This window comes from Kitasatospora arboriphila (genome assembly GCF_039528095.1).
GTDB classification, from domain to species: domain Bacteria; phylum Actinomycetota; class Actinomycetes; order Streptomycetales; family Streptomycetaceae; genus Kitasatospora; species Kitasatospora arboriphila.
This window is the reverse complement of the sequence record NZ_BAAALD010000049.1, coordinates 1-57671: the sequence shown is the minus strand read 5'-3', so window position 1 is coordinate 57671 and position 57671 is coordinate 1. Positions and strand designations below refer to the sequence as shown.

General features: G+C 73.4%; 47 protein-coding genes and 3 tRNA genes (1 of these 50 running past the window's edge). 35 read left to right on the top strand and 15 right to left on the bottom strand.

What is annotated here, in order from left to right:
- The 9 genes from ABD353_RS23805 to ABD353_RS23765 all read left to right on the top strand — a co-directional run.
- Positions 1–1508: part of an Rne/Rng family ribonuclease coding region (locus ABD353_RS23805; RefSeq protein WP_344625686.1), annotated on the top strand (this coding region is incomplete at its 5' end). Its footprint begins 1490 nt before the window's first position; the window shows 1508 of its 2998 annotated nt.
- A 219-nt stretch (positions 1509–1727) separates the two neighbouring features.
- A complete protein-coding gene (gene rplU, locus ABD353_RS23800; RefSeq protein ID WP_030270532.1) occupies positions 1728–2045 on the top strand; it encodes a 50S ribosomal protein L21 in 318 nt (105 codons plus the stop codon).
- Positions 2046–2057: 12 nt separating this feature from the next.
- Positions 2058–2315 (top strand): 50S ribosomal protein L27, encoded by a 258-nt coding sequence (rpmA, locus tag ABD353_RS23795; protein ID WP_030058248.1) that lies wholly within the window; start codon positions 2058–2060, stop codon positions 2313–2315.
- A 110-nt stretch (positions 2316–2425) separates the two neighbouring features.
- Entirely contained in the window at positions 2426–3901 is a 1476-nt protein-coding gene (obgE, locus tag ABD353_RS23790) for a GTPase ObgE (protein WP_344625685.1), read from the top strand.
- Between the two features lie 102 nt (positions 3902–4003).
- Positions 4004–5140, top strand: a complete 1137-nt coding sequence (gene proB, locus ABD353_RS23785) for a glutamate 5-kinase (RefSeq protein ID WP_344625684.1) — start codon at positions 4004–4006, stop codon at positions 5138–5140.
- A 71-nt stretch (positions 5141–5211) separates the two neighbouring features.
- Entirely contained in the window at positions 5212–5712 is a 501-nt protein-coding gene (locus ABD353_RS23780; protein ID WP_344625683.1) for a hypothetical protein, read from the top strand.
- Between the two features lie 77 nt (positions 5713–5789).
- Positions 5790–7097, top strand: a complete 1308-nt coding sequence (locus ABD353_RS23775; protein ID WP_344625682.1) for a glutamate-5-semialdehyde dehydrogenase — start codon at positions 5790–5792, stop codon at positions 7095–7097.
- 83 nt (positions 7098–7180) lie between these two features.
- Positions 7181–7774: an SCO2584 family spore wall biosynthesis protein gene (locus ABD353_RS23770; RefSeq protein WP_344625681.1), complete on the top strand. Its 594-nt coding sequence runs from the start codon at positions 7181–7183 to the stop codon at positions 7772–7774.
- Positions 7775–7861: 87 nt separating this feature from the next.
- Positions 7862–8932, top strand: a complete 1071-nt coding sequence (locus ABD353_RS23765; RefSeq protein ID WP_344625680.1) for an SCO2583 family membrane protein — start codon at positions 7862–7864, stop codon at positions 8930–8932.
- A 57-nt stretch (positions 8933–8989) separates the two neighbouring features.
- On the opposite strand, the gene ABD353_RS23760 is transcribed toward ABD353_RS23765, so the two are convergent.
- Positions 8990–10084: a M48 family metallopeptidase gene (locus ABD353_RS23760; RefSeq protein ID WP_344625679.1), complete on the bottom strand. Its 1095-nt coding sequence runs from the start codon at positions 10082–10084 to the stop codon at positions 8990–8992.
- Between the two features lie 192 nt (positions 10085–10276).
- Here ABD353_RS23760 and ABD353_RS23755 point away from each other — a divergent pair, with 192 nt between their 5' ends.
- From ABD353_RS23755 to ABD353_RS23720, 8 genes are all read left to right on the top strand, one after another.
- Complete coding sequence (locus tag ABD353_RS23755; RefSeq protein WP_344625678.1) at positions 10277–10420, top strand: hypothetical protein; 144 nt, start codon at positions 10277–10279, stop codon at positions 10418–10420.
- 165 nt (positions 10421–10585) lie between these two features.
- Positions 10586–10732 carry a hypothetical protein gene (locus tag ABD353_RS23750; protein ID WP_199922936.1) on the top strand — a complete coding sequence of 49 codons (147 nt, stop codon included), beginning with the start codon at positions 10586–10588 and terminating at the stop codon, positions 10730–10732.
- Positions 10733–10843: 111 nt separating this feature from the next.
- Positions 10844–11473 (top strand): nicotinate-nucleotide adenylyltransferase, encoded by a 630-nt coding sequence (gene nadD, locus ABD353_RS23745; RefSeq protein ID WP_344625677.1) that lies wholly within the window; start codon positions 10844–10846, stop codon positions 11471–11473.
- A 1034-nt stretch (positions 11474–12507) separates the two neighbouring features.
- Positions 12508–13482, top strand: a complete 975-nt coding sequence (locus ABD353_RS23740) for a LytR C-terminal domain-containing protein (RefSeq protein ID WP_344625676.1) — start codon at positions 12508–12510, stop codon at positions 13480–13482.
- 137 nt (positions 13483–13619) lie between these two features.
- Entirely contained in the window at positions 13620–14057 is a 438-nt protein-coding gene (gene rsfS / locus ABD353_RS23735; RefSeq protein WP_344625675.1) for a ribosome silencing factor, read from the top strand.
- Positions 14054–14701, top strand: coding sequence for a histidine phosphatase family protein (locus tag ABD353_RS23730; RefSeq protein ID WP_344625689.1), 648 nt, complete (start codon positions 14054–14056; stop codon positions 14699–14701). Before rsfS ends, ABD353_RS23730 begins: the two co-directional genes overlap by 4 nt.
- A 105-nt stretch (positions 14702–14806) precedes the next feature.
- A tRNA-Ala gene (locus ABD353_RS23725) sits at positions 14807–14879 on the top strand.
- Positions 14880–14913: 34 nt separating this feature from the next.
- A tRNA-Ala gene (locus tag ABD353_RS23720) sits at positions 14914–14986 on the top strand.
- An 81-nt stretch (positions 14987–15067) separates the two neighbouring features.
- On the opposite strand, the gene ABD353_RS23715 is transcribed toward ABD353_RS23720, so the two are convergent.
- Positions 15068–16000, bottom strand: a complete 933-nt coding sequence (locus ABD353_RS23715; protein WP_344625674.1) for a helix-turn-helix transcriptional regulator — start codon at positions 15998–16000, stop codon at positions 15068–15070.
- A gap of 236 nt (positions 16001–16236) precedes the next feature.
- Between ABD353_RS23715 and ABD353_RS23710 the strand changes: the two genes are divergently transcribed.
- Positions 16237–17742: an MFS transporter gene (locus tag ABD353_RS23710; protein WP_344625673.1), complete on the top strand. Its 1506-nt coding sequence runs from the start codon at positions 16237–16239 to the stop codon at positions 17740–17742.
- A gap of 112 nt (positions 17743–17854) precedes the next feature.
- On the opposite strand, the gene ABD353_RS23705 is transcribed toward ABD353_RS23710, so the two are convergent.
- Positions 17855–18295, bottom strand: coding sequence for a hypothetical protein (locus ABD353_RS23705; RefSeq protein WP_344625672.1), 441 nt, complete (start codon positions 18293–18295; stop codon positions 17855–17857).
- A 190-nt stretch (positions 18296–18485) separates the two neighbouring features.
- On the opposite strand from ABD353_RS23705, the gene ABD353_RS23700 reads away from it, so the two are divergent.
- From ABD353_RS23700 to leuS, 5 genes are all read left to right on the top strand, one after another.
- The gene (locus ABD353_RS23700; protein ID WP_344625671.1) at positions 18486–19418 is read left to right on the top strand and encodes a hypothetical protein; all 933 of its coding nucleotides are present in this window, start codon (positions 18486–18488) and stop codon (positions 19416–19418) included.
- 3 nt (positions 19419–19421) lie between these two features.
- On the top strand, positions 19422–21125 hold the full coding sequence (locus ABD353_RS23695) for an insulinase family protein (protein ID WP_344625670.1): 1704 nt from the start codon (positions 19422–19424) through the stop codon (positions 21123–21125).
- A gap of 298 nt (positions 21126–21423) precedes the next feature.
- A tRNA-Ala gene (locus ABD353_RS23690) sits at positions 21424–21496 on the top strand.
- Positions 21497–21599: 103 nt separating this feature from the next.
- Positions 21600–22904: an NsdA family TPR-like regulatory protein gene (locus tag ABD353_RS23685; protein WP_344625669.1), complete on the top strand. Its 1305-nt coding sequence runs from the start codon at positions 21600–21602 to the stop codon at positions 22902–22904.
- A gap of 415 nt (positions 22905–23319) precedes the next feature.
- On the top strand, positions 23320–26205 hold the full coding sequence (gene leuS / locus ABD353_RS23680; protein ID WP_344625668.1) for a leucine--tRNA ligase: 2886 nt from the start codon (positions 23320–23322) through the stop codon (positions 26203–26205).
- Positions 26206–26279: 74 nt separating this feature from the next.
- Here the strand turns inward: leuS and ABD353_RS23675 are convergent, their stop codons facing one another.
- Complete coding sequence (locus ABD353_RS23675; RefSeq protein ID WP_344625667.1) at positions 26280–27257, bottom strand: helix-turn-helix transcriptional regulator; 978 nt, start codon at positions 27255–27257, stop codon at positions 26280–26282.
- Positions 27258–27493: 236 nt separating this feature from the next.
- On the opposite strand from ABD353_RS23675, the gene ABD353_RS23670 reads away from it, so the two are divergent.
- The 4 genes from ABD353_RS23670 to ABD353_RS23655 all read left to right on the top strand — a co-directional run bounded on the left by ABD353_RS23670 (position 27494) and on the right by ABD353_RS23655 (position 33743).
- Positions 27494–28255, top strand: coding sequence for a hypothetical protein (locus ABD353_RS23670; protein WP_344625666.1), 762 nt, complete (start codon positions 27494–27496; stop codon positions 28253–28255).
- A 122-nt stretch (positions 28256–28377) separates the two neighbouring features.
- Positions 28378–29223, top strand: a complete 846-nt coding sequence (locus ABD353_RS23665) for a DegV family protein (RefSeq protein WP_344625665.1) — start codon at positions 28378–28380, stop codon at positions 29221–29223.
- A gap of 786 nt (positions 29224–30009) precedes the next feature.
- Positions 30010–30768: a ComEA family DNA-binding protein gene (locus tag ABD353_RS23660; protein ID WP_344625664.1), complete on the top strand. Its 759-nt coding sequence runs from the start codon at positions 30010–30012 to the stop codon at positions 30766–30768.
- Between the two features lie 257 nt (positions 30769–31025).
- Positions 31026–33743 carry a ComEC/Rec2 family competence protein gene (locus ABD353_RS23655; RefSeq protein ID WP_344625663.1) on the top strand — a complete coding sequence of 906 codons (2718 nt, stop codon included), beginning with the start codon at positions 31026–31028 and terminating at the stop codon, positions 33741–33743.
- A gap of 132 nt (positions 33744–33875) precedes the next feature.
- Here ABD353_RS23655 and ABD353_RS23650 read toward each other — a convergent pair whose 3' ends face one another.
- A complete protein-coding gene (locus ABD353_RS23650; protein WP_344625662.1) occupies positions 33876–34787 on the bottom strand; it encodes a helix-turn-helix transcriptional regulator in 912 nt (303 codons plus the stop codon).
- A 249-nt stretch (positions 34788–35036) separates the two neighbouring features.
- Positions 35037–35297 (bottom strand): hypothetical protein, encoded by a 261-nt coding sequence (locus ABD353_RS23645; RefSeq protein ID WP_344625661.1) that lies wholly within the window; start codon positions 35295–35297, stop codon positions 35037–35039.
- A gap of 73 nt (positions 35298–35370) precedes the next feature.
- On the opposite strand from ABD353_RS23645, the gene holA reads away from it, so the two are divergent.
- Positions 35371–36366: a DNA polymerase III subunit delta gene (gene holA / locus ABD353_RS23640; RefSeq protein ID WP_344625660.1), complete on the top strand. Its 996-nt coding sequence runs from the start codon at positions 35371–35373 to the stop codon at positions 36364–36366.
- Between the two features lie 141 nt (positions 36367–36507).
- Here holA and ABD353_RS23635 read toward each other — a convergent pair whose 3' ends face one another.
- The 3 genes from ABD353_RS23635 to ABD353_RS23625 form a co-directional block, all read right to left on the bottom strand.
- Positions 36508–37110, bottom strand: coding sequence for a hypothetical protein (locus ABD353_RS23635; RefSeq protein WP_344625659.1), 603 nt, complete (start codon positions 37108–37110; stop codon positions 36508–36510).
- A 737-nt stretch (positions 37111–37847) separates the two neighbouring features.
- Entirely contained in the window at positions 37848–38108 is a 261-nt protein-coding gene (gene rpsT / locus ABD353_RS23630) for a 30S ribosomal protein S20 (protein ID WP_030270581.1), read from the bottom strand.
- 302 nt (positions 38109–38410) lie between these two features.
- A complete protein-coding gene (locus ABD353_RS23625; RefSeq protein WP_344625658.1) occupies positions 38411–38740 on the bottom strand; it encodes an antibiotic biosynthesis monooxygenase family protein in 330 nt (109 codons plus the stop codon).
- Between the two features lie 332 nt (positions 38741–39072).
- Between ABD353_RS23625 and lepA the strand changes: the two genes are divergently transcribed.
- Positions 39073–40941, top strand: a complete 1869-nt coding sequence (gene lepA, locus ABD353_RS23620; RefSeq protein WP_344625657.1) for a translation elongation factor 4 — start codon at positions 39073–39075, stop codon at positions 40939–40941.
- An 82-nt stretch (positions 40942–41023) separates the two neighbouring features.
- Here lepA and ABD353_RS23615 read toward each other — a convergent pair whose 3' ends face one another.
- From ABD353_RS23615 to ABD353_RS23605, 3 genes are all read right to left on the bottom strand, one after another.
- The gene (locus tag ABD353_RS23615) at positions 41024–41902 is read right to left on the bottom strand and encodes a sigma-70 family RNA polymerase sigma factor (RefSeq protein WP_344625656.1); all 879 of its coding nucleotides are present in this window, start codon (positions 41900–41902) and stop codon (positions 41024–41026) included.
- A 156-nt stretch (positions 41903–42058) separates the two neighbouring features.
- On the bottom strand, positions 42059–43957 hold the full coding sequence (locus ABD353_RS23610; RefSeq protein WP_344625688.1) for an ABC transporter ATP-binding protein: 1899 nt from the start codon (positions 43955–43957) through the stop codon (positions 42059–42061).
- Between the two features lie 77 nt (positions 43958–44034).
- Positions 44035–45768 (bottom strand): ABC transporter ATP-binding protein, encoded by a 1734-nt coding sequence (locus tag ABD353_RS23605; RefSeq protein WP_344625655.1) that lies wholly within the window; start codon positions 45766–45768, stop codon positions 44035–44037.
- Between the two features lie 281 nt (positions 45769–46049).
- Between ABD353_RS23605 and ABD353_RS23600 the strand changes: the two genes are divergently transcribed.
- Positions 46050–47948: an AMP-dependent synthetase/ligase gene (locus ABD353_RS23600; RefSeq protein WP_344625654.1), complete on the top strand. Its 1899-nt coding sequence runs from the start codon at positions 46050–46052 to the stop codon at positions 47946–47948.
- A 77-nt stretch (positions 47949–48025) separates the two neighbouring features.
- Positions 48026–49255: a radical SAM family heme chaperone HemW gene (gene hemW, locus ABD353_RS23595; protein ID WP_344625653.1), complete on the top strand. Its 1230-nt coding sequence runs from the start codon at positions 48026–48028 to the stop codon at positions 49253–49255.
- A 12-nt stretch (positions 49256–49267) separates the two neighbouring features.
- Here the strand turns inward: hemW and ABD353_RS23590 are convergent, their stop codons facing one another.
- From ABD353_RS23590 to htpX, 3 genes are all read right to left on the bottom strand, one after another.
- Positions 49268–50101 carry a DUF3097 domain-containing protein gene (locus ABD353_RS23590; RefSeq protein ID WP_344625652.1) on the bottom strand — a complete coding sequence of 278 codons (834 nt, stop codon included), beginning with the start codon at positions 50099–50101 and terminating at the stop codon, positions 49268–49270.
- A gap of 102 nt (positions 50102–50203) precedes the next feature.
- Positions 50204–50794 carry a PspA-associated protein PspAB gene (gene pspAB / locus ABD353_RS23585; RefSeq protein ID WP_344625651.1) on the bottom strand — a complete coding sequence of 197 codons (591 nt, stop codon included), beginning with the start codon at positions 50792–50794 and terminating at the stop codon, positions 50204–50206.
- A 20-nt stretch (positions 50795–50814) separates the two neighbouring features.
- Positions 50815–51735 (bottom strand): zinc metalloprotease HtpX, encoded by a 921-nt coding sequence (htpX, locus tag ABD353_RS23580; protein ID WP_344625650.1) that lies wholly within the window; start codon positions 51733–51735, stop codon positions 50815–50817.
- A 271-nt stretch (positions 51736–52006) separates the two neighbouring features.
- Here htpX and hrcA point away from each other — a divergent pair, with 271 nt between their 5' ends.
- The 4 genes from hrcA to ABD353_RS23560 form a co-directional block, all read left to right on the top strand.
- A complete protein-coding gene (gene hrcA, locus ABD353_RS23575) occupies positions 52007–53029 on the top strand; it encodes a heat-inducible transcriptional repressor HrcA (RefSeq protein ID WP_344625687.1) in 1023 nt (340 codons plus the stop codon).
- A gap of 72 nt (positions 53030–53101) precedes the next feature.
- Positions 53102–54244 carry a molecular chaperone DnaJ gene (gene dnaJ, locus ABD353_RS23570; protein ID WP_263105448.1) on the top strand — a complete coding sequence of 381 codons (1143 nt, stop codon included), beginning with the start codon at positions 53102–53104 and terminating at the stop codon, positions 54242–54244.
- A 183-nt stretch (positions 54245–54427) separates the two neighbouring features.
- Positions 54428–55177 (top strand): 16S rRNA (uracil(1498)-N(3))-methyltransferase, encoded by a 750-nt coding sequence (locus ABD353_RS23565; RefSeq protein ID WP_344625649.1) that lies wholly within the window; start codon positions 54428–54430, stop codon positions 55175–55177.
- Between the two features lie 100 nt (positions 55178–55277).
- A partial coding sequence (locus ABD353_RS23560; protein ID WP_344625648.1) for a S41 family peptidase occupies positions 55278–57671 on the top strand: 2394 nt, incomplete at its 3' end.

Below are 57671 nucleotides of genomic sequence, written 5' to 3'. Positions count from 1 at the left end.
ACGACGCGGGCGTCATCGTGCGCACCGCCGCCGAGGGCGCCAGCGAGGAGGAGCTGACCCGGGACGTCCAGCGGCTGCAGCAGCAGTGGGAGGACATCCAGAAGAAGGCCGCCACCGGCAACGCGCCGGTGCTGCTCTACGGCGAGCCGGACATGACCGTCCGGGTCGTCCGCGACATCTTCAACGAGGACTTCACCAAGGTCATCGTCAGCGGCGGCGACGCGTGGAACACCATCCACGACTACGTCTCCAACGTGGCCCCGGACCTCGCCGAGCGCCTCCAGCGCTGGACCTCCGACGTGGACGTCTTCGCCACCTACCGGATCGACGAGCAGCTGATGAAGGCGCTGGACCGCAAGGTCTGGCTGCCGAGCGGCGGTTCGCTGGTGATCGACCGGACCGAGGCGATGGTCGTCGTCGACGTCAACACCGGCAAGTTCGTCGGCCAGGGCGGCAACCTCGAGGAGACCGTCACCCGCAACAACATCGAGGCGGCCGAGGAGATCGTCCGCCAGCTGCGGCTGCGCGACCTCGGCGGCATCATCGTGATCGACTTCATCGACATGGTGCTGGAGTCCAACCGCGACCTGGTGCTGCGCCGCCTGCTGGAGTGCCTGGGCCGGGACCGGACCAAGCACCAGGTGGCCGAGGTGACCTCGCTGGGCCTGGTGCAGATGACCCGCAAGCGGGTCGGCCAGGGCCTGCTGGAGTCCTTCTCCGAGGCGTGCGTGCACTGCAACGGCCGCGGCGTCATCGTCCACATGGACCAGCCGCACACCCACGGCGGCGGCGGTGCCGCCCCGGCGGCCGGTGAGACGGGCGGCGGCAAGCGCCGTCGGCGCGGCAAGGGCGGCGCCCACGCCGAGCCGCAGGCCGAGGCCGCGGTCGCGACGGAGGCCCCGGAGGAGGCGCCCGAGGCGCTGGAGCTCCCCGAGGCCGCCGAGGACATCGAGGTCGTCGACATGCGCGCCGAGGAGCCGGCGGAGGCCGCGCAGGCCCAGGCCGCTCCCGCGGAGACCGCCGAGGCGCCGGCCGAGGCCGTGGCGGAGGCCGCCGAGCCGGTGGCCGCCCCCGCGGGCCGCACCCGTCGCCGTGCGGTGCGCAAGGCGACGGCCCCGGCGGGTTCGCCGGCCGAGGCCGAGATCGTGGTGCTGCAGGCCCGGGCCGAGGCCGCCATGGAGGCCGCCCTGACCGCCGCCGCCGCGGAGCCGGCCGCCGTCGAGGCGGTCGTGGAGGCGGCCGAGGCCGTCACCGAGGCCGCGGAGGCCGTCGAGACCGCCGTGGTCACCGCGGAGGCCGCCGAGGCCGCCGAGGCGCCGGTCGAGGAGGAGGCCGCGGAGGCCGCGCCGAAGAAGCGCGCGACCCGCAAGACCGCCGCCAAGAAGACCGTGGCCGCGAAGAAGACCACCGCGGCCAAGAAGACCACCGCCCGCAAGACCGCCACCAAGCGGACGAGCGCGGCGGCCAAGAAGGCAGCGGCCGCCGAAGGTGACGGCGCCGCCGAGTGACGCCCCGAGCCCGGGGCGGCCGACGTGCCGCCCCGGGCCCGGTAGGGCCCGGTTTGCCCCCGCGCGGGCCGGTCCGTATTCTTGACCCTCGGCGTGTTACGCCATGCTCCCGAGCACATCACCTCCCGGATCCGTCCGCGGTTCCGGGGGAGGCCCCTGTGTCCGTACCCAGGGGCTGGCATCGGTGAGTTCCGACCGAGTACAGAAAGCAGGTACCGCATGTACGCGATCGTTCGCGCAGGCGGCCGCCAGCATAAGGTCGCCGTCGGCGACGTGCTGGAGATCGACCGTATCGAGGCCAAGCCGGGTGACTCGGTCGAGCTGTCGACCGTCCTGGTCGTCGACGGTGACGCCGTCACCTCCGACCCGTGGGTGCTCGGTGGCGTCAAGGCGCACGCCGAGGTCGTCGAGGAGACCAAGGGCGACAAGATCGTCATCCTCCGCTACAAGAACAAGACGGGTTACCGCCGTCGTCAGGGTCACCGCCAGAAGTACACCGCGGTGCGCATCACGAGCATCGACTCCGTCAGCAAGTAAGGGGATAGCGAGATGGCACACAAGAAGGGCGCAAGCTCTACCCGTAACGGCCGTGACTCGAACGCCCAGCGCCTCGGCGTCAAGCGCTTCGGCGGCCAGGTCGTCTCGGCCGGCGAGATCCTCGTCCGCCAGCGCGGCACCCACTTCCACCCGGGTGCCGGTGTCGGTCGCGGTGGCGACGACACCCTGTTCGCGCTGACCGCCGGTGCCGTGCAGTTCGGCAACCGTCGCGGCCGCAAGGTCGTCAACATCGTGGCCGTCGAGGCCTGAGTCTGACCCCACGTCAGGACTCGTCGTGAAGGGTGGGCCGGAATGTTCCGGTCCACCCTTCATGCTTTACCGCAGGACCCCATCTTTTCCGTCGTACTGGAGGCACAACCATGACCACCTTCGTGGACCGCGTCGAGCTGCACGTCGCCGCGGGTAACGGGGGCCACGGCTGCGCCTCCGTTCACCGGGAGAAGTTCAAGCCGCTCGGCGGGCCCGACGGCGGCAACGGCGGTGAGGGCGGCAGCGTCATCCTCACCGTCGACAGCCAGATCACCACCCTGCTCGAGTACCACCACTCGCCCAAGCGCAAGGCCACCAACGGCAAGCCCGGCGCCGGCGGCAACCGCACCGGCGCCGACGGCCAGGACCTCGTCCTGGCGGTGCCGGACGGCACCGTGGTGCTCGACAAGAAGGGCAACGTGCTCGCCGACCTGGTCGGCCACGGCACCAGCTTCGTCGCCGCCGCCGGCGGCCGCGGGGGCCTCGGCAACGCCGCCCTCGCCTCCGCCCGCCGCAAGGCCCCGGGCTTCGCCCTGCTCGGCGAGCCCGGCGAGGCCCGCGACATCGTGATGGAGCTCAAGTCCGTCGCCGACGTCGCCCTGGTGGGGTACCCGAGCGCCGGCAAGTCCTCGCTGATCTCGGTGCTCTCCGCCGCCAAGCCGAAGATCGCGGACTACCCGTTCACCACGCTGATCCCCAACCTCGGCGTGGTCACCGCAGGCTCGACGGTCTACACGATCGCCGACGTCCCCGGCCTGATCCCCGGCGCCAGCCAGGGCAAGGGCCTGGGCCTGGAGTTCCTGCGCCACGTCGAGCGCTGCGAGGTGCTGGTGCACGTCCTCGACTGCGCCACCCTGGAGCCCGGCCGCGACCCGCTCACCGACCTGGAGACCATCGAGGAGGAGCTCGCCCAGTACGGCGGCCTGGAGGACCGGCCGCGCCTGGTCGCGCTCAACAAGGTGGACGTGCCGGACGGCCAGGACATCGCGGACCTCACCCGCGCCTCGCTGGAGGAGCGCGGCTACCGCGTCTTCGAGGTCTCCGCGCTCGCCCACAAGGGCCTGCGCGAGCTGAGCTTCGCCCTGGCGCAGATCGTCGCCGAGGCGCGCGCCGCCAAGCCGGTCGAGGAGTCGACCCGGATCGTGCTGCGGCCGAAGGCCGTGGACGACGCGGGCTTCACCATCACCGAGGAGGACGGCGTCTACCGCATCCGCGGCGTCAAGCCGGAGCGGTGGGTCCGCCAGACCGACTTCAGCAACGACGAGGCCGTCGGCTACCTCGCCGACCGCCTGGCCCGCCTCGGCATCGAGCAGGAGCTCTGGAAGGTCGGCGCGCAGGAGGGCGACACCGTCGTCATCGGCCCCGAGGACGACGCGGTCGTCTTCGACTGGGAGCCGACCATGGCCGCCGGCGCAGAGATGCTCGGCCGCCGCGGCGAGGACCACCGCTTCGAGACCCAGCGGCCCGCCGTCGACCGCCGCCGCGAGCGCCAGCGCGGCCGGGACGCCGCCGAGGAGGAGTACCGCGCGTTCGAGGCGCTCTCCTCCGGCCGCCAGGCCATCGAGGGCGACGACGAGGACTACTGAGCCCCGGCGTCCACCAGCTGAAAACCCCGACGGGCCCGCTGCGCGGATCGCGTAGATTGCGACCGAGCAGCGGGCTCGATCCAGCACGACCGGAGGACACTGATGACGGGTCAGACACTGCGGCAGGACGTCCTCGCCGCGCGGCGGATCGTCGTGAAGGTCGGCTCGTCCTCACTGACCACCGCGGCCGGCGGCCTGGACGCCGACCGGGTCGACGCGCTCGTCGACGCGCTCGCCAAGGTCCGCTCCCGCCCGGACGCCCCCGACGTCGTCCTGGTCTCCTCCGGCGCCATCGCGGCCGGCCTCGCCCCGCTCGGCCTCGCCAAGCGCCCCTCCGACCTGGCCCGCCAGCAGGCCGCCGCCAGCGTCGGCCAGGGCCTGCTGGTCGCGCGCTACACCGCCTCCTTCGCCCGGTACGGCATCCGGGTCGGCCAGGTGCTGCTGACCGCCGAGGACGCCAGCCGGCGCTCGCACTACCGCAACGCCTACCGCACCCTCGACCAGCTGCTCGCGATGGGCGCGATGCCGGTCGTCAACGAGAACGACACCGTCGCCACCGCCGAAATCAGGTTCGGTGACAACGACCGGCTGGCCGCGCTGGTCGCCCACCTCGTCCGCGCCGACCTGCTGGTGCTGCTCTCCGACGTGGACGCGCTGTACGACGGCAACCCGGCCAGGCCCGGTACCACCCGGATCGACACCGTGCGCGGCCCGCACGACCTCGACGGCGTCGAGATCGGCAGCGTCGGCAAGGCCGGCGTCGGCACCGGCGGCATGGTCACCAAGGTCGAGGCCGCCCGGATCGCCACCGGCGCCGGCATCCCCGTCGTGCTGACCGCCGCCAGCCACGCCGCCGAGGCCCTGGCCGGCCGGCCCGTCGGCACGCTCTTCCTGCGCACCGGCAGCCGCTCCGCCGACCGGCTCCTGTGGCTCGAACACGCCTCCACCCCGCGCGGCGCGCTCCACCTCGACGCCGGTGCCGTCGACGCCGTCGTCCTCGGCGGGAAGTCCCTGCTCCCGGCCGGTGTGACCAAGGTCGACGGCGACTTCACCGCGGGTGATCCCGTTGACCTTCTTGGCGAAAACGGCCACATCGTCGCCCGCGGACTGGTCAACTTTGATGCGAGGGAGCTGCCCCGTCTGCTCGGCCGGTCCACGCGGGAGCTGGCCCAGGAGCTCGGTGCCGCGTACGAGCGCGAGGTCGTCCACCGCGACGACCTGGTCGTCCTGCGCGGCTGACGGGGCCACCGGGGCCGGTGCAGCGGGCGGCGCCCGGGCAGCAGGGGACGTCGCCGAACAGGAGGCCGCCGATGGCAAGCAGGCGCCCGGGAACACTGCCCGGGGAGACGTCCGCGCGGCGGCTCACCAGCATCGCGGGCGGCCGCGCCGGCGGCGACCCGCCCGGTGAACCCCCGCAGGCCGTCCGGGAGTTGCACCCGCACGGCGAGGGCGAGGGCGAGACGGAGGAGCACGGCAGGCTCTGGCACGTCGTGCTGTCGGTGGCCGGCCGGGCCACCCCGATCGCCGAACTCCGGTCCGCCCTGGAACGGCTCGCGCACGACCACGCCTTCTTCCTGACCGCCCGCTACGCCGCCGACCACGCCGAGATCCGGTACTGGGAGCAGGCCCGCGACCTGCACGACGCCGCGGCCATCGCGCTGCGGCTGTGGGGCGAGCACAAGGCGTCCGCGAACTTACCGCCGTGGGAGATCGTGGGCCTGGAGGTCGTCGACCGCACCACCTACCACCAGCGGGTGGCCGAGGGCTTCGGCGACCCGCCGCCGCACCTCGGCGGTGTGCACCCGTACTGACCTGCCGCGCCGCGGCCCGCGTCTCAGCCGACGAAATGCGGGCCGGGACGGCGGCCGCGAGTCGCTACCCTTCAGGCATGACCAGCGACCACGCCACCACCGACAGCCCCGTCCTCGCCGTCGCGCGCCGAGCCCGTGAGGCGGCCGCCGCGCTCGCCCCGCTCCCGCGCAGCGCCAAGGACGCCGCGCTGCTGGCGATCGCGGACGCGCTGGTCGCCCGGAGCACCGAGATCACCGCCGCCAACGCCGAGGACGTCGCCCGCGCCCGCGAGGCCGGCACCCCGGAGTCCACCGTCGACCGGCTCAGCCTCGACGAGCAGCGGATCGCCGCGATCGCCTCGGACGTCCGCGACGTGGTCGGCCTGCCCGACCCGGTCGGCGAGGTGGTGCGCGGCTACACCCTGCCCAACGGCCTCGACGTCCGGCAGGTCCGGGTGCCGCTCGGCGTGGTCGGCATCATCTACGAGGCCCGCCCCAACGTCACCGTCGACGCCGCCGCGCTCTGCCTGAAGTCCGGCAACGCCGTCCTGCTGCGCGGTTCCGCCTCCGCCTACCGCTCCAACACCGCCCTGGTCGAGGTGCTCCGCGACGCGGTCGCCTCGGTGGGCCTGCCCGCCGACGTGATCCAGCTGGTGCCCGGTGAGAGCCGGGACTCGGTGCAGGAGCTGATGCGCGCCCGCGGCCTGGTCGACGTGCTGATCCCGCGCGGCGGCGCCTCGCTGATCCGCACCGTGGTCGAGGGCTCGACCGTGCCGGTGATCGAGACCGGCACCGGCAACTGCCACGTCTACGTCGACGCCCAGGCCGACCTGGCGATGGCGGTCGGCATCCTCCTGAACTCCAAGGCCCAGCGGGTCAGCGTCTGCAACTCCGCCGAGACCCTGCTCGTCCACCAGGACATCGCCGACGCCTTCCTGCCGCTCGCCCTGGAGGCGCTGGCCGGCGCCGGCGTCACCGTGCACGGCGACGACGCCGTGCTGAAGGCCGCCGAGGGCACCGCCGTCACCGCCGTCCCGGCCACCGACGAGGACTGGGAGGCCGAGTACCTCTCGTACGACATCGCGGCCGCCGTGGTGCCCTCGCTGGACGCCGCCGTGGCGCACGTCCGCCGCTGGTCCTCCGGCCACACCGAGGCGATCGTCACCACCTCGCAGGCCGCCGCCCGGCGCTTCACGCAGTTGGTCGACTCCACGACCGTGGCGGTCAACGCGTCGACCCGGTTCACCGACGGGGGTGAGTTCGGCTTCGGCGCGGAGATCGGCATCTCCACCCAGAAGCTGCACGCCCGCGGCCCGATGGGCCTGCCCGAACTGACCTCCACCAAGTACATCGTCACTGGTGACGGCCACGTCCGCGGTGAGGCGCAGCAGACCGTCGGCTCCTGAGCCGACCGGCGCGCGCTCCGGGCGGTCGGGCCAACTGGCAGGAGCCCCAGACAAACCGCCCGCCCGGTAATACGCTGATTCCCGTGGCTGAGGATGTGGGGGGCTCGCCGTACCCCGACGGCGCCGACCACGGTGGTGCGGACGACGAGTTCGCCACCGTGGTGTTCGACGAGGCCTTCGTCCGGTCCGCGGCCGTGCACGAGCCGAGTGCCCTGGAGCGGCAGCTGGCCGCCGCCGAGGCCCGGGTCGAGCCGGAGACCGCGGGCCCGGCCCGGCCCTGGGACCTGATCGCACCGGAGATGGCCGGCACCGGCGACGTCCTGCCGCTGGAGCTGCGCCCGCACCCGCGCGGTCTGGACGACGACCGGCTGTACCCCGATCCGTGGTCCGGCACCGACCGGGCCCGCCGCCGGGCCCGCTGGGCCCGGACGGTCGGCTGGGAGCCGATGGGTCACGACGGGCGGCACGTCGCCCAGCAGCGCTGGCACCGGCCGGTCGCCTGGGTGCTGGCGGTGGTCATGGGGGTCGGCGTGGTGGCGGTCGCGGTGGCCGCGATCTACCGCGGGGCCAACGGGGCCGGCGAGTCGCCGCGGCGTCCGGAGACGGGTTCGAGCAGCACGCCCGGTTCGCCGCCGGCCGTGCCGCTGCCCAGCGCCGTGGCGCTGCTGAGCGGCTGAGCGGGCCGGTGGCGGCGCCGCGCCGGGACGCGGGGCGGAGGCCGCCCGCCGGTCGAACCCTGGCCCGCCCGGTTCTACCCTGGTGCTATGGGTGACCCGCGCGAGCCTCCGGAGGGTGCGCCCGAGGGCGGTTCCGGCAGCGATGACGAGTTCCGGTCCGTCGTCTTCGACGAATCGTTCGTCCGGGCTGCCCGGATCCAGGAGCTGTCGGCCCAGGAGCGGCTCGACGGAACGTACCGGGCGACCCGGCCGCGGGTCGGCCTCGGGCCCTTCGGCACGCTGCCGCGGCAGGCGGTGGCGCTGCTGCTGGTCGTCTTCCTGGCCTTCGCGGCGGCGGTGTACTTCGGTGTCAGTTCGCCTCACCGGCAGGCCGCGCCGCCGTCCGGCAACCAGCTGACCACCTCGCTGGTGGCGCTGAGCCCGACCGGGCCGGTGGCCGCGGTCGCCGACCCGGAGCACCCGTTCGCGGCGCTGCCCGCCGCCTACGGGGAGGGGACGGCCGGACTGGCGCTGCCGGCCGGCGCCGCCACCGCGCACTTCACCCGGTCGGACGTCAACCGGGCGCTCTCCGTGGTGCAGCGCTACCTCGTCGCGTCCGCACTGGCCCCGGCGACCCTCGTCCAGGGGGAGACGGCCGAGGTGCGGGCCCTCGTCACGCCGGGCGAGCAGGCGCAGTACGACGACAGCGTGAACACCCCGCAGGACGACCAGCACCACGCCGCCACCGGCTGGCTGGTCCGGTTCGACCCGGGGAAGGTCGCGCTGGCCGTCGACGGCGTGCGGACCTCCGGCGTCGTCCGGGTGGGCGAGGCCGACAGCGGGACGCTGGAGGTCACCACCGACCACACCTTCGTCTACGCCGTCCGGGCGGCCGGCACCTCGGACGGGCCGGTGAGCCTGGTCAGCGTCCGCCGGGAGCTGCGGTTCGCCTTCGACCGGCTGGACCTGAGCTCGGACCGGCTGCGGCTGGTCGACGCGGTGGTGCAGGCCGGGCCGACCTCGTGCGGCGCCCCGATGAGCAGCTACCTGCAGCCGCTGCTGGCGGGCAGCACGGCGACCGCACCGCAGGCCGTCGACCCTGGTGACCGCAGCCGGCCGGCCTGGCAGGTGTGCGGGGCGCTCGGACCGCTGACCGGCAAGCCGGCCGCCGGGCGGTGAGCCCGCCCGTCCGGCCCGGGCACCCCGCCCGGTGTCACTGCGGCACCGCCGCCGGTGTCAGTCCCGGCCGTCGCCGTCCGCGGCGCCGCCCTCCGAGCCGTCGGGGCCCGCGGAACCGCCGGAGCGGGCGCCCGCGAAGGTGTCCCGCAGCTTGCCGCCGACCGTGCCGACCCCGCCGGCCACGTCCCGCAGCAGGCCCATCAGCGGGTCCTTGCTCTCCTTGACCGACTGCGAGTAGGAGTCCGCGGCGGCCTTCCACTGGGCGCCGACCGAGGTCTGCGGGTCGTCGCCGCGGCGCGGGTAGGCGCCGGCCAGGATCGAGCGGTACTCGTCGCTCTCCGCCCACTTCTTCAGCTTGGCGACCCGGACCACCGCGAACGGGTGGGTCTGCGGCAGCACCTGCAGCAGCTTGAGCACGCCGTCGCGCAGGTCGCCCGCGCGCTCGTACTCGTCGGCCTGCTCCAGGAAGGCGTCGACGTTCATCTCCGCCAGGTTGTGGCCGCCGGCCAGCTTCATCAGGCCGCGCATCGAGGCCTGCAGGTCCTGCCCGGCCAGCAGGCCGGCCCGGTCGCAGGAGAGCTCGGCCTTGCGGAACCACTCCTTGAGCGCGGTGATCACGCCCATGATGGCGAGGCTGCCCAGCGGCAGCCAGGCGATCCGGGCGGCGATGTTGGTGAGGATCAGCAGCATCGTCCGGTACACCGCGTGGCCGGACATCGCGTGGCCGACCTCGTGGCCGACGACGGCCCGCAGCTCCTCCTCGTCCAGCAGCTCCACCAGGCCGCTGGTCAGCACGATGATCGGCGTCTCCATGCCGATGCACATGGCGTTGACCGCCGGGTCCTGCGTGACGTACAGGTCCGGCACCTTCTCCAGGTCGAGCACGTAGGCGGCGTCCCGCACCATGCCGTACAGCTCCGGGAACTGACGCTCCGAGGTCTTCACCGCGGTGGCCAGGAACATCAGCCGGACGCTGCGCTCGGACACCAGGCCGGCGAGCTTCTTGAGGACGTCGTCGAAGCCGCTCAGCTTGCGCAGCGCCACCAGCGCCGACCGGTCGGCCGGGTGCTCCCAGGCCCGGGTGGAGATCTCCGGGAAGCGCTGCCGGCGCCGGCTGGGCGTGTTGCCGCCGTCCTTGGAAAAGTCGGTCATGTGTGAGTACCTCCTGGTCGTCGCCGGCACCGGCCCCCCGGCCGGCCCCCGCTGCTGTTGGCTCCAACGTCCGTGTGCCCGTACTCGTCCCCGGCGGTCCACCGTACGCCCGGGGGCGGTGCTCGGTGTCCGGAACGCCCCGGCTTACGCTGGTCGTCCGGAGCGAGGTCCGGACCGAGAGGAGCACCCCCGATGTCCCCTGCCACCCTGGCGCACCTGGCCGGACCGATCTCCAGCGAGAACGGCCCCGGCCTGTTCCTGCGGATCATCGTGATCGGCTCCATCGTGGGCGTGGGCCTGCTGGCCTGGATCCTGGTCCGCGCGGGCCGCGACTGACCCGCCCGGCGGGCCGCCGCGGCCGCCCCGGCCGGGCCCCCACCTACGAGGGGTCAGACGCGGTGGGCCGCCGCGCGGTTGCGCAGGGCCCACCCGTACGATGAGGCCGCAGGCCGTACGGCCCGCACCCTCGTCCGCCCCCGAGCCGAGAAGGTCCTGCCGACCATGAGCACTGCTGCACTGCCCGCCCTGACCCAGCTCGCCGAGGGCGGCAACCACGAGAGCCTGAACCCCTACCTGACCGGCGGGTCCGCGCTGTTCATCCTGCTGCTGCTGCTCTTCCTGACCACCCGCTTCAACCGCGACCGCTGAGCCGGCCGCACACCGCGGGGGAGCGCCTGCACAGAAGCTGCGCGCTCCCTCCCGCGGACCTCTCCGGGCGGCTTGCCGCCCCGTGACGGGCGTCGCGTAAGGTGTGGCGGCATGGGACAGCAGGCCGGGAGCACCGGTGCGCCGAAGGCGCGTAAGCGCCTCGGCGTGATGGGTGGCACCTTCGACCCGATCCATCACGGTCACCTGGTCGCCGCCAGCGAGGTGGCGAGTGCCTTCCACCTCGACGAGGTCGTGTTCGTGCCGACCGGGCAGCCGTGGCAGAAGTCCGACCGGGACGTCACGCCGGCCGAGGACCGCTACCTGATGACGGTCATCGCCACCGCGGAGAACCCGCAGTTCTCGGTCAGCCGGATCGACATCGACCGCGAGGGCCCCACCTACACCGTCGACACCCTGCGCGACCTGCACGCCCTGCACCCGGACGCCGAGCTGTTCTTCATCACCGGCGCCGACGCGCTCGCGCAGATCATCTCCTGGCGCGACTCCGACGAACTCTTCGAGCTCGCCCACTTCATCGGCTGCACCCGCCCCGGGCACACGCTCTCGGACGCCGGTCTCCCGGTCGGCGGGGTCTCCCTGGTCGAGGTGCCGGCGCTGGCCATCTCCTCCACGGACTGCCGCAACCGGGTCGCCAAGGGCGAGCCGGTCTGGTACCTCGTCCCGGACGGCGTGGTGCGTTACATCCACAAGCGGGCGCTCTATGCGCCGGCCCGGCCTTGATCCCGGGAGGGACGGCGTGACCGGAACCGCAGGCGGAGGGCCGCAGGGCTACCAGCAGGACCCGTACGGCCAGGGCTACGACCCCTACGACCCGCAGGGCTGGCCCCAGGAGCAGCAGCCGCAGCAGGGTCACCAGCAGGGCCAGCAGTACGGCTACGACCCGTACGCCGGCTATCAGGAGCAGCAGCCGCAGGCCTACCAGCAGGACGCGTACGGCCAGGGCGCCTCCCCCCAGCCCGGGCAGTACCCGCAGCAGGGCCAGTACCAGCAGGGCGCCTACCAGCAGGGCCAGCAGGGTTACTACCAGCAGCACCAGCAGCAGCCGCAGGGCTGGGACCCGTACGCCGGCCAGGGCGGGCAGCAGGGCTGGGTGCAGGACCCGTACCAGCAGGGCGCCGCCCCGCAGCAGGCGCCCGTGCCGCCGCAGCAGCAGCCCGGTCAGCAGCCGAACCAGCAGTCCTTCGTGCAGCAGCCCGCGCGCCGCCCCCCGGTGCAGCAGCCGCCGCTCCAGCAGGTCTCCCCGGCGGCCACCGCCGCTGCCGCGGGGGCCGCCGGCGCGACCGCCCGCGCCGCCGCGCCCGCCCGGCCCGCGCAGCCGTCCGAGCAGGTCGGCGGCAGCCGCCAGAACCGGCGTCCCGCCGCGGCCGGCGACAACTACGCCACCGGCGAGTTCACCTTCGTCGACGAGGAGGCGGAGGAGTCCGAGGACGTCATCGACTGGCTGAAGTTCGCCGAGTCCCGCAGCGAGGTCCGCGCCGAGCGCCGCCGCCGGCTGCGCAACCGGCTGATCGGGCTGGCCGTGGCCGCCGCCGTCGTCGCCGGCGGGGTCGGGGGGGGGGGGGGGGGGGCGGGGGGGGGGGGGGGGGGGGGGGGGCGGCGCCGGGGGCGGCCCGTGGTGGACCGGCCGGGACAGCGGCGGATCCGCCGCGGCCGCCGCGGGCGGGCGCCAGGTCAACGTCGTCCACCTGCGCGACCTGCAGGGCAAGGTCACCACCGCGCTGCTGGTCAACGACGCCTCCGGGCACAAGGGCACCGTGCTGCTCATCCCGGACACCCTGCGGCTGCCCAACGACTCCACCGTCACCACGGTCGGCAAGGGCCTGGACGACATCGGCTCGTCCGGCACCCGGGAGGGACTGGCCACCGTGCTCGGCGCCCCGGTCGCCGGCACCTGGCGGCTGGACACCCCGTACCTGACCCTGCTGGTCGCCCAGCTCGGCGGCATCAAGGTCGACACCAACGCCGAGGTCAAGGCCGCCGACGGCAAGGTGCTCGCCTCCGCCGGCAAGGGCGTCAGCCTCAACGGCCAGGCCGCCGCCGCCTACGCCACGCTCCAGGCGCCCGGCGAGGACCGCGGCGCCCAGCTGGCCAGGTTCGGGCAGGTCATGCAGGCCGTGCTGCAGGCCATGCCCACCGACCTGGACGAGGCCACCGACGACGTGCACCGGATGAACGCGGTGCTCGACCCCTCGCTGCCGGAGAAGGCCCTCTCCGGGGTCCTCGCACAGCTCGCCCAGCAGGGCAGGGACGGGCACCTCGCCACCCAGCTGCTCCAGGCGAAGCCGGACGGCACGCTGGACGAGGCCACCGCCGGACGGCAGGTCAAGGACGTGCTCGGCGGCACCATCAAGAACGCCGCCGCCGCCGGCAGCACCCCCCGGGTGTCGGTGCTCAACGCCTCCGGCCTGGACAAGGCCGCCGAGTCCGCGTCGGTGCAGATCACCAACACCGGCATGGAGGTCGTGCCGAGCAGCGGCAAGGCCGGAACCGCCCAGGCCACCAGTGAGATCCGCTACACCGACGACGCCCGCGCCGAGGCCGCGAAGACCCTGGCCGGTGCGCTCGGGCTCAAGCCGGAGGCGGTCAAGAAGGTCACCGACCCGCAGAACGCCGACCTCGTCGTGGTCCTCGGCAAGGACTACAAGCCCTTGCCCGACCCGAAGGCGGACCAGAAGACGGCCGACCCGAAGGCGAGCGGGGCGAAGACGACCGAGAAGCCCGCGCAGTAGTCAGGCCGGGCCCGCGCAGCGGTCCGGCCCGCGCCCCCGCAGGCGCCCGCCCCGGGCCCCCGGTCAATTCGATCGGGGGCCCGGGGCGTTCGTGAGATCCTGGAGGGGAAAACGCGTAGCCGAGCCGGAAGAACACCGTGACTGCCACTGACCGGAGCCAGGACCTCATCAACGTCGCCGCACAGGCGGCGGCTGACAAGCTGGCGCACGACATCATCGCCTTCGACGTCAGCGACGTGCTGTCGATCACCGACGCCTTCCTGATCGCCTCCGCGGCCAACGACCGCCAGGTCCGGGCCATCGCCGAGGAGATCGAGGACAAGCTCCGCGAGGAGCTCGACGTCAAGCCCGTGCGCCGCGAGGGCGAGCGCGAGGGCCGCTGGATCCTCCTCGACTACCTGGACATCGTCGTGCACGTCCAGCACTCCGAGGAGCGCTCCTTCTACTCCCTCGACCGGCTCTGGAAGGACTGCCCCGAGCTGCCGCTGCCGGCCGACGCCCTGGCCACCCGCAACCGGCCGGAGGGCGCCCGCACCGACGCCGCGGGCAACGCGGTCGCCGAGGACGAGAGCTGAGCCGCGCCGCGCGGGGGCCGCGCATCGTCTTCTGGCGCCACGGCCAGACGTCCTGGAACCTCGAGTCGCGGTTCCAGGGCAGCACCGACATCCCGCTCACCGACCAGGGCATCTTCCAGGCCCAGCGGGCCGCCCGGCTGCTCGCCGGCCTGAGGCCCGACCTGCTGGTCTCCTCCGACCTGCAGCGGGCCGCCCGCACCGCGGCCGAGCTGGCCAAGGTGACCGGCCTGGAGGTGCACCAGGACGAGGGACTGCGGGAGACGTACGCCGGCGAGTGGCAGGGCCTGACCAACACCGAGATCCGGGCCCGTTACCCGGAGGAGTACGAGGCGTGGGCGCAGGGCCACCCGGTGCGCCGCGGCGGCGGCGAGCTGGCGGCCGAGGTCGCCGACCGCGCCGTCCCGGTGGTGCTGGCCGCGGTCGAGAAGCTGCCCGAGGACGGCACGCTCGTCGTGGTGTCGCACGGCGGCACCATCCGCACCATGATCGGGCGGCTGCTCGGCCTGGAGCCGGTGCTCTGGGAGCGGTTCGGCGGCCTGTCGAACTGCTGCTGGTCGGTGCTGGGCCAGGGCGTGCGCGGCTGGCGGCTGCTGGAGCACAACGCCGGCACCCTGCCGCAGCCGGTCATCGGCGACGAGACGTGAGCCCGCACCGGCAGGCGATTTCGCAGTTCGGGGCCTGACCGGCTAGAGTCTTCCTCGTTCGCAGCGAGGACGCCGACCGAGAGGGAGGCGGACGAAACGGACTGCGGGGCTATAGCTCAGTTGGTAGAGCGCTTGCATGGCATGCAAGAGGTCTGGGGTTCAATTCCCCATAGCTCCACTCCGCACCAGCGGCCCGAGGCCGTTCGTGTCGCGGGGCTATAGCTCAGTTGGTAGAGCGCTTGCATGGCATGCAAGAGGTCTGGGGTTCAATTCCCCATAGCTCCACAGCAGTCCGAGAGGCCGCCACCCCGACGGGGATGGCGGCCTCCGACGTTTCCGGCTCCTCGTCCCCGACGGGCCGCCCGCTCAGGCGGCGCCGCGGGTGCGCTCCGGCCCGGGCGTGCCGTGGGTGCACTCCGGCCGGGCCCCGGCGGGCTCGGCCGCCATCCGCTCCAGCCGCCGCCGGTCCTCCGGCCCCTCCGGGGTGTAGACGACCAGGTAGACCTCCGGCCGGTCCGGGAGGGTCAGGTACGACGCCCGGACGTTCAGCACACCGACCCCGGCGTGCCGGAAGACCTTGCGGGTGGTCCGCGGCGGAGCCACCTCCTGCCGGTCCCACAGCTCCCGGAAGCGGTCGCTGGCCGCCGACAGGTCCCGCACGTACGCCTCCCAGACGGGCTCGCCCAGGTGCCGCCCGTACGCCGCCCGCAGCACCCCGACCATCCGGGGCAGCTCCTCGTCCCGGTTGAGGAAGGGGTTGCAGCAGTCCGGCACGGTGAACGCGCACCACATGTTGTTCCGCGGCCCGCCGGGCCGGGCCGGCCGGGTGGCCCGCGGGAAGAGCGCCTCGTACGCGGCGTTGTGGCGGAGCACGTCGAAACGGGTGTTGCAGACCGCCGCGGGCAGCGGGCCCAACTGGTCGAGGATGGCCTGGGTCGCGCCGTCGAACTCCGGATCGTCGGGCTCCGCCGGCGACGGCGGCCGCACCCCGGCGAGCCGGAACAGGTGGTCGCGCTCGGCCGCGTCCAGCCGCAGCGTGCGGGCCACCGAGGCCAGCACCTGCTCGGAGGCGTTGATCGGGCGGCCCTGCTCCAGCCACGTGTACCAGGTGACCCCGAGGCCGGCGAGCTGCGCCACCTCCTCCCGGCGCAGGCCCGGGGTGCGGCGCCGCAGGCCGGGCGGCAGGCCGACGTCCTCGGGCCGCACCCGGGCGCGGCAGGCGCGGAGGAACTTGGCGAGCTCCTCGCGCCGGAGGTCCTTGCGGGGTACGGCGACGGTGTCCGGTTCCAGCACGGTCATGCCCCCATCGTGGCCGAGCGCGGCCGCCGCCGACAGGTGCTGTCGGTACCAGGATCAGCAGGCTCTAACCACCGGTACCGGGCGCCACCGACGATCCCGGTATGACGGACGTACGGACTCCTGACCCCGCGAGCCCTCCGCTCGCCGGCCCCGCTCCCGCAGGTGCCGCCCCCGCAGGTGTTTCGCCTGCGGGTGCTTCGCCCGGGGGCGCTGCCCCGGTACCTGCTGCCGCCCCGGTGCCCGCCGCCGCCGCGCGTGGCGGCTCCCGGCCCGGCCCGGTCCTCGGGCTGGTGCTCTCCGGCCAGTTCATGGCCCTGCTCGACGTCTCGGTGGTCAACGTGGCCGCGCCGAGCGTCCGCTCCGACCTGCACGCCTCCGGCGCCGCCCTGCAACTGGTCATCGCCGGCTACACCATCGCCTACGCGGTGCTGCTGATCACCGGTGCCCGGCTCGGCGCCCGCTACGGCTACAGCCGGATGTTCCGGCACGGACTGGCGGGCTTCACCGCGGCCTCGCTGGCCTGCGGGCTGGCCCCCGGCACCGGCTGGCTGATCGGCTTCCGGGTCGCCCAGGGCGTCGCCGCGGCCGTGATGGTGCCGCAGGTGATGAGCGTGATCCAGCGGCTGTTCACCGGCGCCGCCAGGGTGCGGGCGCTCGGCCTGTACTCGGCGGTGCTGGCCGGCGGCCTCGCGATCGGGCAGGTGGTGGGCGGGCTGCTCGTCAGCGCCGACCTGTTCGGCACCGGATGGCGGCCGGTCTTCCTGGTCAACGTCCCGCTCGGCCTGGTGCTGCTCGCGGCCTCCCGCCGGCTGCTGCCGGCCCTCCCCGGCGACGCCGGACGCGGCTTCGACCTGCCCGGCCTGCTGACCCTGGCGGCCGCCCTGGGCCTGCTGGTGGTGCCGCTGGTGCTCGGACACGAACTCGGCTGGCCCGGCTGGGGCTGGGCGATGCTCGCCGGCAGCGCCGCACTGTTCGCCGTCTTCGCCGCGGTGGAGGGGCGGGTGGCGGCGCGCGGCGGGCAGCCGCTGATCACCGGACGGGTGCTCGGGGCGCCCGGGCTGCTGCCCGCGGCCGGGTCGATCTTCCTGATCATGGCCGGGTTCGCCGGGTTCATGTTCGCCTTCGCGCTGCACCAGCAGGCCGGACTCGGCAACAGCGCGCTGCGGGCGGGCCTGCTCTCGGTACCGGTGTCCGTGGGCTTCGGAGCGGCGAGCCTGCTCTGGCAGCGGATGCCGCGCCGCCTGCACCGGCTGCTGCCCGTGCTCGGCCTGGCCGTGGTCGCCCCCGGCTACGTGCTGGTCGGGCTGCTGCTGGGCGGGGGAGGGCCGGTCGGCCCCGTCGTGCAGACGGTGCTCGCCGTCACCGGGGTGGCAGCGGGCTGCGCCTACAGCCCGCTGTTCGCCCGGGCGCTCGGGCGGGTGGACCCGGCGGACGCCGCGGACGCCAGCGGAGTGATGGTGACGGTGCTGCAGCTCGGCCAGGTGATCGGGGTGACGCTGCTCGGGACGGTCTTCCTCGGTGCGGTCTCCTACCCGGCGTCCTCGGCGGCCTCCGGCCGTGCCCTGCTGGTCACGACCGCGGTCATCGGCGCTGCGCTGGTCGTGGCGGCCGGTCTCGCCGGCGTCACCGGGCGGGCCGGGAGCGCTGCTGTGGAGGGGCGGACCGTGGCGGAAGGGCGGGCAGCCGTGGAGGGGCGGGCCGTGCCGCGCGGGCGGGATGTGCCGGGCGGGCCGGTGGAGTGACCGGGCCCGGCCCGTCCTGCCCCTGCCGGCCGTGGGACGGCCGGTGCGGGCAGGACGGGCCGGGACGGCGGTCCGGTACCGGCACCGGGGCTGGTGCCGGGGCCGGGGCCGGTCAGGCGGTGACCGGGAGGCGGCTCAGCAGCTCGCGGCCGTCCGCGCGGACGGCGGTGGCGAAGGTCAGCTTCAGGTCGCGCTCCTCGCCCGCGACCGAGAGGTACGTGGTGAGCAGGAGGCCGAAGGCCGCCTTGGCGGCGGGCGAGGCGGTGACCGCCTCACGGGGGAGTGCCATCACCAGCTTGTCGGGCTTGCCGCTGAGCTGGTCCACACCGAAGAAGAGCAGCCGTCGATCGGTCAGCGCCAGGTACACCGGACGAGGGGCGGCGATCGCGGTCACCGTACCGGCCGTCAGTACACCCACCACGGCGGTGGTGGCCAGGCGGCGGGCCGCGGAGACCGTGCCGACCTTGGTCAGGGTGGCGAACTCGACCTGCTCGTCGGCTATCAGCAGCGGCCCGGCGGCCTTGAGCAGTTGGTTCCGGCGGCGGTTGTTCATGGTGCTCCTCGCTGTGCGACCGGCCTGATGGCCGGTCATCGACGGGCAGCCTATGGATGCCGATGCACAAGCGGAGTCTTGAATTCCGTAAATTCTTCGTCAAGTGCCAGGCGAATTGCCCGAATCCGTACGGATTCGCACCATCGGTCCCGCGTCCGTACCCTTCGCCCGCCGCCTACGATCGCCGCCCATGAGCACCGAACCGCTCTTCGACCCGGCCGCCGCGCTTCCCGAGGCCGGCGCCGTCCGGTCCGCCGCCGAGCGGGGTGACTGGCCGGCCGTCCGCGCCGTGTTCGCCGACTGCCGGGAGGAGTACGGCCCGCTCGTCCTCTCCGGCCAGGTCGTCGCCGTGCCCGGCGTCGAGCACCTGTTGCGCCAGGTGCTCGCCCACCACCCCGGCGATCCCCTGGCCACCGCCCTGCTCGCCGACCGGCTGATCCACGTCGGCTGGCAGGCCCGCAGCACCCGGCGCGCGCAGGACGTCACCCCCGAGGGCTGGCGCGAGTTCCGGGCCCGGCTCAACGAGGCCGAGCAGTTGCTGATCGGCGCCGTCGCCCGCAACCGCGGCGACGCGCTCGCCTGGATGCTGCGGATGACGATCTCCCGCGGGATCTCCCTGGGCACCAGCGAGACCCGCCGCCGGTACCGCGCCCTGACCCGGGTCTCCCCGCACCACTACGCGGGGCAGCGCAGCCTGCTCCAGCAACTGCTGCCCAAGTGGGGCGGCAGCTGGGAGGACGCGCACGCCTTCGCCCGCGACTGCTTCCGCGCCGCACCGCCCGGCAGCCTCAACGGCGCCCTGCTGGCCATGTACCACGCGGAACGGGCCGGCTCCCTGGAACGGGCCGAGCGGAACGCGTACGCCGCCCGCGCCGACGTCCGCCACGAACTCGCCGAGGCCGCCCACGGCTCCGTGCTGCACCCCGACTGCCGGATCCGGTTCGGCCGGATCACCGCCCACAGCTCCTTCGCCCTGCTCGCCTCCCTCGGCGGCGACCGGGCCGCCGCCCGGACGCACTTCCAGGCCATGGGCCCGTACGGCAGCACCGAACCGTGGGAGTGGTTCGACAACACTCCGGAACGCACCTTCCGGGAACACCGCGACCGCGCCCTGGGAGGCTGAGCCGTGATCCACCGCTTCGAGGTCGACGGCGTACCGGCCCTGCACGCCCCGCGGCCCGGCCGCACCACCGCAGGCCTGGTCTTCCGGGTCGGCAGCGCCGACGAGACCCTCGCCCGCGCCGGCATCACCCACCTCGTCGAACACCTCGCCCTGCACCGCAGCGGCGTCCAGGTGCACCGCTTCAACGGCGCCACCGGGCAGCTGCACACGCACTTCCTGCTGGAGGGCGACGACCAGGAGATCCGGTCCTTCCTGCAGAGCGTCTGCGAATCGCTGACCGCCCTGCCGATGGACCGCCTGGAGACCGAGAAGGCGATCCTGCGCACCGAGGAGGCCGGCCGCGGCACCGGCGCCGCCGAGGCGACCGGCCTGTGGCGCTACGGAGCCCAGGGCCACGGCCTGGTCAGCTACCCCGAGTGGGGCGTACCCGGCCTCGACCCGCAGACCGTCCAGCACTGGGCCGACACCTGGTTCACCCGCGAGAACGCCGTCCTCTGGGTCGCCGGCGAACGGGTGCCGGACGGCCTGCGGCTGCCGCTGCGCCCCGGCCGCCGGATGCCCGCGCCGCAGCCGACCTCCGCCCTGCCCGAGACCCCGGCGTACTTCGCCGCGGGGCAGGGGCAGGTCCTGTTCGACACCGTGCTGCCCCGGACCGCCGCCGCCGACCTGTACACCGCCTGCCTGGACCGCGAGTTGTTCCAGGACCTCCGGCAGGACGGCGGCCTCTCCTACACCGCCGGCGCCGACCACGCGCACCGCGGCGACGGCGTCCTCACCGTCACCGCCCTCGCCGACGCCCTGCCCGAGCAGCAGGACGCCGTGCTCGGCGGCTTCGTCGACGTGCTCGCCAGGCTCGCCGTCGCGGGCGTCGACCCGGACACCCTCGACGCCCTGCGCCGCCGCGCCGACGCCGCGCACACCGCCCCCGACACGGACGCGGCCCGCCTGCCCGGCTGCGCCGCCGACCTGCTGCTCAACCTGCCCGTCCGCAGCCTCGACGAGATCCGCGCCGAACTCGCCGCCGTCACCGCCGAGGACGTCCGGACGGTCGCTCAGCAGGCCCTCGGCAACGGCCTCCTGCGCGTGCCCGCGGGACGGCGTGCGGACTGGGCCGGTTACCAGGCCGCGCCGCTCCACTCCGTCGCCGCCGTCGAGGGCAACCGCCACCGCTCCCGCGAGGCCGGCGGACCCGACCTGGTGATCGGCCGGGCCGGTGTCAGCCTCGTCCGCGAGGGCGAGGCCGCGACCGTCCGGTACGACGCCTGCGCCGCCTACCTCGCCTGGCCCGACGGCGGACGGCGGCTCATCGGCACCGACGGCATCTGCGTCGAGGTCGAACCCGGCTGCTTCGCCGTCGACGCCCACACCCTCGCCGGGATCGACGCCGCGGTGCCGTACCACGCGTACGTCCGGATGCCACCGCGGACGGCGCCCGCCCGGCCCTCCCGCTCCGGTCCTGCCGGGGGTTCGGGTGCCGGTGCCGGGGCGGGTGCGGCCGTCCGCTCGTCGCCGGCGCAGCTCGCCGTGAACATGGTGCTCACGCTCGTCGCCGGTCTGTTCCTGCTGTTCGCCCTCGGCGGGGCGCTCGGCGCGGACGACGAGTCGCGGGGCGACCCGGTGTACTGGGGCGTGCTGGTGGTGGCCGCGGGCATCGCGGCGGCGCTGCTGCGCAGTGTGTGGCGGCGCAGTCGGCCGCGGCGGGCCTGAGGCTGCTGCTCACGCGAGGGGCGGGCGGCTCCGGCACTACGGGGCGGGCCGGCTGGGCTGCGCGGCGGGCCGGCAGCACTGCGGGTCTGCACCGGCCGCCGGGGTTGCACCGGCCGCCGGGGTTGCCGGCCGGAGCGCCCGGGTGCGGGTTGCCGGGCGGGCGAGGGCTGCGGGGCGGGTGCGACCTGTCGGGTCGCGAACCGTCGGGGCGGGGCGCCCGAAACGGATTAGGGGAGCACCCCGGTGACCGTGTAAAGTGGTGCGTGTCGCCGGGGGAGAACGCCGGGGGCTGCAGCAAGGGGCTATAGCTCAGTTGGTAGAGCGCTTGCATGGCATGCAAGAGGTCTGGGGTTCAATTCCCCATAGCTCCACAGCAAGTGAAAGGCCGTTCCCTCCGGGAGCGGCCTTTCGCCGTTCCCCGGTAGGTGCGACCGTCTTCACCCGTGGACCCTCCCGGCCCGCTACGGTCGAAGCATGGCCGACCTGGTGCGCAAGCGGAACGAAGAGCTCGCCCGGATACTCCACCAGCTCGGGTGGAGCCCCGAGCGGCTCGCTCGCGAGGTGAGCGCCGTCCTGCCCGCCGGCCTGGCGATCAGTGCCACCGCACCCTACAAGTGGCGCGACCGCGGCATGGTGCCGCGTGCTCCGCACGACCAGACCGTCTGCGAGGTGCTCGGCCGCGCCGTCGGCATCGCCGTCACCTACGAACAGCTCTGGGGCCGCATGGGCAGCGGCCGAGGCGCCAAGATCCTCTCGCCGCGGCTGCTCACCGACCCGTGGACGGCCGACACCGCACAGACCGCCCTCCGGGAGGCCGGCGCCGACGCAGCGCCCGTCCGGCTGACCGACCTCTTCCGCGGCGACGAACTCGAACAGGCCGCCCGGCACTGGGCCTCCCCGCCGCCCGAGGTCACCGGCGGAGCCGGCGCGCTGCGCATCGCCCCCGAACAGCTCGCCGACCTGCGGCTCTCCTACGAGAGCAAACGGCGCCTGGAACGTGCCTACGGCGGCGGACTCATCCTCGACCTCGCCAAGGCCGAACTCGCCATGGTCGGCAAGCTGCTGGAACTCGGCGCCTACGACGAGAAGCTCGGCCGGGAGCTCTACGGTGCCGCCGGACGGCTCGCCAGGCTGGTCGGCTGGGCCAATTACGACATGGGTAACGACGCCGCGGCCCAGCGTGCCTTCGTCGCCGCACTGCGGGCCGCGCACGTCTCCGGAGATCCGCGGCTGGGCGTCGGCGTGGTCGGCTGCCTCGCCGTGCAGGCGACGTACAACTCCGGCGGGCGCGGGCTCGATGCCGTGGCCATGCTCTCCACCGCGCTGCGCGCCGCCGACGAGGTGCTGACCCCCCGTGAACGGGCGCTGCAGCTCGGCCGGATCGCCCGTGCCCACGGGCGGAAGGGCGAGCAGATCAGCGCCGAGGCCGTCGCCGAGCGGGCCTTCCAGGCGCTCGACGGTGTCGACGACCACGCCCACGAGCGTGCCGACCTCGCCGGAATGGTGGGTGAGATGCACCTCTTCCTGGGGGACTTCGAGCGTGCGCAGCGGATGCTCGGCGAGGCGGTCGCCGCGTTGCCGGCCGAGCGTGCCCGGACGAGGGCCCTGCTGATGGTCCGGCTCGCGGAGGCGTGCCGGCGCACCGGGGAGCGGGAGGAGGCCGCCCGGATCGCCGACGAGGCGCGGCTGCTCGCCGCCGGCATGCAGTCCGCGCGGGTGGCGCGGGCCCTGCGTGCCTTCGATGCGGCCGCGCGGGAGGAGGTGCCGCTCGCGGGATGAGGGAGGGCGTGGGATGAGGGAGGGCGTGGGATGAGGGAGGGCGTGGGATGACGGGGAGGTCTCTGCGGCAGCCTGTGCGGGCTCCGGCCCGGGTGGGCCGCGGCCCCGGGCAGGGCCCGGGTGCGACGTCCGCCGGCCCGGCGTGAGCCCCGCGTGCGATGTTCCCCGGCCCGGGGGCCGTCCCGGTGGGCGGCCCGCGGGTGGAATGCACAGCGGGGCGTACGGGCCGTTGCGGTACTCTGACCCCATGCGAACCGTGCGCCTGCTCCTTAGCCGGCCGCGCTGACCAGGACCGGCCCGGGGCCGGAGTCGGCGTGGCGACCCCTCCTGCGAGGGGTTTTTTGCTTTCCGAGTACGTGCTGTTCCGAGTGTGTGCCGCTGGTTCGCCACTGATGACGACGGAGCCCGAAGGACCATGAGCGAGACGACGACCCCTGCTTCCGGCGCGGCCGAGGCCGCTTCCGAGCCCTTCCGCTACGGTGCCGCGCTGGCGGCCGAGATCGAGTCCCGCTGGCAGGACCTGTGGGAGAAGGAAGGGACGTTCAACGCCCCCAACCCGGTCGGCCCGCTGGCCGAGGGCGCGGGCGGCGACGTCGCCGCGAAGCCGCACAGCTTCATCATGGACATGTTCCCGTACCCGTCCGGTGCCGGCCTGCACGTCGGCCACCCGCTGGGGTACATCGCCACCGACGTGTACGCCCGCTACCAGCGGATGACCGGCCACAACGTGCTGCACACCCTGGGCTACGACGCGTTCGGCCTGCCCGCCGAGCAGCACGCCGTCGCCACCGGCCAGCACCCCCGGATCACCACCGAGGCGGCCATCGCCAACATGCGGCGCCAGCTGCGCCGCCTGGGCCTGGGCCACGACTCGCGGCGCTCCATCGCCACCATCGACCCGGACTACTACCGCTGGACGCAGTGGATCTTCCTGCAGATCTTCAACTCCTGGTACGACGAGGCGGCCGGCAAGGCCCGCCCGATCGCCGAGCTGGTCGCGCAGTTCGAGTCCGGTGAGCGCGAGGTGCCGGGCGGCCGCGCCTGGACCGAGCTGTCCGCCGTCGAGCGCGACGAGGTGCTGGGCGAGTACCGGCTGGCCTACGCCAAGGAGGTGCCGGTCAACTGGTGCCCCGGCCTGGGCACCGTGCTGGCCAACGAGGAGGTCACCGCGGACGGCCGCTCCGAGCGCGGCAACTTCCCGGTGTTCAAGTCGAAGCTGCGCCAGTGGATGATGCGGATCACCGCGTACTCCGACCGCCTGATCGCCGACCTGGACATGCTGGACTGGCCCGAGGCGATCAAGCTGCAGCAGCGCAACTGGATCGGCCGCTCCGAGGGCGCCCGGGTCGACTTCGCCGCGCCCGGCGGCGAGGCGATCACCGTCTTCACCACCCGTCCGGACACCCTGTTCGGTGCCACCTACATGGTGCTGGCACCCGAGCACGGCCTGGTCGACGCGATCGTCCCGGCCGTCTGGCCCGAGGGCGTGCCGGCGGACTGGACCGGCGGTGCCGCCACCCCGGCCGACGCCGTCGCGGCCTATCGCGCCGAGGCCGCCGCCAAGTCGGACGTCGAGCGCCAGGTCGACGCCAAGATCAAGACCGGTGTCTTCACGGGCGCCTACGCGACCAACCCGGTCAGCGGCGAGCAGGTCCCCGTCTTCATCGCCGACTACGTGCTGATGGGCTACGGCACCGGCGCGATCATGGCCGTCCCGGCCCACGACCACCGCGACTTCGCCTTCGCCCGTGCCTTCGGCCTGCCGATGCGCTGCGTGGTCGAGCCCACCGACGGTCGCAGCGAGGACCCGCACACCTGGGACGACGCCTTCGACACCTACGACTCGGTGATCGTCAACTCGGCCCACGACGACCTGTCGCTGAACGGCCTGAGCGTCGTCGACGCCAAGGTCGCCGTCACCGGCTGGCTGGTCGGCCGCGGCATCGGCGAGGGCACCGTCAACTACCGTCTGCGCGACTGGCTGTTCAGCCGCCAGCGGTACTGGGGCGAGCCCTTCCCGATCGTCTATGACGAGGACGGCGCCATGCACGCGCTGCCCGAGTCGATGCTGCCGGTCGAGGTGCCCGAGGTCGAGGACTACTCGCCGCACACCTACGACCCGGACGACGCCGCCTCCACCCCGAAGACCCCGCTGTCCCGCAACGAGGCGTGGGTCGAGGTCGAGCTGGACCTGGGCGACGGCCCGAAGAAGTACCGCCGCGAGACCAACACCATGCCCAACTGGGCCGGTTCCTGCTGGTACGAGCTGCGCTACGTCGACCCGGCCGACTCCGAGAAGGTCGTCGACCCGGCCAACGAGGCGTACTGGATGGGCCCCACCGCCGACAAGCCGGCCGGTGGCGTCGACCTGTACGTCGGCGGCGCCGAGCACGCGGTGCTGCACCTGCTGTACGCCCGCTTCTGGCACAAGGTGCTGTTCGACCTGGGCCACGTGTCCTCCGTCGAGCCGTTCCACAAGCTGTTCAACCAGGGCATGATCACCGCAGACGTCTACCGCGACGCACGCGGCTTCCCCGTGCCCGCCGCCGAGGTCGAGGAGCGCGACGGCGCGTACTTCTGGCAGGGCGAGCCGGTCAAGCGCGAGGCCGGCAAGATGGGCAAGTCCCTGAAGAACGCCGTCGCCCCCGACGAGATCGCCGACGAGTACGGTGCCGACACCCTGCGCCTGTACGAGATGTCGATGGGCCCGCTGGACGTCTCCCGCCCGTGGGACACCCGCGCAGTCGTCGGCTCGTACCGCTTCCTGCAGCGTCTGTGGCGCAACGTCGTCTCCGAGACCACCGGCGAGCTGGTCGTCACGGAGGAGGAGCCGGACGAGGCGACCCTGCGCGCCCTGCACAAGGCGATCGACGGCATCCGTGCGGACATGGCCGGCCTGCGCTTCAACACGGCCGTGGCCAAGGCGATCGAGCTGAACAACTTCCTGGTCAAGCGGGGCTCCACGCCGCGCAGCGTGGCCGAGCAGATCGTGCTGATGGTCGCCCCGCTGGCACCGCACATCGCCGAGGAGCTGTGGCAGCGCCTGGGTCACCGCGAGTCGCTGGCCTTCGCCGACTACCCCGTCGCCGACCCGGCCTACGTCGTCGACGAGACGGTCACCTGCGTCGTCCAGATCAAGGGCAAGGTCAAGGCCCGCCTGGAGGTCGCGCCGACCATCACCGACGCCGAGCTGGAGACGCTGGCGCTGGCCGACCCGGCCGTGGTGGCCGCGCTGGGCGACGCCCCGGTGCGCAAGGTCATCGCGCGTGCGCCGAAGCTGGTGAACATCGTCACCGGCTGACGCCGACCGCTCGTTCCCGGGCCGGGCTCCCCACCAGGGGCGCCCGGCCCGGGCGTTCTCCGGCAGGCCCGGGATCAGTCCCCGGCGGCCGGCCGGGACGGCGGGACGGCCCCGTGCAGGCGGTCGGCGAGGGCCGCGACGTGTGCCACCAGCTCCGGCGGCTCGTGGACGGTGAACCGGTACCCCAGCAGCGCCAGGTGGAGTGCCAGCCCGTCCAGCGAGTTGGAGCCCGCCCGCAGGGTGCAGCTCCGCCCGTCGATCGGCTCGACCACCGCCGAGGTCGGCGTGGTCCTCGTGACGACCTCCTCGGCCGGCGCGTGGACCGTGCAACGGGCCTGGTAGCGGTACTGGCCGACGGCGACCTCCCAGGACGCCCAGCGCCGGACGTCCTGCTCCGGAGGTTCCCTGGGGACGAACCGAGGCCCGTGCGGCGGGCGCAGCGTGATCCGGTCGACGCGGAAGTTCCGCCAGTCCGCCCGGGCGGTGTCCCAGGCAACCAGGTACCAGCGGGTGCCGGAGTGCACCAGCCGGTGCGGTTCGGCGCCCCGACGGCTCTCCTCGCCGTCGTGCGTCCGGTAGTCGAAGCGCAGCCGCTCGTGCGCCCGGCAAGCGGCGGCGATCGCGGTGAGCACCTCGGCCTGCACCACCGGGCCGTTCCCCGGCATGGCCACCGTCGCGTCGGCCAGCGCATCCACGCGGTGCCGCAGTCTGGAGGGCATCACCTGCAGCAGCTTCGCCAAGGCGCGCACCGAGGACTCCTCGATGCCGGAGACCGTGCCGCCCGCCGCCGTCCGCAGCCCCACCGCCACCGCGACCGCCTCGTCGTCGTCCAGCAGCAGCGGAGGCATCTCCGCCCCCGCACCGAGCCGGTAGCCGCCGGCGGTGCCCGGCGTCGAGTCCACGGGATAGCCCAGGCCCCGTAGCTTGTCCACGTCCCGTCGCACCGTCCGCACGTCGACACCGAGCCGGCCGGCCAGGTCGGCCCCCGACCAGTCCCGGCGGACCTGGAGCAGGGACAGCAGACGCAGCAGGCGGGCGGAAGTCTCCAGCATGCGGCCATCCTGGCAGCCGATGCGGACAGCTACTGTCCTCAGCGGTGCGTTCGCTAGGGGGAACGGCCCCGGAAGAGCCCCGACCCGGGCCCTGAGCTCTCCCTGATCTCTCAGGTGCGCACGGCCTCCGGGGTCCGACCGGACCCTTCCGGCGGCTACCGTGGATATTCCAGGGCGGCCGCGCGGGCCGCGTCCGGCGAGCGGTGTCGATGGGCACCGCGGAAGGTGGGGTAGGGATGGACGCGATCGGCGTGGTGATCGCCCTGGTGATGCTGTTCCTGGTGACCGCCGGAGTCATGGCCGTCGTCGGCACGGTCAAGGCGGCCAAGGCGGTCGCCGCCAAGGTGGAGAGGCACGAGGCCCACGCACGGCGCGCCGTGGAGAACGCCGCCCTGAGGGCGAAGACCTTCACCAAGCCGGGCTCCCAGGGCCAGCTCGCCTCCGTGCGTCTCTCGCTGCGCACCTCCCTGGACGCCACCCGGCAGGTCCTTGAATCCGGCCTCGCAGCGGACGGCCAGCTCGCCGAATCCCTCCAACTGCTCGACCGCCTCGACGCGCATGCCGCGGAGCTCGACCAGGAGATGCGCATCCTCGAACGCGAGCCGGACGGCGCCCGGCTGGCCGCCAAGCTCCCCGAGCTGCGCGAGCGGGCCGGCCGGATCACCCACTCCGCCGAAACCATGCGCTGGGCGGCCCAGGACCGCATGCGCCGCTTCGCCGACGACGACCTGGCCCGACTCAGCCGTGAATGCGAGAACGAAGCCGGGGCACTGCGGCACTGGGACCGGGTGGCCGGGCCCGAGGACACGAGCGCGGCCGGTGCGGGTCCGGACGGTGTTGCCTCAGCCAACGGGGCTGCGGCGGCCCGGTCCGAGGACGCCCAGCGGAAGGGCCTCACCGCCGGGAACCGCCTGCGGGCAGAGGACGTGCTCGGTCTCGGTGACCCCCTCAACCGGCTCGCCGACCGGCTGCGCAAGCCGAACACCGGTGGAGCGTAAGGCTCCTGCCGGTTCCGGCCCGGTAGCGCCGCCCGTTCGGGGCCGGTCCGCTGCTGCTGCGGGGCGTCTCTGCCAGCGGCCTGCGCTGTCATCTGCGCCGGTCGCGGAGTAACCTCCGGCACATGCCCGGCCACCTCGCCCTCGTCACCGATTCCACGGCCTACCTGCCCCAGGACGTCGTCGACCGCCATCGGATCGAGGTCGTCCCGCTCTCCGTCGTCGTGGGCGACGAGGTCCTCACCGAAGGCGTCGAGATCTCGCCCAAGGACGTCGCCGAGGCGCTGCGCGCCAAGCGCAGAGTCACCACCTCCCGTCCCAACCCGGAGAACTTCGCCGCCGCCTACCGGGCAGCCGCCGAGGCGGGTGCCACGGGTGTCGTCTCCGTCCACATCTCCTCCGAACTCTCGGGTACGTACGAGGCCGCCAAACTCGCCGCGGCCGGGGCGGAGATCCCGGTCGAGGTCGTCGACAGCCGACTGGTCGGCATGGCCCTCGGGCACTGCGTTCTGACGGCCGCACAGGCTGCCGAGGCAGGTCTCGGGCCCGCGGAGGCCGCCGCCGAAGCCGTCCGCCGGTCGTCGCTGAGCAGCGGCTTCTTCTACGTCGACACGCTCGAGCACCTGCGCCGCGGCGGCCGCATCGGTGCCGCCCGCGCACTGCTCGGCTCGGCCCTCGCGGTGAAGCCGCTGCTCCACCTCTCCGGCGGCCGGATCGAACCGCTGGAGAAGGTACGGACGGCATCACGGGCGATCGCCAGGCTGGAGGAGATCGCCGTGGAACGCGCCGGCGACGCCGAGGTCGACATCGCCGTCCACCACCTCGCGGCCGAGGACCGTGCGGAGCCGCTGGCCGAGCGCCTGAGCGAACGGGTGCCCGGACTGCGCGACCTCTACGTGGGTGAGGTCGGCGCCGTCATCGGTGCCCACGTCGGCCCCGGCCTGCTGGCCGTCGTGGTGTCGCCCCGCTGACGGAGCGGCAGCTCCGGTGGTGAGGTGAGGCGCCTCCGGTGGTGAGGCGAGACGGCCCTCGCCGCCGCCCCGCCCTTACCGCTGCTCCGTCCTCGCTGCTCCGGCCACCCCGCCCCCTGCTGCCGTTCCCGCCGGCGGTACGGCTGTGCCCCTCGTGGCTCCGCTGTGTGCGGCTCCGACCCGGCTGACGAACGAAGCCGCCCAGCAGGTTCCCGGCCTCCTCCTTTTCATCCTTGTGAGGGAAGGGAGTTGTCCACACCCCCGAGTTGTCCACAGGCCGGCGGCGAGGTGTGCATCGCGGACCGCGGGCATTCGTACCGTCCTCGCATGAAGCACACGACCCGCGGCGCAGCACGGCGCCGAGAGACGGCCGAGACCGTCCGGCGGCGACTCGCTGCCCTGTTTTCCGCAGCCCTGCGCGGCAGCAACCCGACTCGTGGCCCGGCCGGCACACATGGCGGAGCCGCGGGAGGCAGTCCCGGAGACGGCGCCGACCCCGCCCCGTCCAGGTCCCCGGCCGGGTCGGCGGCACCGGCCGGGCGGACCGCACAAGGCGGACCTTCCTCACCGGGCGGGCATGCAGTACAGGGCGGGCATGCAGTACAGGGCGAGCATGCAGTACCGGGCGCCGCGCGTACCGCGGGTGCTGCGAGCATCGCGTCACCGCCCGAGGCGGCGGCGCCCGGTCGCCGGAGTGACCGGCCGCCGCGCGGGCACCGGTTCACCGCCCGCAGGTTCGGCACCGACGCGCCCCCGGGCCCCAGACGATCGCCCCGCCGCCGGTCCGTGCGGGACGGGCCGCCAGTCTCCGCCCCGAACGCGGGGCTGCCGCCGCCGGAGACCTCCTCGCCCTTCGGCGCCGCGGCCGGCCCGTCCACCGTCCCACCCGACCTCCCGAAGTCGCCCTCGGCCCGGCGGCTCGCCTTCTCCCTGCCGGCCGGGCTGATGCTGGACCGCAGGGCCGCGCTCGGTCTCGCGGCACTGCTCCTGCTCGCAGTCGGCTACGCCGTCCAGCACTTCTGGCTGAGTCGCCCCGAGCCGGTCGCCGTCCCCACCGTGAGCGGCAGCGCTGCGTCCGCCACGGGAGGCCCGCACCCCACAGCGGCCGGGACAACGGCCCAGCCCGGAGCGCCGGCGCCCACTGTGGTGGTGGACGTGGCGGGCAAGGTCCAGCATCCGGGCCTTCGCACTCTGCCGACCGGCTCCCGCGTCGCCGACGCCCTTCGGGCAGCAGGTGGAGCCCTCCCCGGCACCGAAACCGACTCCCTCAACCTCGCCCGGGTGCTCAGCGACGGCGAGCAGATCCTGGTCGGCGTACCGACCGGTCAGGGGGCGCCCGGCGCCACCATGGGCGGCCTGGTCAGCCTCAACCGGGCGACCGCCGAGCAGCTGGACACCCTGCCCGGTGTCGGGCCGACGCTCGTCCAGCGGATCCTCCAGTACCGCCAGACGCACGGTCCGTTCCGCTCGGTCGACCAGCTCCGTCAGGTGCCTGGCATCGGCCAGCGCAAGTTCGACGACATCAAGGGCCTGTTGACGCTCTGACAGCAGCTCTTCCCTGATCGGAACAGGCCAGTTCGTGTCGTCCCCACCAGCCGTACCGGGTCCTCGCACCGCTCACCCCTGCACCGAGAAGACCGCCCGCTCTGAAAGGAGGCACGGCGATCACTTCCACCCTCGCCCCGACGGCCGCCCCGCCGGACCGGACACACTCGCTCGCCACCGGTCCCCGTGAGCCGGCGGGTCCGAGCCGGCGGCCGGCAGATCTGCGGCTGCTGCTGCCCGCGCTCACCGCCTGGGCTGTGACCTCCGCCGTACTCGCGGTGGATCCGGTCCACCACCCGCCGCTCGTCGTCACCGCGGTGGTCGCTGCCGGAGCAGCCCTGTTCCTGCTCCGGCAGCGAGCTGCCGACGGCACCCGCCGAATCGCTCCGTCGACCGCAGCCGTCCTGCTGTCAGCAGCGGCGGCCACGCTGACCACCGTCCTGCACACCGCAGACCTCCACCGCGGCCCGATCCCCGATCTCGTCCGACCGTCCCTGACCGTGCAAGCCACCGCCCCGTCGACGCCGTCAACCGAGGCGCGGGCCGGAGTCCCGTCGGGCGGCACCGCCACACCGGCCGGCCCAGCCGTACCCGGTACCGCAGTCGCTTCCGGCGATGCACCCGGCACCGCGGCCGCCTCGGACACCGCACCCGACACCGGAGCCGGAGCCGTACCCGGCACCGCGGCCTCGCCGAAGGCGGCTGCCACGGCAGCTGCCACCGCGGTAGGCCCGGGCCCGCCGACCATCCCCGGCTCGCCGGAGCCCAACGCCCGCACCGCCGAGGCCAAGGGAAGTTCCCCTGTCGAGCTGTCGGTGGACCTCACCGTCGCCGGCGACCCGACGCCACGAACGGGGCGGGTGCACGGCACCACGCCGGGGCAGGCCGTACTGACCTTCGACGCAGTGGTGGACCGCGTACGGTTCCCCATGGACCCCGGCCGCTCCGCCGTAGCCGTGCACACACCGGTCACCGTGCTCGTCCGGGCACAGGACATCGCCGCTTGGCGCGGGCTCGTTCCCTCGACCAGGGTTGCGGCCGGAGTCCGCGCGACCGCCCCCGGCGAGCGCGATCACGACTCGGCAGCTCGCCTGGTGGCGCTGGGCCCGCCGCGTCTGTTGGCCCCACCCGGCCGGTCCCAGCAGCTCGCGGCGGAGCTGCGCTCGGGCCTCCGTGAGGCAACCGACCACCTGTCGCCGGACATCCGTGGCCTCCTGCCGGGGCTGGTGGTGGGCGACACCTCGCGCCTTCCCGACGACCTGCGCGAGGCGTTCCGTGCCACCGACCTCGGGCACCTGACCGCGGTCAGCGGGGGAAATCTGGCGATCCTCCTCACCGTCCTGCTCGGAGCGTCCCGCAAGGAGGACGTGGGCAGCCGCGGCGGTCTGGCCGGTCTGCTCGGCCTGTCCATCCGGACGACAGCGCTCGTGGGCACGGGCCTGACCCTCGCCTTCGTGACCGTCTGCCGTCCCGAGCCGAGCGTCCTCAGAGCCGCTGCCACCGGTCTCCTCGGACTGCTCGCCCTTGCCACCGGCCGTCCCCGCCAAGGCGTGCCGGCCCTCGCCGGGGCGGTCCTGCTCCTGGTGCTCCTCGATCCCTACCTCGCCCGCTCCTACGGCTTCCTGCTCTCCACCCTGGCCACTGCGGGTCTCCTCACGCTCGGGCCGCGTTGGACGGAAGCGCTGTGCCGCAGGGGCTGGCCGACGGTCCTCGCCACCGCGACCGGCGCCACCGCAGCCGCCCAGGCCCTGTGCGCCCCGGTCACCATCCTGCTCGCCCCACGGGTCAGCCTGGTGGCCGTCCCGTGCAACCTGCTCGCCGAGGCCGCAGTGGCTCCGGCCACCCTGCTCGGATTCGCGGCGCTCGCAGCCGAGCCGTTCGCCCCGGGCGCGGCCCGCGTGCTCGCGGACCTCGCAGCCGTCCCCACCGGGTGGCTGGCCGCGGTCGCCCGACAGGGCGCCGCAGTGCCCGGCGCGCTGCTGGACTGGCCCGACGGCCTCACGGGGGCACTGCTCCTGGCGGTCACCACGGTGGCCCTGTGCTGGGGTGTCCCCCCGTTGCTGTCGGCCCGCCGTGCCGCCTCCCGCAGGGTCCGGACCGCCCTGGCGGCCGGAGTTGTCCTGGCCCTCGCGGCCGTTCTGCTGCGACCGCCGGCCGTCACCCGGATCGCCACCGGCTGGCCGCCGGCCGGGTGGCGCCTGGCCATGTGCGACGTCGGTCAGGGCGACATGGCCGTGCTCCCGCTCGCCTCCGACACCGCCGTGGTCGTGGACACCGGGCCGGACCCGGCAGCCGCCGACAACTGCCTCCGAGACCTCGGGATCTCCCGGATCCCGTTGCTGATCCTCACTCACTTCCACGCCGACCACGTCGAGGGGGTGCCCGGCGTGCTGCACGGGCGTACGGTCGCCGCGCTCCAGGTGACCCTGCTGGGCACGCCACCCGGTGAGCAGGCACGCGTGCTGGGATGGGCCTCGGCCGCGGGCATCCCCCTCCTGCAGGCCCGCCGAGGGGAGCACCGCGCTGCGGGACCGGACCTCGCCTGGGACGTCCTGTGGCCCGACGACTCCCTCGGACCTTCCACCCCTGGAGCCAACAACGCCAGCGTCGCACTCCTCGCCACCGTGGGACCGCCCGGGGACCAGCTGCGGCTGGCCCTGCTCGGCGACCTCGAACCACCGGCCCAGGCGGCACTGATGCAGCGCGGCCCACCGGACCGGGTCGACGTCCTCAAGGTGGCCCACCACGGCTCCGCCAACCAGGACTGGGACCTCACCGGTGCCTTGCACCCGACGCTGGCACTCATCTCCTGCGGCCACGACAACCCGTACGGGCACCCCGCCCCGCGCACCGTCGACCGGCTGAGCGCACTGGGCGCCACGGTGCTGCGGACCGACCGGGCCGGAGACATCGCAGTCCTCGGCGGCCACCGGCACCTCCGGATGGCCACCCACCCGCACCACCACCGGAGCTGAGCCGCCATGACCCACCGCACCGCCACCCGGACGGCCGCTCCCCGGACAACCGTTCTCCGTAGGACCGTTCCCCGTACGACTGTTCCCCGGGAGCCGTCACCGGACGGCTCCCGCGGACTCACGCCCTCGACGTCACCGGACCTCGTCGTGCTCGGTGGCCGCTCCACCGGTTCCGCCCGCCCTGCCGGCCCCGTCGGCGTTGGTGTCGAAGCGTTCGGTGCCCACCACACGGAGCAGTTCCAGGCATCCGGCCGCCGTGGTGCCGGGTGCCGGGGTGAACAGCAGCAGTCGCTGGTCCTCGGTCGGCGTCAGCAGCGCCTCGCAGTCCAGACTGATCGGGCCTATCGCCGGGTGCACCACGCACATCCGACTGGTCCGGCGCACAGCCACCTCGTGCAGCTCCCACAGCCGGGCGAACTCCTCGCTCGCTGCCGTGATCCGAGCCACCAGAGCCTCGGCCGCGGCATCCCGCGACCGCCGGGCCACCGCGGCCCGCAGGTCGGCGACATGCACCCGGCTCCAGTGGTCGCGTTCCTCCTCCGGGTACGCCTGGCGCACCGTCGGGTCGGTGAACCAGCGCCAGACCACGTTGCGGTCGTCCTCGCGGAGCGAGCACACGCTGCCGAAGAGCGCGGTGGCCATGGCGTTCTGGGCGAGCAGATCGCCGAGGTCGCTGACGATCTGAGCCGGCGTCTCCTTCAGCTGGTCCAGCAGGTGGAGCAACGCGGGGCGGACGTGGTCCCCGGCCTGTCGCCCGGCCGGCGGCCGATGCCCCGCCAGCAGGTGCAGGTGGTCCCGCTCGTCCTCCGACAGCCGCAGCGCCCGGGCGAGCGCGGCGAGCATCTGAACGGACGGCTGCGGGCCGCGGGCCTGCTCCAGCCGCGTGTAGTAGTCGGCCGACATGCCGGCGAGCTGAACGACCTCCTCACGGCGCAGGCCCGGCGTACGGCGGCGCGAGCCGGCGGGCAGCCCGACGTCCTGTGGGCTCAGCCGCTCGCGGGAGCGGCGGAGGAAGTCTGCGAGCTCACGACGGTCCATCTCCATGATCCCCATGATGCTGCGGCAGGAGGGCGGGTAGCCAGGGTCTGCCGATACCACCCTTCCCTGCCGGAGGTGAACGCCGCGGACCGCGCGACCCGGCAGCCACCGCGTCCCGCAGCCCCGGCCTCACAGCCGGACGTCGAGCGCCGCCACCCCCGCACCCGGCGCTGCCCCCGAACCCCATCGGCAGGCCGGGCCGACCACCGCCGATCCGTCGGCCCACTGCCCCGAAGGGCTCACCGGCGCGCGGCCTCAGTCCTCCTCGCGCCAGCCGTCCTGGGCATCCGCGACCGCGTCGAGTTCGGCGAGCAGAGCGGGGGTCCAGCCGTCCTCGGGGGCCTCGAACACCAGCAGCCACTGGGCGTCCTCGGCGTCGTCCTCGCCGGCGAGCGCGTCCCGGACGAGCTCCGGGTCGTCGAGGTCGGGGCAGCGGGCGACGAGGTCCTCGCGGGCCTCGTCGGCGGCGTCGCGGTCGGGCAGGACGAGCAGTTGGCGGGCACGGTTCTTGATCACCGCACCATTCTGCAACCGCCCGCAGGGGCGTACGGTCCGGGGGTGTCACCGCACCGTGCGATCCTGGTACGCGATGGCCAGGAAGAGTGCACCCGACGACCTGCTCGCCCCGCTGACCCTCGCGGTCGGCCAGGAGGAGCTGCTGCTCGACCGCGCCGTGGCCGAGGTGGTGGCCGCCGCGAAGGTGGCGGACCCCGACACCGACGTCCGGGACCTCGCGCCGGGCGCCCTGCAGCCGGGCAGTCTCGCCGAGCTGACCACGCCCTCGCTCTTCGCCGAACGCAAGGTCATCGTCGTCCGGGCCGCCCAGGACCTCTCCGCCGACTCGGTGAAGGAGGTCAAGGCGTACATCGAATCGCCCGCCGACGAGGTGATCATGGTCCTCGTCCATGCGGGCGGCGCCAAGGGCAAGGGACTGCTGGACGCGGCGAAGAAGGCCGGCGGCCGCGAGGTGCAGTGCGCCAAGCTGACCAAGAACGGCGACAAACTCGCCTTCATCCGCAACGAGTTCCGCCGGCTCGGTCGTGCGGCGGCCCCGGAGACCTGCCAGGTGCTGCTGGACGCACTCGGCAGCGACCTGCGCGAGCTGGCGGCCGCGTGCAGTCAGCTCACGGCCGACATCGAGGGGACGATCGACGAGGCCGCGGTCGCCCGCTACTACAGCGGCCGGGCCGAGGCCACCGGCTTCGAGGTGGCCGACCTCGCGGTGACCGGCCGCGCGGCGGAGGCGTTGGAACGGCTCCGCTGGGCCCTGGCCGTGGGGCAGCCGCCCACCGGCATCACCTACGCGCTGGCCTCCGGCGTCCGGAGCATCGGCCGACTGGCCTCCGCCGGCCGGTCGATGCGCCCCGCCGACCTCGCCCGCGAGCTCGGCATGCCGCCGTGGAAGGTCGACCGCGTCCGCCAGCAGATGCGCGGGTGGACGGGCGACGGCGTCGCCGCTGCCCTGACCGCCGTCGCCGAGGCGGATGCTGCCGTCAAGGGTGGCGGCGACGATCCCGCCTACGCCCTGGAACGCGCTGTGGTCGCCGTGGCCCGCGCGGCCCGATCCGGCGCCCGCCAGTACTGACGGACACTCGCTACTGACGGACACCTGCGGGTTGCCTGCCGGCAGCGGACTGCCACGGGTGCCACCGCCACGGGTGCCACCGCCAGGGGTGCCACCGCCAGGGGTGGCACGGCCGACCCGCGACGCTGCCCGGCTGCCGCCTCAACCGCCGAGTGCCCGCAGCACCGCCCGGCTGTCGACCACCAGCGCCTGCCGGATCTGCTCCCGGTCCGGCACCGTCGTCTTGCCCTCCTGGAACGACCCCGACCAGCTCAGGTAGTACGTCAGGCCGCGATCCCTCACGTACAGCACATGGGTGATGTAGTGCCAGCTGGAGTCCGAACTGCTCGGGTCGTCCAGGTAGCCGAGGTAGGCCTCCTGCCCGAGATCGGGGACCGAGGTGATCTGGTACTTCCGCTGCTGCAGGCCCGACCGCTGCGCCTCGAACTCGGGCTCGGGGTCGACCGCCTTGTGCAACTGCGCCTCGACGTACAGGGAGACGTAGTCGGTGTCCGCACCGGTCTTCTTGAGGTACTGGCTGCAGTACATGTCGTCGAGCGCGGGATGCCGGGTCGCGTAGTGGTACGGCTTGCCGTACTGCGAGGGGTAGAGCTGCTCGAACGAGGTCAGTTTGGCCGTCGTGCAGATGTCGCTGACCAGGTGGTACGGGCCCGGACCCGGCGCCTTGCGTCCGGTGGCCACCAGCGAGGGCACCGTCAGCACGGCGGTGGCCCACACGGCGGACGCCACCAGGACGCCGCCCACCCCCCACAGCAACCCTCTTCGCGCGCCGCCCCCGTTCGGACGCCCCGAGCCGGAAACCCCGGGAGCGGCCCCGCCGGTGCCGGTCGCCGCGCCGGCTCCGCGCATGCCGCCCGGCCCGACGGCTCCGCCCGGTGCCGTCACCCCGCCCGGCGCGGCCGTGCCGACTGCACCGCCGAAGCCGCTGTAGGGGCCGGGTCCGTACGGGCCGGGCCCGGTGGTGCGGGAGGCCCCGGTGTGCGGTGGCGGCGGTGGTGTCGACATCGGAGCCCCCAGTGGCCGTCCGGCGAGATGGTAGGACCGAACCATACCGGTCAGCAGGTCGTGACAGAGAGTTGCCATTCGGCCGCACCGCGTACTGTCTCCGTCGATGTTCGATGATCGACGCCCGACGTTCCTGCGCCCGACGTTCCTGCGCCCGACGTTCCTGCGCCCGACGTTCCTGCGGTGCGGGGCCTGGTGATGCAAAAGCAGATTGCCCGCCCGGTGGGGACCGGACGGGCAATCGGTGAGGTGCCGGTGGACCGGCGCCTCGGTGGATCTGTGTGTACCGCACCCGCGTGGCGAACGCAGGCCGCGTGCGGTACGGAGTCGTGCGTCTCGGGGCTCCGGGTAGAGGGCCGGTGCGGTCCGAGAAAGGGTGGTCGACGGTGCGGGTAGAGGGCCGCGATCTCGCCGACCTCCGGGGCGGGCCCGGGGTGGGGCCGTCACCGCCCGAGGCGGTGGGGCGTCCGCGACAATCAGGCGGCGTTGACCAGCTTGGTGATCGCCGACTTCTTGTTGGCGGCCTGGTTCTTGTGGATGACGCCCTTGCTGGCGGCCTTGTCGAGGGCCTTGGCGGCCTCGCGGGCCAGCACGGTGGCCTTCTCGTTCTCGCCGGCGGCAGCGGCCTCACGGGCCTTGCGGATCGCGGTCTTCAGCGAGGACTTGACGGCCTTGTTGCGCAGGCGCGCCTTCTCGTTGGTCTTGTTGCGCTTGATCTGGGACTTGATGTTCGCCACGAATGAGCCTCAGTCTGTGTGGAACGGTCTCGACGGTTGCACCGGAGCGGCTTCGGACCAGCTGAGAGGGCATGCCGAAACCAGGTGCAGCGCCCCACGCTACCAGGGGCGGTCGGCCGTCCCCAAACCGGACGCACCGCCGGGCGCCCCACCGGGCTCCCCACCTGAGGGCGCCCCTTCGAACCCCCGCAACGGGGGAGCCCCGTCCCGGCCGCAGGCCCCGCCCTGCCGGAGGGGGCCGTTCATGGGGGCCGCTCATGAGGGGGTCGCTCATGAGGAGGCCGCGTCCTCGTCGCTGGTCGTCACCGGTCCGACGGCTCGACCGGCCCTGCCGTCAGCACCGGCTCCCCGTAGTGCTCCACCACGGGAAACGGCTCGTAGAAGTGGTGCAGCAGCTCCCGCCACCGCAGGTACTCGGCGGAGCCGCGGAAGCCCTCGGTGTGGTCGGCGAGCGTCTCCCACTCCACCTGCAGCAGGAAGCGCGAGGTGCCGCCCTCGTCCAGGCAGCGCCGCAGCTCCAGCGAACGGAAGCCGCGCTGGACGGCGATCAGCGGCCGGGCCTCGGTGAAGGCCGCGAGGAAGGCCTCCTCCTCGCCGGGCCGGACGTTCAGCAGTGCACTTTCGAGGATCATGGACGGCCATCCTTCCGGATCCGCGCGTCCTCGGGGAACGCCGCACCCGGGTGCGGCCCCGCACCCGGCCCATCCCCACCGAGGGGCCCCGCGGACCGCCCCCGGTCGCCCCCCCCACCGAGGGGCCCCGCGGACCGCCCCTGACCCGCACCCGACCCACCCCCGACCCGCCCCTGACCCATCCCCGACCGGCTCGCCGCCACGGCGACTCGGGCTCGTGGGAGGATAGGGAGAGCCATTATCGATCGGACGAGACCGTCCGGTCCCCGGGAAGCCGGTCAGCGATGACCTGGACACCCCGGCCCCCGGACCACACGGAGAATCGGACCAAGGTGCCCGCGACCCCCAGCAATGTGCCAGAGCCCAGCCGGACCGACCCGGCGGTGATCCGCAACTTCTGCATCATCGCCCACATCGACCACGGCAAGTCGACGCTCGCCGACCGGATGCTGCAGATCACCGGTGTTGTCGACCCGCGGCAGATGCGTGCCCAGTACCTCGACCGCATGGACATCGAGCGCGAGCGCGGCATCACCATCAAGTCGCAGGCCGTCCGCCTCCCGTGGGCGCCGAAGACCGGCGCGAACGCGGGCACCACGCACATCCTCAACATGATCGACACCCCGGGCCACGTGGACTTCACGTACGAGGTGTCCCGCTCCCTGGCGGCCTGCGAGGGCACCATCCTGGTGGTCGACGCGGCCCAGGGCATCGAGGCGCAGACCCTCGCCAACCTCTACCTGGCGCTGGAGAACGACCTCACGATCATCCCGGTCCTCAACAAGATCGACCTGCCGGCCGCCCAGCCCGAGAAGTACGCGGCGGAGATCGCGCACATCATCGGCTGTGACCCGGCGGACGTGCTCAAGGTCAGCGCCAAGACCGGCCTCGGCGTCGAGGACCTGCTGGACCACATCGTCGACAACATCCCGGCCCCGGTCGGCGTCAAGGACGCCCCGGCCCGAGCGATGATCTTCGACTCGGTCTACGACTCCTACCGCGGCGTGGTCACCTACGTCCGTGTGGTCGACGGCCAGCTGACCAAGCGCGAGCGCATCGCGATGATGTCCACCGGCGCCACCCACGAGCTGCTGGAGATCGGCGTCATCTCGCCCGAGCCGAAGGTCGCCGACGGCCTCGGCGTCGGCGAGGTGGGCTACATCATCACCGGTGTGAAGGACGTCCGGCAGTCCAAGGTGGGTGACACGATCACCTCCATGCACAAGGGCGCCACCGTGCCGCTCGGCGGCTACAAGGACCCGCGCCCGATGGTGTTCTCCGGCCTCTACCCGCTGGACGGCTCGGACTACCCGCTGCTGCGCGACGCCCTCGACAAGCTGCGCCTCAACGACGCCGCGCTCGTCTACGAGCCGGAGACCTCGGTGGCGCTCGGCTTCGGCTACCGCTGCGGCTTCCTCGGCCTGCTGCACCTGGAGATCATCCGGGAGCGCCTGGAGCGCGAGTTCAACCTCGACCTGATCTCCACCGCCCCCAACGTGATCTACCGCGTGATCATGGAGGACGGCAGCGAGCACACCGTCACCAACCCGAGCGAGTTCCCCACCGGCAAGATCGCCGAGGTGTTCGAGCCGGTCGTGCGCGGCACCATCCTGGCGCCCAACGAGTTCGTCGGCGCGATCATGGAGCTCTGCCAGTCCCGCCGCGGCAGCCTCCAGGGCATGGACTACCTCTCCGAGGACCGCGTCGAGCTGCGGTACACCCTGCCGCTCGCGGAGATCGTCTTCGACTTCTTCGACCAGCTGAAGTCCAAGACCCGCGGCTACGCCTCGCTCGACTACGAGCCCATCGGCGAGCAGTCGGCCAACCTGGTGAAGGTCGACATCCTGCTGCACGGCGATGCGGTGGACGCCTTCTCCGCGATCGTGCACAAGGACAAGGCCTACAACTACGGCGTCATGATGGCGGGCAAGCTGCAGAAGCTGATCCCCCGCCAGCAGTTCGAGGTGCCGATCCAGGCCGCCATCGGCTCCCGGGTCATCGCCCGCGAGACCGTCCGCGCGATCCGCAAGGACGTCCTCGCGAAGTGCTACGGCGGTGACATCTCCCGTAAGCGGAAGCTGCTGGAGAAGCAGAAGGAGGGCAAGAAGCGCATGAAGATGGTCGGCCGGGTGGAGGTCCCGCAGGAGGCCTTCATCGCCGCGCTGTCCACCGATGCGGAAGCCCCCAAGGAGAAGAAGTAGCGGTAGCGGTACCGCGTACGGCGGAGGCCGCCGCCCGGGCGAACCGGGTGGCGGCCTCCGCCGTTCTCCGCGCAGGGGGCGCTCACTTCACGTGCGTGAGCTTCTCCGGGTTCACCACCACGTACGCCTCGGTGATCCGCCCGTCGGCGACGGTGAAGGCGATCACGCCGGCCACCACGCCCGGCGAGGAGTGGACCACCAGGCCGGGTTCGCCGTTGACCTGGGCGTAGGAGACCGTCGCCTCGGCGCTCATGAACTTCGCCACCAGGCCGACCACCAGCCGGGAGACCCGGTCGGCGCCGACGATCGGCCGCACGCCCGCGCTGACCACGCCGCCGCCGTCCGAGTGCCAGACGACGTCCGGGTCGAGCACCGCCAGCAGCGCCTGGAGGTCGCCGCCGGCCGTGGCCGCGGCGAAGGCGCTCACCGCCTGCCGGTGCTCGGCCGGGTCGACGGTGCTCCGGCGGCTGCCGTCCTTCACCCGCCGCCGCGCCCGGGAGGCGAGCTGGCGGGCGGCCTCCGGGCTGCGCTCCAGGGTGGCGGCGATCTCGTCGAAGCCGACCGAGAAGACGTCGTGCAGGACGAAGGCCGCCCGTTCGGCCGGGGTGAGCTGCTCCATCACGGTGAGCACCGCCATCGACACCGACTCGCCGAGCTCGGCGAGGTCGGCGGGGGAGCTCTCGTCGGCGACCAGCGGCTCGGGCAGCCACTCGCCGTAGTACTCCTCGCGGCGCACCCGGGCCGAGCCGAGCTGGTCGTAGCAGAGCCGGGTGACCACGGTGGTGAGGAAGGCGCGGGGTTCGGCCACCGCGGCGCGGTCGGCGGACTGCCAGCGCAGCCACGCCTCCTGCAGCACGTCCTCCGCGTCGGCCACCGAACCGAGCAGCCGGTAGGCGACGGCGCCCAGGTAGCGCCGGTAGGTCTCGAACGGGTCGGCGAGCGCCGCATCGGTGTCGGTCACCCGGCCACGCTAGCGCGATCTTGCCCGGGCGGGACGGACGTCCGCCGCACCCGCGGCCATGACCTGCCCCACAGCGCCGGCCCGGACACGCCTCGGGGGAGGCCCGGTGTTCCCGGACCTCCCCCGACGCCCGGGACGCCGTCGCGGCGGCCCGGCTCAGTCGACCTCGGCCACCGCCTCGGCGAACTGCGCCTGGTAGAGCCGCGCGTACGCGCCCTCCGCCGCGATCAGCCCGTCGTGCGAGCCCTGCTCGACGATCGAGCCGTTCTCCATCACCAGGATCACGTCGGCGTCCCGGATGGTGGAGAGCCGGTGCGCGATCACGAAGCTGGTGCGGCCGGTGCGCAGCCGCGCCATGGCCTTCTGGATGAGCACCTCGGTGCGGGTGTCGACCGAGCTGGTCGCCTCGTCGAGCACCAGGATGGAGGGCTGGGCGAGGAACGCCCGGGCGATGGTGATCAGCTGCTTCTCGCCCGTGCTGACGCCGGTGCCCTCGTCGTCGATCACGGTGTCGTAGCCGTCCGGCAGGGTGCGGACGAAGCGGTCGACGTGGGCGGCCTTCGCGGCCTCCACCACCTGCTCGCGGGTGGCGCCCGCGGCGCCGTACGCGATGTTGTCGGCGATGGTGCCGCCGAACAGCCAGGTGTCCTGGAGCACCATGCCGATGCCGGAGCGCAGCTCCTCGCGGGACATCGCGGCGATGTCGACCCCGTCCAGGGTGATCCGGCCGCCGCTGACCTCGTAGAACCGCATCAGCAGGTTGACCAGGGTGGTCTTGCCCGCGCCGGTCGGGCCGACGATGGCGACGGTCTGTCCGGGCTCGACCTTCAGCGACAGGCTCTCGATGAGCGGCTTCTCCGGTTCGTAGCTGAAGGCGACGTCCTCGAAGGCGACCCGCCCGGCCAGCTCCGCGGGGCGCTCCGGCATGGCCGGCTCCGGGGTCTGCTCGGGGGCGTCGAGCAGTTCGAAGACCCGCTCGGCGGAGGCCACGCCGGACTGCACCAGGTTCGCCATCGAGGCGACCTGGGTGAGCGGCTGGCTGAACTGCCGGGAGTACTGGATGAAGGCCTGCACGTCGCCGATGGAGAGCGCGCCGCTCGCCACCCGCAGACCGCCGACCACCGCGACCAGCACGTAGTTGAGGTTGCCGATCAGCATCATGGCCGGCTGGATTATGCCGGAGATGAACTGGGCCCGGAAGGCGGAGTCGTACAGCGCCTCGTTCTCGCGGGCGAAGATCTCCGCGGCCTCCTTCTGGCGGCCGAAGGTCTTCACCAGGGTGTGCCCGGTGTACATCTCCTCGATGTGGGCGTTGAGCGCGCCGGTCGTCTTCCACTGGGCGACGAACTGCGGCTGGGCCCGCTTGCCGACCCGGGCGGCGACCACGACCGACAGCGGCACCGAGATCAGCGCGATCACGGCCAGCAGCGGGGAGATCCAGAACATCATCCCCAGCACGCCGACGATGGTGAGCAGGGAGTTCACCACCTGGCCGGTGGTCTGCTGCATGGACTGGCCGATGTTGTCGATGTCGTTGGTGACCCGGCTGAGCACCTCGCCGCGGGGCTGGCGGTCGAAGTAGCTGAGCGGCAGCCGGGAGATCTTCGCCTCGACGTCGGCACGCAGCCGGAAGACCGCCCGCTGGATGGCGGTGGTGGCGAGCCGGCCCTGGAGGATGCCGAAGACGGCGGAGACCACGTAGATGGCCAGCACCCAGAGCAGCACGGTGCCGATGGCGTCGAAGTCCATGCCCTGGCCGGGCGTGAACGGCACGGTGGAGAGCATGTCGGCGACGCCGCCCTCGCCCTTCGCCCGGAGCCCCTCCAGCACCTGCTGCTTGGTGGCACCGGCCGGGGCCTGGGCGCCGACCACGCCGGCGAAGATCAGGTCGGTGGCGTGGCCGAGGACGTACGGGCCGGCGACCGCGCAGCCGATGCTGACGGCGCCGAGCGCCAGGACGCCGTACAGCAGTCGGCGTTCGGGGCGGAGGGTGCCGAGCAGCCGCCGGCCCGAGCCCTTGAAGTCCATGGACTTCTCGGCGCCCTGGCCGCCCATGAAGCGGCCGGGGCCGGCCGGGCCGCGCCGGGCGGCGGCCTCCTGCGAGGCGCTGCGGGGCTTCTGACCGGGGGTGGTCACGCCGCCTCCTGTTCGGTGAGCTGGGAGAGGACGATCTCCCGGTAGGTCGGGTTGTCGGCCATCAGCTCCTGGTGGGTACCGCTGCCGACCACGGAGCCCTCGTCGAGCACGATGATCCGGTGGGCGTCGCGGATGGTGGAGACACGCTGGGCGACGATGACGACCGTGGCGTCGGAGGTCTCGGCGGCCAGGGCCCGGCGCAGCTTGGCGTCGGTGGCGTAGTCGAGGGCCGAGAAGGAGTCGTCGAAGAGGTAGATCTCCGGCTTGCGGACGAGCGCGCGGGCGATCGCCAGGCGCTGCCGCTGGCCGCCGGAGACGTTGGAGCCGCCCTGGGAGATCGGGGCGTCCAGGCCCTCCGGGAACTTCTCGACGAACTCCTTGGCCTGGGCGGTGGCCAGTGCCTCCCAGAGTTCGTCGTCGGTGGCCTCGGGCCGGCCGTAGCGGAGGTTGGAGGCGACGGTGCCGGAGAAGAGGTAGGGCTTCTGCGGGACCACGCCGATGACCTCGGCCAGCCGGGACGGGTCGATCTCCCGGACGTCCACGCCGTTGACCAGGACCTGGCCGCCGGTGGCGTCGAAGAGCCGGGGGACGAGGCCGAGCAGGGTGGACTTGCCGGAGCCGGTGGAGCCGATGATCGCGGTGGTCTCGCCGGGGCGGGTGAGGATGTCGATGCCGCGCAGGACGGGCGCCTCGGCGCCGGGGTAGCGGAACTCGACGTCGCGCAGTTCCAGCCGGCCGCGGCCGTCGAGCTGGGTCACCGGGGCGGTGGGGGCCACGATGCTCGACTCGGTGGTGAGGACCTCCTGGATGCGCTCGGCGCAGACCTCGGCGCGCGGCACCATCATGAACATGAAGGTGGCCATCATGACGCTCATGAGGATCTGCATGAGGTAGGAGAGGAAGGCCGTCAGCGCGCCGATCTGCATCCCGCCGCTGTCGATCCGGTGGGCGCCGAACCAGAGCACGGCGACGCTGGAGATGTTCACCACGGACATCACGGCGGGGAACATGAAGGCCATCAGGCGGCCGACGCGCAGCGACACGTCGGCGAGGTCCTGGTTGGCGCCGCCGAACCGCTCCTGCTCGTGGCCGTCCTTGACGAACGCCCGGATCACCCGGATGCCGGTGATCTGCTCGCGCAGTATGCGGTTGACGCCGTCGATGCGCTGCTGCATGCCGCGGAACTGCGGGCGCAGCCTGCGGACCAGCAGGACGACCACGATGCCGAGCAGCGGGACGACGGCGAGCAGCAGCGCGGAGAGCGGGACGTCCTGGTTGAGCGCCATGACGATGCCGCCGACGCACATGATGGGCGCGGCCACCATCAGGGTGAACGCCATCAGCACCAGCATCTGGATCTGCTGGACGTCGTTGGTGGTGCGGGTGATCAGCGAGGGGGCGCCGAACTGGCCGAGCTCGCGGGAGGAGAAGCCCTGGACCCGGTCGAAGACGGTGGCGCGGATGTCCCGGCCGATGCCCATCGCCGTCCGGGCGCCGAAGTAGACGGCGCAGATCGAGCAGACCGCCTGGGCGAGCGAGACGGCGATCATCACGCCGCCGATCTGCAGGATGTAGCCGGTGTCGCCCTTGATCACGCCGTTGTCGATGATGTCGGCGTTCAGCGTGGGCAGGTACAGGGCACCGATGGTGGAGACGAGCTGGAGGAGGACCAGCAGCAGGATCGGTTGGCGGTAGGGCCCCAGATGGGCCCGCAACAGTCTGATCAGCACCGTGACACTCTCGTCCTCGACGCGGATGCGCGCATCCTCATTTAGGTCTACTCGCGACTGGGTATTTCGTGCTAGGACCGCCCCAGTCGCCGGGGCGGACCCTCCTGCACTGCAGCTCCGACGGTGTGCCAGCTGTCCGGACCCCCTTACGGAACGGCCGATCACGCCCTAGGCTGCTGCCTGGTTCTTGTTACTTGCTGGTTAACAAGGCGGGCCGGGCCAGGCTGCCCCCACGGCCGCCCGTCCCTCACCCTCGGCCACCCGCCCCCCGGAGGTCCTCGTTGAGTTCCGTGCAGTCCATGATCGAGCGGCGTCCGCCCTCCGTGGCCCATCTCTTCCTCAGCAGGGTAAGGGCCACGCCCGACGGTGAGGCCTACCGGTACCCCGTGCCGGTCGACGAGCATGCCGCCGACGGCGCGCCCGGTGCCGAGCAGTGGCGCTCGCTGACCTGGGCGCAGACCGCGGAGCGGGTCAGAACGGTCGCGGCGGGCCTGATGTCGCTCGGTATCGAGGCGGAGGACCGCGTGGCGGTCTCCTCGACCACCCGGGTCGAGTGGATCATCGCGGATCTCGGGAACATGTGCGCCGGCGCTGCCACCACCACCGTGTACCCCAGCACCAATGCGGACGAAACGGCGTTCATCCTCGCCAACTCGGCCAGCCGGGCGATGTTCGCCGAGAACGAGAAGCAGCTCGCCAAGGCGGTCGAGCGGAAGGCCGAGCTGCCGGCCCTCGAAACGGTGATCCTCTTCGACGCCCCCGCCGGTGAGCCGGAGACGGCCGGGCTGACCGTGATCACCCTGGCGGAGCTGGAGGAGCGCGGCGCCGCGTACCTCGTCGACCACCCCGACGCGGTCGACAAGGCCGTCGACGCGCTGGAGCCCGAGCAGCTCGCCACCCTCATCTACACCTCCGGCACCACCGGCCGCCCCAAGGGCGTGCGCCTGGTGCACGACTGCTGGTCCTACGAGGGCCTGGCCCAGGAGGAGAGCGGGCTGCTGTGCGCCGACGACGTGCAGTTCATGTGGCTGCCGCTGTCGCACGTCTTCGGCAAGACGCTGATCTCCGGCCAGATCGCCACCGGCCACGTGATGGCCGTGGACGGCCGGGTGGACCGGATCATCCACAACCTGCCGGTGATCCGCCCGACCCTGATGGCCTCCGCCCCGCGCATCTTCGAGAAGGTCTACAACGGCATCGCCGGCAAGGCCCGGGCCGAGGGCGGCGCCAAGTACAAGATCTTCCAGTGGGCCGCCAAGGTCGCCCGCGACCACGCCCGCACCACCCAGGCCAACCAGATCGCCACCGGCCGGGCCACCGCGCCGTTCGCGCTGGACCTCCAGCACAAGATCGCCGACAAGCTGGTCTACGCCAAGATCCGCGCCGCGTTCGGCGGCCGGATGCGCGGCTCGGTCTCCGGCAGCGCCGCGCTCGCCCCCGAGATCGGCTTCTTCTTCATGGGCGCCGGCGTGCCGATCTTGGAGGGCTACGGCCTGACGGAGACCTCCGCCGGCTCCACCGTCAACCGCGACGGCGCGACGCGCGTCGGCACGGTCGGCCTTCCGCTGCCCGGCACCGAGGTCCGGATCGCCGAGGACGGCGAGATCCTGCTCCGCGGCCCCGGCGTCATGCGCGGATACCACCAGCTGCCCGAGCAGACCGCCGAGGTGCTGGAGCCGGACGGCTGGTTCCACACCGGCGACATCGGCGAGCTCGACAAGGACGGCTACCTGCGGATCACCGACCGCAAGAAGGACATGTTCAAGACCTCCGGCGGCAAGTACGTCGCCCCCAGCGAGGTCGAGGGCAAGTTCAAGGCCATCTGCCCGTTCGTCAGCAACATCCTGGTCATCGGCAACCAGCGGAACTTCTGCACCGCCCTGATCGGCCTGGACGAGACCGTGCTCATGCCGTGGGCCGCCGAGCACGGCCTGGCCGGCAAGAGCTACGCCGAGGTGGTCGCCGCACCGGAGACCAACAAGCTCATCGAGGGCTTCGTGACCCGCCTCAACGGCGAGCTGCAGCGCTGGCAGACGATCAAGAAGTTCACCCTGCTGCCGCGCGACCTCGACATCGAGCACGGCGAGCTGACCCCCAGCCTCAAGATCAAGCGGCCGGTGGTCGAGCGCGAGTACGCCGACGCCATCACCGAGATGTACGCCGGATCCAACGAGGCCTGACCGGGCCCGCACACGGTGTGACGTCCGCCGTCCCGTACGGCTCCGGGGCAACCCGAGCCGTACGGGACAATGGGGTCATGCCCTCCGCACTCCCCGACGGCGAACCGGTGCCGTCCGACGGCTCGCTGCCCGCCCACGCCCTCGCCGGGCTCGGCACCCGGCCGTTCGGCTTCTACCTGCACGTGCCGTACTGCGCCAGCCGCTGCGGCTACTGCGACTTCAACACCTACACCGCCACCGAACTGCGCTCCTCCGGCGCGGTCGCCTCGCAGGAGACGTACGCCGACAACGTGATCGCCGAGATCCGGCTCGCCCGGAAGGTCCTCGGCGACGCCGACCTGCCCGTGCGGACCGTCTTCCTCGGCGGCGGCACCCCCACCCTGCTGCCCGCCCGCGACCTGGTGCGGATGCTCGCCGCGCTCCGCGAGGAGTTCGGGCTCGCCCCGGACGCAGAGGTCACCACCGAGGCCAACCCGGAGTCCGTCGGCCCCGCGTACCTGGCCGAGCTGCGCGAGGGCGGCTACAACCGGATCTCCTTCGGCATGCAGAGCGCCCGCAAGCACGTCCTGCAGGTGCTCGACCGCCACCACACCCCCGGCCGCCCCGAGGCCTGCGTCGCCGAGGCCCGCGAGGCCGGCTTCGACCACGTCAACCTCGACCTCATCTACGGCACCCCCGGCGAGTCCGACGACGACTGGCGGGCCTCGCTCGACGCCGCGATCGGCGCCGGCCCCGACCACGTCTCCGCCTACTCCCTGATCGTCGAGGAGGGCACCCGGCTCGCCGCCCGCGTCCGCCGCGGCGAGCTCCCGATGATCGACGACGACGTGCACGCCGACCGCTACCTCATCGCCGAGGACGCCCTGAGCCGGGCCGGCTACTCCTGGTACGAGGTCTCCAACTGGGCCACCACCCCCGAAGGCCGCTGCCGGCACAACGAGCTCTACTGGACCGGCGCCGACTGGTGGGGCGCCGGGCCCGGCGCCCACAGCCACGTCGGCGGCGTCCGCTGGTGGAACGCCAAACACCCCGCCGCCTACGCCCAGGCCCTCGCCGAGGGCCGCACCCCCGCCCTCGGCCGGGAAGTGCTCGCCGAAGAGGACCGCCGGGTCGAGCGCATCCTGCTGGAACTGCGCCTGGTCGACGGCTGCCCGCTCGACCTGCTCACCGAGGACGGCCGCAAGGCCGCCCTGCGCGCCCTGGAGGAGGGCCTGCTCGACCCCGCCGCCCACGCCGCCGGCCGGGCCGCCCTGACCCTGCGGGGACGCCTGCTGGCCGACGCCGTCGTCCGCGACCTCGTGGACTGAACAGGGGCGCCTCTACGGAGTCTCCGTCGCTGTCACGAAGTCGATCAGTTCTTCGACGCGGCCGAGCAGGGCGGGGTCGAGGTCGCGGTAGGAGTCGACCGAGGCGAGGATGCGGCGCCAGGCCGCGGGCGGGTCCACGGGCCAGCCCAGCCGGCGGCAGACGCCCTCCTTCCACACCTCGCCGCGCGGTACCTGCGGCCACGCCCCGATGCCCACCGCGGCCGGCTTCACGGCCTGCCAGACGTCGACGTACGGGTGGCCCACCACCAGCACCGCGTCGCCGGAGACCCGCTCGGCGATCCGGTGCTCCTTGGTGCCCGGCAGCAGGTGGTCGACCAGGACGCCGAGCCGCCGGCCCGGGCCGGGGGCGAACTCCGCCACGATCGCCGGCAGGTCGTCGACGCCCTGCAGGTACTCCACGACGACGCCCTCGATCCGCAGGTCGTCGCCCCAGACCCGTTCGACCAGTTCCGCGTCGTGCCGCCCCTCCACGTAGATCCGCGACTCCCGGGCGACCCGGGCGCGTGCCCCCGGCACGGCGATCGACCCGGAGGCGGTCAGCCGCGGCCCGGCGGCGGGCGCCGGCGCGGAGGGCCGCACCAGGGTCACCACGCGGCCCTCCAGCAGGAAGCCGCGCGGCACCATCGGGAACACCCGGTGCTTGCCGAACCGGTCCTCCAGGGTGACCGTCAGGCCCTCCGCGGTCTTCTCGCAGCGCACCACCGCCCCGCAGAAGCCGGTCGCCGCCTCCTCCACCACCAGGTCCCGCTCGGCGGGCACCTCCGGAGCCGGCTGCTGCCGCTTCCACGGCGGGGTCAGATCGGGGCCGTACTGCCTGCTGCGCATGGACGGGAGTCTACGATCCTGACACCCGGTCATCCCCCGTCCGGCGTAAGGCGCGCCGGGCCCGCCCCCGCGCGCGGTGAAGGAGCCGTGTGAGGCGCCGCCTCAGTCGGTGAGGCCCGGGGCGCCCCAGACCGGGAACCAGCGGGAGAGGTCCGACTCAAGCCGCAGGTCGTTCCCGAGCATCGCCTTGACCTGCAGTTCCAGCGGGCTGTTGCGCTTCTCGCCGCCGCCCGGCATCGGCGCGAACGGGTAGAAGGTGCCCCGCTTGTAGAGGTAGACCAGTGCCAGCGAGCGGCCCTCCGCGTCGCGGAAGCCCACCAGCGAGCACAGCAGCTGCGGGCCGAAGCCGTGCGCCTCCAGCTCGCTGTTGACCGCGTGCAGGTCGTTCACCAGGTCCGGCAGCTCCTCGGGGGTGTGCCGGGCGAGCAGCCAGGAGTACCCGTAGCCGTCCCGGGAGCCCTCCACCGGGACGCCGCCCCGGTCGGTGTCGGCGTCCAGCAGGGCCCGGACCTGCTGCTTCACCTCCTCGAAGGCGCCGCCCTCGACGGCCGCGAAGCAGACCGAGCCGAGCCCGGTCGGCCGGAACCCGGCCGCCGCCTCCAGGGTCAGCGCGGCCGACGGAATGCCGAACAGCTGGTCCAGGTCCGGCTTCACCGGCTTGCTCCGGCCCAGCAGCGCGTCCAGGAATCCCACGGTGCGGTCCTCTCCGGCCGTCAGCGGCCGAGCTCGGCGGAGATCCGGGCGAGCTGCTCCAGCCGCTTCTCCAGCGAGGGGTGGGTGGAGAAGAGCTGGGTCGCCGCGTCCCGCGCGCTCAGCGCCGGGGCGAAGTAGAAGGCGTTGTACGGCTGCGCCTTGCGCAGGTCCTCGGTCGGGATGGCCGCGATCTGCCCGGTCACCTTGGTCAGTGCGGAGGCCAGCGCGCTCGGCCGGCCGGTCAGCTGGGCCGCCGAACGGTCCGCCGCCAGCTCCCGGTAGCGCGACAGCATCCGGGTCAGCAGGAAGCTCAGCGCGTACACCACCATGCTCACCAGCGGGACGATCACCAGGGCGATCGCCGTGTTGGGGTCGTTGCTGTTGCGGTTGTTGCCCAGGAACCCGCCGTACAGGGCGATCCGGGTCGTCACGCCGGCCAGCACGCCTAGGAAGCCGGCCACCGTCATCACCGCCACGTCCCGGTGCGCCACGTGCGACAGCTCATGGGCGAGGACGCCCTCCAGCTCCTCCGGCTCCAGCCGGCGCAGCAGGCCGGTGGTCACGCAGACCACCGCCTTCTCCGGCTTGCGGCCGGTGGCGAAGGCGTTCGGCATGTCGTTGCGGGCGACCGCCACCCGGGGCTTGGGCATGTCGGCCAGTGCGCACAGCCGGTCGATCGTGCCGTGCAGCTGCGGGTACTCCTCGGGGGACGCCTCGTGGGCGCCCATCGCCTTCTCGGTGATCTTGTCGCTGAACCAGAACTGCACGACGAACAGTCCGCCCGACAGCAGCACGATCAGCGGCCAGGCGCCGCGCAGTATGACGATCAGCAGCCCGGTGAACCCCACGTAGACCAGGCCGATGAGGAACATCGTCGTGACCATCCGGCCGGTCAGGCCGCGGTCCGGCGCGAAGCGGGAGTGCTGCCGTGTCGACGACATCGCTGCTCCTTCGGTAGCTCGCTGCCTTCGATGCTGCCACTCACCGGCGCACCGGGCACTGCCCGCGGCCCCGAGATCGGTCGAGGATCACGCGGGAGGCCCGTTCCTGCCGTCGGGGGTGGGCCTTACACTGGCAGGTACGAATCTGGCACTCTGCCTTCCGGAGTGCCAAGGATCGGATCGGTCACCAGGTCCAACGGGCGAAGACGGAGGTGCGTGCCCCGTGGCCAACGAGCGCAGGGACGAGCGTCTCATCGACACGCGTGCTGGCGTGCGCCCGCTCGACGAGCGCAGGCTCGCCGTGCTCCGGGCGATCGTCCAGGACTACGTGGGCACCGAGGAGCCGGTCGGGTCCAAGGCACTCGTCGAGCGGCACAACCTCGGCGTCTCGCCGGCGACGGTCCGCAACGACATGGCCGCGCTGGAGGAGGACGGCTTCATCCACCAGCCGCACACCAGCGCCGGCCGCATCCCCACCGACAAGGGCTACCGCCTGTTCGTCGACCGGCTGGCCGAGGTCAAGCCGATGACCGCGCCCGAGCGGCGCGCGATCCGGCACTTCCTCGAGGGCGCCGTCGACCTGGACGACGTCGTCGCCCGCACCGTCCGGCTGCTCGCCCAGCTCACCCGGCAGGTCGCCGTGGTGCAGTACCCGTCGCTGACCCGCTCCACCGTGCGGCACATCGAACTGGTCGCGCTGGCACCCGCGAAGGTGATGCTCGTCCTGATCACCAACACCGGTCGGGTGGAGCAGCGCATCGTCGACTGCCCCGGCCCCGTCGGCGAGACCGTCCTGGCGGACCTGCGGGCCAAGCTCAACGCCAACGCGTCCGGCCGCCGGCTGCCGGACGTCCCCGCGGCGCTGGAGGACCTGCCGAACGCCTTCGAGCAGGGCGACCGGCCGGTCGTCTCCACCGTCCTCGCCACGCTCTTCGAGACCCTCGCCGAGCAGAACGAGGAGCGCATCATGCTGGCAGGCACGGCCAACCTGACCCGCTTCGGGCACGACTTCCCGCTGACCATCCAGCCGGTGCTGGAGGCGCTGGAGGAGCAGGTGGTGCTGCTGCGCCTGCTGGGCGAGACCGCGGAGTCCGGGATGACCGTCCGGATCGGCCGCGAGATCGACTACGAGGGCCTCAATTCCACGTCCGTGGTCTCCGTCGGTTACGGTTCGGGCGACCAGAGCGTGGCAAAGCTGGGTGTGATCGGTCCGACCCGGATGGATTACCCGGGCACAATGGGGGCGGTGCGAGCGGTGGCACGGTACGTGGGTCAGATCCTGGCCGAGTCGTAACAGCGTGCTGCGCCAGGCGGCGCAGCCGGTCGGACGCAAGCACTTCCAGAAGCGGAACAAGCGGAGCATTTGGTGGCCACGGACTACTACGCGGTACTCGGCGTCCGACGGGATGCGGGGCAGGACGAGATCAAGAAGGCGTTCCGGCGCCTCGCACGCGAACTGCACCCGGACGTCAACCCGGACCCGAAGACCCAGGAGCGGTTCAAGGAGATCAACGCCGCGTACGAGGTCCTCTCCGACCCCGCCAAGCGGCAGGTCTACGACCTCGGCGGCGACCCGCTGTCGCCGAACGGCGGCGGTGGCGCCGGGGCGGGCGGCTTCGGCGCCGCGGGCTTCGGCTTCTCCGACATCATGGACGCCTTCTTCGGCGCCGCCGGCGGCCAGCGCGGCCCCCGCTCGCGGACCCGTCGCGGCCAGGACGCCATGATCCGCCTGGAGATCACCCTGGAGGAGGCCGCCTTCGGCACCACCAAGGAACTCCAGGTCGACACCGCCGTCACCTGCACCACCTGCTCCGGCGAGGGCGCCGCACCGGGCACCTCCGCGCAGACCTGCGACATGTGCCGCGGCAAGGGCGAGGTCTCCCAGGTCACCCGGTCCTTCCTCGGCCAGGTCATGACCTCCCGCCCCTGCCCGCAGTGCCAGGGCTTCGGCACCGTCGTGCCGACCCCGTGCCCGGAGTGCGCCGGTGACGGCCGCGTCCGCGCCCGCCGCAACCTCACCGTCAAGATCCCCGCCGGTGTCGACAACGGCACCCGGATCCAGCTGGCCGGCGAGGGCGAGGTCGGCCCCGGCGGCGGCCCGGCCGGCGACCTGTACGTCGAGATCGCCGAGACCAGCCACGCGGTGTTCCAGCGCCGCGGCGACGACCTGCACTGCACCGTCACCATCCCGATGACGGCGGCCGCGCTCGGCACCCAGGTGCCGCTGCAGACCCTCGACGGGCTGGAGGAGGTCGACATCCGGCCCGGCACCCAGTCCGGGCAGTCGATCCCGCTGCACGGCCGGGGCATCACGCACCTGCGCGGCGGCGGCCGGGGCGACCTGATAGTGCATGTCGAGGTGCAGACGCCGACCAAGCTCGACCCGGAGCAGGAGGAGCTGCTGCGGCGGCTCTCCATGCTGCGCGGCGAGGAGCGCCCGTCCGGCCAGTTCGCACCGGGCCAGCAGGGCCTCTTCTCCCGCCTCAAGGACGCCTTCAACGGCCGCTGACCAAGGCCGGCCGCCAGGGGCGCGTGGGGGCACCTCCCGGCCGAAGGCTGGGGGAGAACTGCGCAGTCCGGGGCCGGGTTACCGAACGATCAGGGCCCACCCCTGGTCCGTGCGGTGGCCCGCATCCGAATTGCGCAGTTCCCCGCGCCCCTTCGGTACTCACTCTCGTAAGGAAGACCCTTCATGACTGCGCCGGTGTTCGTCGTCGAGAGTGCGGTGCTGGCGGGGGTGGTGCCGGGTGCGGTGGTGCGGCTGGACGGGCCGGAAGGGCGGCACGCCGCGGCGGTGAAGCGGCTGGAGGCCGGCGAGGCGATCACGCTGGCCGACGGGTGCGGTCTCGGGGTCGACGGCACGGTGGCCGCCGTGCACGGCAAGGACGCGCTGGACGTCACCGTCGGCACCGTCCGCACGGAGCCCGAGCCCGGCCCGCGGATCGTCGTCGTCCAGGCCCTGCCCAAAGGCGACCGCGGGGAGCTCGCGGTCGAGACGATGACCGAGGTCGGCGTGGACGCGGTGATCCCCTGGGCGGCCTCCCGCTGCATCACGCAGTGGAAGGGCGACCGCGGGGCCAAGGCGCTCGCCAAGTGGCGGGCCACCGCCCGGGAGGCCGGCAAGCAGTCCCGCCGGCTCCGCTTCCCCGAGGTGCGGGACCTCATGACCACCCGCCAGCTCGCCCCGGTGCTGGCCGCCGCGGCCTTCGCCGCGGTGCTGCACGAGGACGGCGCCGAACCGCTGGCCGCCGCGGGGCTGCCCGCGGAGGGCGACATCGTGCTGGTGGTCGGCCCGGAGGGCGGCGTCTCGCCGGACGAGCTGGCCGCGTTCGCCGAGGCCGGCGCCGCACCGTACCGGCTCGGCCCGTCGGTGCTGCGCACCTCCACGGCCGGGGTCGCGGCCGGAGCCCTGCTGCTGGGCCGTACCGGCCGCTGGTCCTGACGCCGGGCCGCGGGCCCGTCCGGACACCGGCGGCCGACCGGCTCGTACGCTCAAGAAGAAACCCCCTGCGACGCGGGCGGGCGGTGCCTAGGGTGCTGGTGTGACCGAACCGCAGAGCACCTCCGAGGGCGCCTACCTGCGCCACCCCCACCTGCACGGCGACCTCGTCGCCTTCGTCGCCGAGGACGACGTCTGGCTCGCACCGCTGGACGGCGGCCGGGCGTGGCGGCTGACGGCGGACCAGACGCCGGTCAGCCACCCGCGCTTCTCCCCGGACGGCCGGCACGTCGCCTGGACCTCCACCCGGGACGGCGCGCCCGAGATCCACGTCGCCCCCACCGACGGCGGCCCGTCCCGGCGCCTCACCCACTGGGGCAGCGCCCGCACCGCGCTGCGCGGCTGGACGCCCGACGGCCGGCCGGTCGCCGTGACCACCGCGGGCCAGGCCACCCTGCGCCGCACCTGGGCCTTCGCGCTGCCGCTGGAGGGCGGCGAGCCGGCCAGACTGCCGTACGGGCCGGTCGGCGGGCTCGCGTTCGAGCCGGACGGCGAGCGCGTCCTGCTGCTGTCGGCGTTCAGCCGGGAGCCCGCGCACTGGAAGCGCTACCGCGGCGGCACCGCGGGCAAGCTGTGGATCGGCGGCCGGGACTTCGAACGGCTGCACACCGGTCTCGACGGCAACATCGACTCGCCGCTGTGGGTCGGCGGGCCGCAGGGCTCCAGGATCGCCTTCCTGTCGGACCACGAGGGCACCGGGCAGCTGTACTCCAGCCTCCCCGACGGCTCCGACCTGCGACGGCACACCGACGGCGGGTTCTACGCCCGCAATGCCACCACCGACGGCACCCGGGTGGTCTGGCACAGCGGCGGCGACCTGTGGCTGCTCGACGACCTGGACGGCGCCGAGCCCCGCCGGCTGGACGTCCGGCCGGCCGGCCCGCGCACCCGCCGCCAGCCGCACCCGGTCTCCGCGGCGGGCCGACTGGAGTCGGTCGCCCCGGACCGCACCGGACGGGCCGGCGCGGTCGTCGTCCGCGGCACCGTGCACTGGCTGACGCACCGTGAGGGCCCGGCCCGGGTGCTGGACGCCACCCCCGGGGTGCGCGCCCGGCTGGCCCGGGTGGTGCCCGGTGCCGACGGCGGCCAGGGCGTCGTCTGGGTCACCGACGCCGAGGGCGACGACGCGCTCGAGTTCGCCCCGGTGGTGCTCGGCGCCGAGCGCCGCCGGCTCGCCGCCGGCCGGCTCGGCCGCGTCCTCGACCTCACCGTCTCGCCCGACGGCAAGCAGCTCGCGGTGGCCTCGCACGACGGCCGGGTGCTGCTGGTGGCGCTCTCCGACGGCACCGTGCACCAGCTCGCCCGCAGCGAGAACGGCGAGGTCACCGGGCTGGCGTTCAGCCCGGACTCCAGCTGGCTGGCCTGGTCGAGCCCGGCGCTCGGCGCCTGGTCGCTGCGCCAGATCATGCTGGCCGACCTGACCAGCCGCACCGTCAGCGAGGCCACCCCGCAGCGCTTCGTCGACTACGCGCCGGCGTTCACCGCGGACGGCAAGCACCTGGCCTTCCTGTCGGTGCGCAACTTCGACCCGGTGTACGACTCGCACTCCTTCGACCTGTCCTTCCCGACCGGCTGCCGCCCGTACCTGATCACGCTGGCCGCCGACACCCCGTCGCCGTTCGGCCCGCAGCGGGCCGGGCGCCCGGTCGGCGCCGAGGACGACGACAGCGCGGCCGGCAAGGCCGCGAAGGACGCGAAGGACGGCGCCGAGGGCGAGGAGGCGGCCGCCCGGACCCGGGTCGACCTGGAGGGCATCGCCGACCGGATCCTGGCCTTCCCGGTGGAGGGCGGCTCCTTCGGCAGCCTGCGGGCCACCAAGGAGGGCGTGGTCTGGACGCGGATGCCGCTGCTCGGCGAGCTCGGCGACACCGCCGCCTCGCTGGAGGACGACCACCCGCGGCCGGTGCTGGAGCGGTTCGACTTCAAGCGGCGGCGCGCCGAGGAGCTCGTGCACGCCCTGGACGCGTTCGCGGTCAGCGGCGACGGCAGCCGGCTCGCGGTGCTGGACGACGCCCGGCTGCGGATCGTCCCCGCCGACCAGAAGGCCGGCGAGGACGACGAGGTGGACGTCGACCTCGCGCGGCTGCGGGTCACCGTCGAACCGTCCGCCGAGTGGCGGCAGATGTTCGACGAGAACGGCCGCATCATGCGCGACAACTTCTGGCGCGCGGACATGAACGGCGTCGACTGGGCGGGCGTCCTCGACCGCTACCGCCCGCTGGTCGACCGCCTCGGCAGCCACGACGACCTGGTCGACCTGCTGTGGGAGACGGTCGGCGAGCTCGGCACCTCGCACGCCTACGTCACGCCGCCCGGCCGCGGCACCGAGGCCGCCCGCCGGCAGGGCCTGCTCGGCGCCGACCTCGTCCGCGACGGCGACGTCTGGCGGGTCGACCGGATCCTGCCCGGGGAGTCCTCCGACCCGCGGGCCCGGGCA

What these genes read in the sequence shown, in the direction of transcription:
- rplU (WP_030270532.1), top strand. Translation starts at nt 1,728, where the DNA reads ATGTACGCGATCGTTCGCGCAGGCGGCCGCCAGCATAAGGTCGCCGTC.
- rpmA (WP_030058248.1), top strand. Translation starts at nt 2,058, where the DNA reads ATGGCACACAAGAAGGGCGCAAGCTCTACCCGTAACGGCCGTGACTCG.
- obgE (WP_344625685.1), top strand. Translation starts at nt 2,426, where the DNA reads ATGACCACCTTCGTGGACCGCGTCGAGCTGCACGTCGCCGCGGGTAAC.
- proB (WP_344625684.1), top strand. Translation starts at nt 4,004, where the DNA reads ATGACGGGTCAGACACTGCGGCAGGACGTCCTCGCCGCGCGGCGGATC.
- ABD353_RS23780 (WP_344625683.1), top strand. Translation starts at nt 5,212, where the DNA reads ATGGCAAGCAGGCGCCCGGGAACACTGCCCGGGGAGACGTCCGCGCGG.
- ABD353_RS23775 (WP_344625682.1), top strand. Translation starts at nt 5,790, where the DNA reads ATGACCAGCGACCACGCCACCACCGACAGCCCCGTCCTCGCCGTCGCG.
- ABD353_RS23765 (WP_344625680.1), top strand. Translation starts at nt 7,862, where the DNA reads ATGGGTGACCCGCGCGAGCCTCCGGAGGGTGCGCCCGAGGGCGGTTCC.
- ABD353_RS23760 (WP_344625679.1), bottom strand. Translation starts at nt 10,084, where the DNA reads ATGACCGACTTTTCCAAGGACGGCGGCAACACGCCCAGCCGGCGCCGG.
- ABD353_RS23755 (WP_344625678.1), top strand. Translation starts at nt 10,277, where the DNA reads ATGTCCCCTGCCACCCTGGCGCACCTGGCCGGACCGATCTCCAGCGAG.
- ABD353_RS23750 (WP_199922936.1), top strand. Translation starts at nt 10,586, where the DNA reads ATGAGCACTGCTGCACTGCCCGCCCTGACCCAGCTCGCCGAGGGCGGC.
- nadD (WP_344625677.1), top strand. Translation starts at nt 10,844, where the DNA reads ATGGGACAGCAGGCCGGGAGCACCGGTGCGCCGAAGGCGCGTAAGCGC.
- ABD353_RS23715 (WP_344625674.1), bottom strand. Translation starts at nt 16,000, where the DNA reads ATGACCGTGCTGGAACCGGACACCGTCGCCGTACCCCGCAAGGACCTC.
- ABD353_RS23705 (WP_344625672.1), bottom strand. Translation starts at nt 18,295, where the DNA reads ATGAACAACCGCCGCCGGAACCAACTGCTCAAGGCCGCCGGGCCGCTG.
- ABD353_RS23700 (WP_344625671.1), top strand. Translation starts at nt 18,486, where the DNA reads ATGAGCACCGAACCGCTCTTCGACCCGGCCGCCGCGCTTCCCGAGGCC.
- ABD353_RS23685 (WP_344625669.1), top strand. Translation starts at nt 21,600, where the DNA reads ATGGCCGACCTGGTGCGCAAGCGGAACGAAGAGCTCGCCCGGATACTC.
- leuS (WP_344625668.1), top strand. Translation starts at nt 23,320, where the DNA reads ATGAGCGAGACGACGACCCCTGCTTCCGGCGCGGCCGAGGCCGCTTCC.
- ABD353_RS23675 (WP_344625667.1), bottom strand. Translation starts at nt 27,257, where the DNA reads ATGCTGGAGACTTCCGCCCGCCTGCTGCGTCTGCTGTCCCTGCTCCAG.
- ABD353_RS23670 (WP_344625666.1), top strand. Translation starts at nt 27,494, where the DNA reads ATGGACGCGATCGGCGTGGTGATCGCCCTGGTGATGCTGTTCCTGGTG.
- ABD353_RS23665 (WP_344625665.1), top strand. Translation starts at nt 28,378, where the DNA reads ATGCCCGGCCACCTCGCCCTCGTCACCGATTCCACGGCCTACCTGCCC.
- ABD353_RS23650 (WP_344625662.1), bottom strand. Translation starts at nt 34,787, where the DNA reads ATGGAGATGGACCGTCGTGAGCTCGCAGACTTCCTCCGCCGCTCCCGC.
- holA (WP_344625660.1), top strand. Translation starts at nt 35,371, where the DNA reads ATGGCCAGGAAGAGTGCACCCGACGACCTGCTCGCCCCGCTGACCCTC.
- ABD353_RS23625 (WP_344625658.1), bottom strand. Translation starts at nt 38,740, where the DNA reads ATGATCCTCGAAAGTGCACTGCTGAACGTCCGGCCCGGCGAGGAGGAG.
- ABD353_RS23610 (WP_344625688.1), bottom strand. Translation starts at nt 43,957, where the DNA reads ATGGGCGGCCAGGGCGCCGAGAAGTCCATGGACTTCAAGGGCTCGGGC.
- hemW (WP_344625653.1), top strand. Translation starts at nt 48,026, where the DNA reads ATGCCCTCCGCACTCCCCGACGGCGAACCGGTGCCGTCCGACGGCTCG.
- ABD353_RS23590 (WP_344625652.1), bottom strand. Translation starts at nt 50,101, where the DNA reads ATGCGCAGCAGGCAGTACGGCCCCGATCTGACCCCGCCGTGGAAGCGG.
- htpX (WP_344625650.1), bottom strand. Translation starts at nt 51,735, where the DNA reads ATGTCGTCGACACGGCAGCACTCCCGCTTCGCGCCGGACCGCGGCCTG.
- ABD353_RS23565 (WP_344625649.1), top strand. Translation starts at nt 54,428, where the DNA reads ATGACTGCGCCGGTGTTCGTCGTCGAGAGTGCGGTGCTGGCGGGGGTG.